The 57,671-nt window shown below is 44.8% G+C and carries 45 protein-coding genes and 1 riboswitch (2 of these 46 only partly in view); of the genes, 14 read left to right on the forward strand and 31 right to left on the reverse strand.

Annotated features, from left to right (window positions below):
- The 3 genes from C8D85_RS06120 to C8D85_RS06130 form a co-directional block, all read right to left on the reverse strand.
- Nucleotides 1-853, reverse strand: the 5' portion of a protein-coding gene (locus tag C8D85_RS06120) for a 2-hydroxyacid dehydrogenase (RefSeq protein ID WP_133560615.1). 95 nt of this gene lie to the left of the window's left edge; only the first 853 of its 948 coding nucleotides appear in the window; the start codon lies at nt 851-853; its stop codon lies off the left edge, out of view.
- Between the two features lie 41 nt (nt 854-894).
- The gene (locus C8D85_RS06125; protein WP_133560617.1) at nt 895-3,300 is read right to left on the reverse strand and encodes a putative bifunctional diguanylate cyclase/phosphodiesterase; all 2,406 of its coding nucleotides are present in this window, start codon (nt 3,298-3,300) and stop codon (nt 895-897) included.
- Nucleotides 3,301-3,518: 218 nt separating this feature from the next.
- Nucleotides 3,519-4,748, reverse strand: a complete 1,230-nt coding sequence (locus C8D85_RS06130; RefSeq protein WP_133560619.1) for an MFS transporter — start codon at nt 4,746-4,748, stop codon at nt 3,519-3,521.
- 97 nt (nt 4,749-4,845) lie between these two features.
- Here C8D85_RS06130 and C8D85_RS06135 point away from each other — a divergent pair, with 97 nt between their 5' ends.
- Entirely contained in the window at nt 4,846-5,733 is an 888-nt protein-coding gene (locus tag C8D85_RS06135; protein ID WP_133560832.1) for a LysR family transcriptional regulator, read from the forward strand.
- A gap of 138 nt (nt 5,734-5,871) precedes the next feature.
- Nucleotides 5,872-7,779, forward strand: a complete 1,908-nt coding sequence (locus tag C8D85_RS06140; protein ID WP_133560621.1) for a methyl-accepting chemotaxis protein — start codon at nt 5,872-5,874, stop codon at nt 7,777-7,779.
- Between the two features lie 52 nt (nt 7,780-7,831).
- Here C8D85_RS06140 and C8D85_RS06145 read toward each other — a convergent pair whose 3' ends face one another.
- Entirely contained in the window at nt 7,832-8,410 is a 579-nt protein-coding gene (locus C8D85_RS06145) for an NnrU family protein (RefSeq protein WP_133560623.1), read from the reverse strand.
- Between the two features lie 301 nt (nt 8,411-8,711).
- Here C8D85_RS06145 and C8D85_RS06150 point away from each other — a divergent pair, with 301 nt between their 5' ends.
- From C8D85_RS06150 to C8D85_RS06165, 4 genes are all read left to right on the forward strand, one after another.
- Nucleotides 8,712-10,271: a glucan biosynthesis protein G gene (locus C8D85_RS06150; RefSeq protein WP_133560625.1), complete on the forward strand. Its 1,560-nt coding sequence runs from the start codon at nt 8,712-8,714 to the stop codon at nt 10,269-10,271.
- Between the two features lie 11 nt (nt 10,272-10,282).
- Nucleotides 10,283-12,412 carry a glucans biosynthesis glucosyltransferase MdoH gene (gene mdoH, locus C8D85_RS06155; protein ID WP_133560627.1) on the forward strand — a complete coding sequence of 710 codons (2,130 nt, stop codon included), beginning with the start codon at nt 10,283-10,285 and terminating at the stop codon, nt 12,410-12,412.
- Between the two features lie 226 nt (nt 12,413-12,638).
- Complete coding sequence (locus C8D85_RS06160) at nt 12,639-13,247, forward strand: OmpW family outer membrane protein (protein ID WP_133560629.1); 609 nt, start codon at nt 12,639-12,641, stop codon at nt 13,245-13,247.
- Between the two features lie 228 nt (nt 13,248-13,475).
- Nucleotides 13,476-14,045, forward strand: a complete 570-nt coding sequence (locus tag C8D85_RS06165; RefSeq protein WP_133560631.1) for a porin family protein — start codon at nt 13,476-13,478, stop codon at nt 14,043-14,045.
- A 48-nt stretch (nt 14,046-14,093) separates the two neighbouring features.
- Here the strand turns inward: C8D85_RS06165 and C8D85_RS06170 are convergent, their stop codons facing one another.
- Genes C8D85_RS06170 through C8D85_RS06185 form a run of 4 tightly spaced genes read right to left on the reverse strand, consistent with a single transcriptional unit; the run spans nt 14,094 to nt 17,635 of the window.
- On the reverse strand, nt 14,094-15,305 hold the full coding sequence (locus C8D85_RS06170; RefSeq protein WP_133560632.1) for an MFS transporter: 1,212 nt from the start codon (nt 15,303-15,305) through the stop codon (nt 14,094-14,096).
- Between the two features lie 8 nt (nt 15,306-15,313).
- Nucleotides 15,314-15,754 carry a pseudoazurin gene (locus C8D85_RS06175; protein WP_228189564.1) on the reverse strand — a complete coding sequence of 147 codons (441 nt, stop codon included), beginning with the start codon at nt 15,752-15,754 and terminating at the stop codon, nt 15,314-15,316.
- Nucleotides 15,744-16,577, reverse strand: a complete 834-nt coding sequence (locus C8D85_RS06180; RefSeq protein WP_133560634.1) for an ABC transporter ATP-binding protein — start codon at nt 16,575-16,577, stop codon at nt 15,744-15,746. Before C8D85_RS06180 ends, C8D85_RS06175 begins: the two co-directional genes overlap by 11 nt.
- Before the next feature lie 2 nt (nt 16,578-16,579).
- Complete coding sequence (locus C8D85_RS06185; protein WP_133560636.1) at nt 16,580-17,635, reverse strand: FecCD family ABC transporter permease; 1,056 nt, start codon at nt 17,633-17,635, stop codon at nt 16,580-16,582.
- A gap of 215 nt (nt 17,636-17,850) precedes the next feature.
- Between C8D85_RS06185 and C8D85_RS06190 the strand changes: the two genes are divergently transcribed.
- Nucleotides 17,851-18,936: an ABC transporter substrate-binding protein gene (locus C8D85_RS06190; RefSeq protein WP_133560638.1), complete on the forward strand. Its 1,086-nt coding sequence runs from the start codon at nt 17,851-17,853 to the stop codon at nt 18,934-18,936.
- 156 nt (nt 18,937-19,092) lie between these two features.
- Nucleotides 19,093-21,267, forward strand: coding sequence for an esterase-like activity of phytase family protein (locus C8D85_RS06195; RefSeq protein WP_133560640.1), 2,175 nt, complete (start codon nt 19,093-19,095; stop codon nt 21,265-21,267).
- A gap of 38 nt (nt 21,268-21,305) precedes the next feature.
- On the opposite strand, the gene C8D85_RS06200 is transcribed toward C8D85_RS06195, so the two are convergent.
- The 3 genes from C8D85_RS06200 to C8D85_RS06210 form a co-directional block, all read right to left on the reverse strand.
- Nucleotides 21,306-21,539 carry a DUF2789 family protein gene (locus tag C8D85_RS06200; protein WP_133560642.1) on the reverse strand — a complete coding sequence of 78 codons (234 nt, stop codon included), beginning with the start codon at nt 21,537-21,539 and terminating at the stop codon, nt 21,306-21,308.
- A gap of 94 nt (nt 21,540-21,633) precedes the next feature.
- Nucleotides 21,634-22,290: an NAD(P)H-binding protein gene (locus C8D85_RS06205; protein ID WP_133560644.1), complete on the reverse strand. Its 657-nt coding sequence runs from the start codon at nt 22,288-22,290 to the stop codon at nt 21,634-21,636.
- 150 nt (nt 22,291-22,440) lie between these two features.
- Nucleotides 22,441-24,303: a methyl-accepting chemotaxis protein gene (locus C8D85_RS06210; RefSeq protein WP_133560646.1), complete on the reverse strand. Its 1,863-nt coding sequence runs from the start codon at nt 24,301-24,303 to the stop codon at nt 22,441-22,443.
- A 645-nt stretch (nt 24,304-24,948) separates the two neighbouring features.
- Between C8D85_RS06210 and C8D85_RS06215 the strand changes: the two genes are divergently transcribed.
- On the forward strand, nt 24,949-25,935 hold the full coding sequence (locus tag C8D85_RS06215) for a lipid A deacylase LpxR family protein (RefSeq protein ID WP_244936936.1): 987 nt from the start codon (nt 24,949-24,951) through the stop codon (nt 25,933-25,935).
- 7 nt (nt 25,936-25,942) lie between these two features.
- Here C8D85_RS06215 and C8D85_RS06220 read toward each other — a convergent pair whose 3' ends face one another.
- From C8D85_RS06220 to C8D85_RS06285, 14 genes are all read right to left on the reverse strand, one after another.
- Nucleotides 25,943-27,316 carry an HD-GYP domain-containing protein gene (locus C8D85_RS06220; RefSeq protein WP_244936919.1) on the reverse strand — a complete coding sequence of 458 codons (1,374 nt, stop codon included), beginning with the start codon at nt 27,314-27,316 and terminating at the stop codon, nt 25,943-25,945.
- Between the two features lie 130 nt (nt 27,317-27,446).
- Nucleotides 27,447-29,036 carry an ABC-F family ATPase gene (locus tag C8D85_RS06225; RefSeq protein WP_133560652.1) on the reverse strand — a complete coding sequence of 530 codons (1,590 nt, stop codon included), beginning with the start codon at nt 29,034-29,036 and terminating at the stop codon, nt 27,447-27,449.
- 115 nt (nt 29,037-29,151) lie between these two features.
- Nucleotides 29,152-31,191: a putative bifunctional diguanylate cyclase/phosphodiesterase gene (locus tag C8D85_RS06230; protein ID WP_133560654.1), complete on the reverse strand. Its 2,040-nt coding sequence runs from the start codon at nt 31,189-31,191 to the stop codon at nt 29,152-29,154.
- Nucleotides 31,192-31,205: 14 nt separating this feature from the next.
- Entirely contained in the window at nt 31,206-31,904 is a 699-nt protein-coding gene (locus C8D85_RS06235; protein WP_162847547.1) for a substrate-binding periplasmic protein, read from the reverse strand.
- Between the two features lie 50 nt (nt 31,905-31,954).
- Nucleotides 31,955-32,962 carry a GGDEF domain-containing protein gene (locus C8D85_RS06240; protein ID WP_133560658.1) on the reverse strand — a complete coding sequence of 336 codons (1,008 nt, stop codon included), beginning with the start codon at nt 32,960-32,962 and terminating at the stop codon, nt 31,955-31,957.
- 107 nt (nt 32,963-33,069) lie between these two features.
- The gene (locus C8D85_RS06245) at nt 33,070-35,022 is read right to left on the reverse strand and encodes a methyl-accepting chemotaxis protein (RefSeq protein WP_133560660.1); all 1,953 of its coding nucleotides are present in this window, start codon (nt 35,020-35,022) and stop codon (nt 33,070-33,072) included.
- 333 nt (nt 35,023-35,355) lie between these two features.
- Nucleotides 35,356-35,940 (reverse strand): hypothetical protein, encoded by a 585-nt coding sequence (locus C8D85_RS06250; protein WP_133560663.1) that lies wholly within the window; start codon nt 35,938-35,940, stop codon nt 35,356-35,358.
- Between the two features lie 117 nt (nt 35,941-36,057).
- Nucleotides 36,058-37,836: a diguanylate cyclase domain-containing protein gene (locus tag C8D85_RS06255; protein WP_133560665.1), complete on the reverse strand. Its 1,779-nt coding sequence runs from the start codon at nt 37,834-37,836 to the stop codon at nt 36,058-36,060.
- 132 nt (nt 37,837-37,968) lie between these two features.
- On the reverse strand, nt 37,969-39,225 hold the full coding sequence (locus tag C8D85_RS06260; protein ID WP_133560667.1) for a sirohydrochlorin chelatase: 1,257 nt from the start codon (nt 39,223-39,225) through the stop codon (nt 37,969-37,971).
- A gap of 66 nt (nt 39,226-39,291) precedes the next feature.
- A complete protein-coding gene (cobN, locus tag C8D85_RS06265) occupies nt 39,292-43,140 on the reverse strand; it encodes a cobaltochelatase subunit CobN (protein WP_133560669.1) in 3,849 nt (1,282 codons plus the stop codon).
- Between the two features lie 12 nt (nt 43,141-43,152).
- On the reverse strand, nt 43,153-44,229 hold the full coding sequence (gene cobW, locus C8D85_RS06270) for a cobalamin biosynthesis protein CobW (protein ID WP_133560671.1): 1,077 nt from the start codon (nt 44,227-44,229) through the stop codon (nt 43,153-43,155).
- Between the two features lie 9 nt (nt 44,230-44,238).
- Nucleotides 44,239-45,018, reverse strand: a complete 780-nt coding sequence (gene cobM, locus C8D85_RS06275) for a precorrin-4 C(11)-methyltransferase (protein WP_133560673.1) — start codon at nt 45,016-45,018, stop codon at nt 44,239-44,241.
- 21 nt (nt 45,019-45,039) lie between these two features.
- A complete protein-coding gene (gene cobJ, locus C8D85_RS06280) occupies nt 45,040-45,816 on the reverse strand; it encodes a precorrin-3B C(17)-methyltransferase (protein ID WP_133560675.1) in 777 nt (258 codons plus the stop codon).
- 99 nt (nt 45,817-45,915) lie between these two features.
- Nucleotides 45,916-46,224 (reverse strand): MliC family protein, encoded by a 309-nt coding sequence (locus C8D85_RS06285; RefSeq protein ID WP_133560677.1) that lies wholly within the window; start codon nt 46,222-46,224, stop codon nt 45,916-45,918.
- Between the two features lie 269 nt (nt 46,225-46,493).
- Nucleotides 46,494-46,641: riboswitch (FMN riboswitch) on the forward strand.
- A gap of 100 nt (nt 46,642-46,741) precedes the next feature.
- On the opposite strand from C8D85_RS06285, the gene C8D85_RS06290 reads away from it, so the two are divergent.
- Nucleotides 46,742-47,227, forward strand: a complete 486-nt coding sequence (locus C8D85_RS06290) for a 6,7-dimethyl-8-ribityllumazine synthase (protein ID WP_133560679.1) — start codon at nt 46,742-46,744, stop codon at nt 47,225-47,227.
- A gap of 51 nt (nt 47,228-47,278) precedes the next feature.
- Here the strand turns inward: C8D85_RS06290 and C8D85_RS06295 are convergent, their stop codons facing one another.
- Both C8D85_RS06295 and C8D85_RS06300 read right to left on the reverse strand, forming a co-directional pair.
- Nucleotides 47,279-47,887 carry a hypothetical protein gene (locus C8D85_RS06295; RefSeq protein ID WP_133560681.1) on the reverse strand — a complete coding sequence of 203 codons (609 nt, stop codon included), beginning with the start codon at nt 47,885-47,887 and terminating at the stop codon, nt 47,279-47,281.
- Between the two features lie 152 nt (nt 47,888-48,039).
- Nucleotides 48,040-50,214, reverse strand: coding sequence for a malate synthase G (locus tag C8D85_RS06300; RefSeq protein WP_133560683.1), 2,175 nt, complete (start codon nt 50,212-50,214; stop codon nt 48,040-48,042).
- A gap of 363 nt (nt 50,215-50,577) precedes the next feature.
- On the opposite strand from C8D85_RS06300, the gene C8D85_RS06305 reads away from it, so the two are divergent.
- Complete coding sequence (locus tag C8D85_RS06305; protein WP_133560685.1) at nt 50,578-52,173, forward strand: isocitrate lyase; 1,596 nt, start codon at nt 50,578-50,580, stop codon at nt 52,171-52,173.
- 229 nt (nt 52,174-52,402) lie between these two features.
- The gene (locus C8D85_RS06310) at nt 52,403-52,948 is read left to right on the forward strand and encodes a glutathione peroxidase (protein ID WP_133560687.1); all 546 of its coding nucleotides are present in this window, start codon (nt 52,403-52,405) and stop codon (nt 52,946-52,948) included.
- A 38-nt stretch (nt 52,949-52,986) separates the two neighbouring features.
- Here the strand turns inward: C8D85_RS06310 and C8D85_RS06315 are convergent, their stop codons facing one another.
- The 3 genes from C8D85_RS06315 to C8D85_RS06325 are packed head-to-tail and all read right to left on the reverse strand — an operon-like array spanning nt 52,987 to nt 54,969.
- Nucleotides 52,987-53,388, reverse strand: a complete 402-nt coding sequence (locus C8D85_RS06315) for an MmcQ/YjbR family DNA-binding protein (protein ID WP_133560689.1) — start codon at nt 53,386-53,388, stop codon at nt 52,987-52,989.
- Nucleotides 53,375-53,869 (reverse strand): GNAT family N-acetyltransferase, encoded by a 495-nt coding sequence (locus tag C8D85_RS06320; protein WP_133560691.1) that lies wholly within the window; start codon nt 53,867-53,869, stop codon nt 53,375-53,377. The genes C8D85_RS06315 and C8D85_RS06320 overlap by 14 nt, the downstream gene beginning before the upstream one ends.
- Complete coding sequence (locus C8D85_RS06325; RefSeq protein WP_133560693.1) at nt 53,866-54,969, reverse strand: AbrB family transcriptional regulator; 1,104 nt, start codon at nt 54,967-54,969, stop codon at nt 53,866-53,868. Before C8D85_RS06325 ends, C8D85_RS06320 begins: the two co-directional genes overlap by 4 nt.
- Before the next feature lie 208 nt (nt 54,970-55,177).
- Here C8D85_RS06325 and C8D85_RS06330 point away from each other — a divergent pair, with 208 nt between their 5' ends.
- Nucleotides 55,178-56,785 (forward strand): methyl-accepting chemotaxis protein, encoded by a 1,608-nt coding sequence (locus C8D85_RS06330; RefSeq protein ID WP_133560695.1) that lies wholly within the window; start codon nt 55,178-55,180, stop codon nt 56,783-56,785.
- Here the strand turns inward: C8D85_RS06330 and C8D85_RS06335 are convergent.
- Entirely contained in the window at nt 56,775-57,419 is a 645-nt protein-coding gene (locus tag C8D85_RS06335; protein WP_133560697.1) for a phosphatase PAP2 family protein, read from the reverse strand. The two genes, C8D85_RS06330 and C8D85_RS06335, sit on opposite strands and share 11 nt — an antisense overlap.
- A 156-nt stretch (nt 57,420-57,575) precedes the next feature.
- On the opposite strand from C8D85_RS06335, the gene C8D85_RS06340 reads away from it, so the two are divergent.
- A protein-coding gene (locus C8D85_RS06340) for an MFS transporter (RefSeq protein ID WP_133560699.1) crosses the window boundary here: on the forward strand, nt 57,576-57,671 show its start. It continues 1,068 nt past the right edge of the window; the window shows 96 of its 1,164 coding nt (coding positions 1-96); the start codon lies at nt 57,576-57,578; its stop codon lies off the right edge, out of view.

Raw genomic sequence — 57,671 nt, forward strand, 5'->3', positions numbered from 1 at the left:
CAGTTGTGGGTGCTGAGATGTGTGGCAAAACGGTAATATTTGGATGAGTCCAAAAGGTATGTGAACGCGGCAAAGGTTCATATTGAAAGACATCCAACACAGCATGATGAATACGCCCTACGTTTAACTCATGTAATAACGCATCTTCATCGACTATCTTGCCACGAGCGAAGTTAATTAGCTCAGCACCGGGCTTGAGTTTGGAAAGGTTTTCATGCCCTAGCAGCCCCTCTGTTTCCGGCGTCTGAGGCAAGAGACAAACCAGAATATCACTCTGAGAAAGTAAATCGTCAAGCCCATCTTGCCCATTTAAACACTCGACACCAGTAATATCTTTTGCACTTCGACTCCAACCTATGACAGAAAAGCCAAATTTTTTCAGTAACTTGGCCGATGCTTGACCTAACTCGCCTAAGCCTAGGACACCGATTTTTCTTTCAGGAGCTGGCACATAAGGCAAAGGATTCCAAACAGCTTTTGCTTGTTGCATGCGATAGTCTGGCATATTGCGATGTAAATAAAGTGACCAGGCTAAAACCGCTTCACTCATAGTTCGACTGAGCTCAGGGTCAATGAGACGTACAATACTGTAGTTAGGAGTCGCATTTCCTTGGAGTAACTTCTCCACCCCAGCCCAGACACTGTGGACCCAGACCAAGCCTGGTAACTGTTTTAAGTCATCTGGATTTGGGTTTGCAATAATAGCAATCTCAGCTGTTTGCTTTTGCTGTTTACTTAACTTTGAAAAAGGCGTTATTGATTCATTTGGTAAAGCAGATGATAGAGCTTTAACCCAGTCCTGTTCTTCCTGTGTATTAAGCGAGCTTACAAAAGGGATTATCACTGAGGTCATTCCTTTTTTCTTGTTGTTCATGATATGGCACATTCAATCAACTAAATAATTTCAATCGCACTATGTGATTCACAATAGGATTTAAAATCGTCTGCACACATTGGGCGACCGAATAAATAGCCTTGATAAGTGTAACATCCCATGAGTTTCAACTGCTTGAAATGCTCTTCGGTTTCAACCCCCTCTGCGAGGACATTGAGTGAGAGTGCGCTCGCCATGGCAATCACAGCAAGTACTATGGCGTAATCATCTTTGTCATGAATCAAGTCTCGAACAAAGGACTGGTCAATTTTCAGGCGGTCGATCGGCAAATCCTTTAGGTATTTTAAGGATGAGTATCCTGTCCCAAAATCATCGACCGACAAACTGATGCCTAAATCCTTCAATCGCTCCATTTTAGCCAGTGCACCATCAAGATCTGACATGAGCGTTGTTTCCGTTATCTCAATATCCACTAAGTCAGGGGAAAGGCCACTGGCATCCAAAGCGGCGACAACATATTCCACTAATTTGGCATGAGCAAACTGCATTGGGCTTACATTGATCGAGACTTTCCAAGTATCCTTCCATAAACCTTGTCGACGCCATAAAGCTACTTGCTGAGTGGATTTTTGTAAGACAATCCGGCCAATGTCATGAATCAGGCCAATTTCTTCTGCGACAGGGATAAACTCCATCGGTGAAATAAAGCCGCGTTCTTGATCTTGCCAGCGAAGCAGTACCTCAGCACCAATAATTTCGCCTTTATCATTATTTTGTGGCTGATAGTACACTTCAAATTCATCTTCTTTGAGGGCTCGATGTAATGATTTTTCCATTTGTAAACGAGCATCTGAAAGCGATTTCATATCATCTTGAAAAAAGGCAAAGGTATTTCTGCCTTGCTCTTTAGCTTTGTATAAAGCGGTATCTGCCTGACGAAGAATGGTTGCAGTTGACTCTTCTGAACCGTCAAAAAAAGAGATCCCCATACTGGCCGTCACATGTAAATCATGCCCTTCTACATGTTTAGGCTTCGAGCATTCTATCAATACTTTCTGAATAAAGTGATTGATAGAGACGTTGCTTTCTTCCATATCTCCACGTACACAACCCCATAGAAATACAAACTCATCACCCCCTACACGAGCAAACGTTGTATTAGGCGAAACCAACGGCATTATCCCATTGACTACTTCGATCAATAGTTGATCGCCAACATTGTGCCCTAGTGCATCATTTATTGTTTTGAAGCGATCTAGATCCAATATAATCAGTGCACCAAAGCCCCCTGGTTTCATATCATCCATGGACTTCTGGAGGTGGTCAGTCATCAAGGTTCTATTAGGTAAGCGGGTTAGCGAATCATAAAATGACAAGCGGTTAATGCGCTGCTGGGCTTCTTTGCGCTCAGATAGATCTCGCATCAACAATACAAGTTCAGTTTCGCCTTGTACTTCATATTTACTAATCCGGATTTCGACTGGCACCAGCTTTTGCTGATTGGATAAAGTGGTTTCAGCAGTCATGACTTGATCTACGGGCAGATCTTTTAATGAAGACTGCAATGACGTCCAAAAACTCCCCCCCTGAATCGAAGCAAGTGGTGCTGAAGTTAGTTCCTCTGCCGTTTTGTGTAACAATTTCTCTGCGGCACCATTGACCACTTGAATATGCAATGAATGATTCAAAACAACAATGCCATCTGCGGCATGAGTAATCATCGCTTTTGAATGTTGGTGACTTCGGTCCAAGGCATCTAGAGCTTTGGTTAAGCGAAGCCACAGTTCATTAAATGTATTTTTAAGGCGCCCTAACTCATCGTTTCGGTGCATAGCATTAAAACTGCTCGGCACAGAGACACCATTAGCTTCATCGACTCTTGCCAAAGACCAAGTCAATTGTTTAACCGGCCGAGTAACAATTGCATAAAACAAAAAAGATAAAAGCAGTGCTAACAGTATGTCTTTAACTAAGTTCTGGGCAAAAAGCTGTGTGTTTACACTAATGATCTGTTCTACCAAGTACCTAAGGTCGAGCTCCAACAGAATAGAGCCAAGAGGAAACTCAATTTCACTAAAGTTTAACTGTCGAGATACTGATAGCTGTTCCGCTAACAACCAACCAGCCACATTATTCGAAATGGACGGAGCAATAGATGGAGCTTTAGCTTGGGCAAAGACTTGTCCATTTTCATCAAAAACGGTCGCCTGCTGTATGGCTGGGTTATACAGCAGACTCTCTGCTTGCTGCTGAGCAAAAGTCGTATCTAAACGAAATAAGGCTTGGGATAAAGGTCGCTCAACGATAGAAAGGATATCGTTAAACTCTTTTTGAATACGATAAGGTTCTTGTTGCAGAGTCTGGTAGGCTTGCACAAAGCTGAGTGCGAAGCTCAAGACAACCGCTAACGCTAGGGTAGCGAGAGACTGCTTGATGTAAAGTGATCGATTTAATGCAGATATCATGCTTACCCTACAACCCAGTCTTCATGACAATAAAAGCAACTTAGCTAGAAATGTAAATCCTCATTCAAAATCGACTATACAGGGTTCATTGTCATATGCAAACCACTGTTATTATGATTTATCTCAGTAAGTTAGCGACTTATTAAAGCCTAAATTGCCATAACTGCTATAAATTTCCGTTATGGACAGATTGAGTTTCAGGGACCAAATATAAGCGACTACTTCGACATCAATGTACCAGCTATTGGTTTTACTCCTTCGTATGTCTCATTTTTTTGTTGGCGTCGAGACAATATGAAAGCGACAAATAGCACTCCAGCCAACACTAACCAGGACCCTAGTACAACAGCGCTCCAACCACCGTACTGCCAGAATGGATCTAGATAAAAACCACCCGCACTGGCTCCCAAATAGTAAAAGACTAAATACAAAGAGGACGCACTTGCTTTTGCTTGCTTGGCATTTTTGCTGACATAACTGCTTGCCGTGGAGTGACATAAAAAGAAGCCAAAGCAATTTACAAACAAGCCAATAATGATAGTTACCAAAGAAGGGTAAAGAGTCACTAAAGAACCCAACATAATGATTCCTGTGCCAATCATCATGATTTTAGGTTGGGACAAATAACCCGCTAGTTTACCTGAAAAAGCTGACCCTACCGTGCCACTCAAATAGGTCAAAAACAATAAGCTGACGTATTTGGCAGATAAACTATATGGGGCATCTTCGAGCACAAATGTTATGTAGCTAAATTGGTTGATAAAAATGAAGAAGTTCAAACCACCAATTACATAGCACATAACTAGAACAGGGTTACGCATGTGCAGAGTGACATTGGTCACTAATGTGCGAACTAAAAAAGGCTTAGCTTGAAAATGCTGAGATTTAGGCAGCAGTACCCAAAACAATAGGAAACAAATAAGGCTCACAACTGCCATCGTAGTAAATGCTGCAGAAGGCCCTTGCCACTCGCCAACAAAACCACCTATAAGTCGCCCGCCTATTCCACCAAGGGTATTACCACTGATGTACAAACCTACAGCAAGCGCCATGGCATGAGGTGTGTATTCATCTCCAAGATATGCTACGGCAATAGCAGGCAGACCCGCTAAGAAAAAGCCCTGTATAGCACGCAGCAGCAACAGAGTGCTGTAATCGCTCGCAAGGCTCAGAGCATATGTTGTCAAAGTCACACCGAGAAGCGTCAATACCATAATTTTCTTACGGCCAAGCGCATCAGATAAAGGACCATAAAAAAGCAACGAAAGACCGAGTGTTAAGGTGGTAATCGTAAAACTACTTGCAGCTTGAAGCTCGCTGATATCATAGGTTTGCGCAATCATTGGCAACAGTGGCTGGGTGACATAGACATTGGCAAACACCATAAAAGAGCCAATTATCAGTGCCAATGTACCTCGCCAAAATGCCCAACCATTCGATTCGATCAATGCCTTCACCCTATGTGCAATTACTTTAAAAGCACTATACGCTGACGCTATCCATCAATAAAATATATATAAATTATCATTTGGATCAAAAGTTTTGATTGAAATAAAACCGCTACGCTATTTTTTAAAGGTTGCAGATACGCTCAGCTTTACCAGAGCCTCTGAGCAATTATTCGTGGCCCAGCCAGCTATCAGTATGGCCATTAAAAAACTTGAGCGTGACTTCGACGTGACTCTTTTTCATAGGCGAGACAGAAAGATAAGCTTAACCGATGAGGGACGAGTGCTTTACGAGCATGCAAAGAAGCTGGTTCAGCAAGCCGACCAGACACAACTCGCAATGAAAGAACTGAGTGGCCTCAAAACAGGAGAGGTTCGGGTTGGTATCCCAAGCATGCTTGGCTCTTACTATTTTCCCCCTATCCTGATGGCCTTTCGACATCGTTACCCTAACTTGACCCTTCAAGTGATTGAGGGAGGCACATGGAAGCTTCAACAAATGTTAGAGAATGGCGAGATCGACCTTAGCGTCATTGTTGCTGAGGCACCAAATGAGTCACTGGAAACTCGGGCACTTCTCAAAGAACAAATGTTGGTCACTTTGAACCATGACCACCCCTTCGTAAAGCACCAAAGCATCTCACCTGAACTCTTTTTTCAAGAAGAGCTGGTGATGTTTAAAGAAGGCTATTTTCACCGACGTGTCATTGACCGATTGGCAAGCCAACAAGGCATCAAACCAAACATTGGCTTTGAAACCAATTTGATCCCTCTTATCAAATCGATTGTGAAACAAGGATTTGGGATCACAACGCTACTAGGTATGGTGATCGAAGAGAATGATGAGCTGGTAACAAGACCGTTTTCAGATGAAGTTTGGCTAGACATCAACATTGCTTGGCGGAAAGACGGCTATTTATCCAAAGCTAATCGAACGTTTCTACAGTTCTTAATAAGTGAGACCGAACAAAGCTCCTCAACTTAGTTTTAGCCTGAATCATGAGAGATCGGGAGACAGTGAAAATAGTTTATTAAACAGTATGTAAAGTTTTGTGTCTTTTCTTTATATTTAGCGGCTAAACTATTAATGCGACAGTTCACCCTTCAAATTAAGGAATAGTTAATGCGTCTTTCTCTTCAGAGTAAAATCACGCTGCAAAGCATCCTAGCCATACTTATTGTCTCCATTTCTGTTGGTTGGCTTGCTTACAATAAATTCTCTAGCGCTAATCAAACCAGCATGCTGTCAGAGTCTGAATCTCAAGCATCAGCCATCAATGTCTACTTGACAAACTGGTACTCAGACCGGGAGTCAACTATGGCAACGGTCAAAAAGCATCTTGAAAAGTCTTTAGTAAATCAAGAAGAGAACGAGGATGAGATTCTCTCAATTCTTCAGCAAGCACAATCCAGTTTAGGGTTTGGTATGACGTTTCTAGGGCTGGAAAATGGCCACATGTACCGACATGATCCAAGCCTAAACAGTGCTGATTATGATCCTAGAGTACGCTCTTGGTATAAAGATGCCAAAGCGGGAAAACAGTCTTACGTCACCTCGCCTTATATTTCAGCATCGACGAAAAAGTTATCCATGACATTTGTTGAGCCCATTTTTGTTAAAGGTCAATTCGTTGGTGCCATCGGTGGACTCGTCTTTTTGGATGACTTGCTTGACCGAATTCTTGAACTAAAAGTACTCGGTGACGGTGAGTTAATGCTGCTAAGCAGTTCAGGAGAAGTTATCGCTCATCAGAATAAAGAATTTATTCAAAAGAAAATTACAGAGTTAGATTACCAACTTAATCAGAGTGACCTTAACCAATCACAACAAAACTCTATATTTAAAGAAGTGAAAGTTGATGGTGTTGCTAAGTTTGCTTACTTACAAAACCTTACCAAGGCTGACTGGACGTTAGTGCTTGTTATGGACAAAAGTAAGTTGATGGCTTCGATTAATGATTTCGCCACTTCTGCTGTCCTATCAACAGTCGTTCTATTGGTTATACTATCTTTAGTGGTTTTCAAAGTAACTCAATGGCTATTGAAGGATTTAAGAACTGTCACCGCGCGCCTTCAGGACATCGCACATGGCGAAGGCGATTTAACCGCGCGCATCTCGGTCAACAGTCAAGACGAAGTGGCGGCCCTAGTAACGGCTTTTAACCAGTTTGTCGAACGCCTGCAAAAGACCATCAACAATATTAAGTCCATTGAAAATAAAATCACCCAACAAACTGACTCTATTAATAGAACATCTGAGCACAGTCACAGCCGACTTGTAGCACAACAAGACAGCATCACCATGGTGGCAACAGCTGTTCATGAAATGGCTCAAGCGACTCAAGAGATCGCAGACAATGCACTCGAAACCGCCCACAATGCTGACAATGCAGTGTCATCAAGTGAATCAGGGCAGGCGCAAATTGACACCAGCCAGAAAAGTATTCAAAAGCTCGCTCAGGAAGTTGGTGCGGTTTCAGAAGTTATTCAGCGTGTTAGCCAAGACGCTGAAAATATTAACTCCATTCTCAATACGATTTCTGATATTGCTGAGCAAACCAATCTATTGGCGCTGAATGCTGCAATTGAAGCGGCTCGCGCTGGCGAACAAGGCCGAGGCTTTGCCGTCGTTGCAGATGAAGTTCGCGTGTTGAGCCAGAGAACCTATAGCTCGATTGAAGAAATTCAAAAAATGATTGAGAACCTACAGAGCAGCAGCGGGCATGCCGTAACCCAGATCCATAAAAGCCATGAGCAAGCCGAGAAAAGTGTGACGGACATTCATGCAGCTCGAATGAGTTTTGATGAAATCAAACTTCTCATTACCAGCATCAGTGATAGAGCCACTCAAATTGCCAGCGCGACAGAAGAACAAACCAGCGTGACAAAAGGAATTAGCCAGAACACAACGGAAGTTGATGAAGGGGCTCGCGAGATGGTGACGTTCGCGCAACAAAATGCTGAAACGGCCAACCAGTTAGCTAACTTAACGAAAGAGTTAAACGAAAATATCCATTATTTTAAAAGCTAATATGCTGCTCAGGTCGAAGCAGGGTTGTTGAAAACAACCCTGCTTTCATCTTTTAGGCAAACGGTGCCACACCAATCAGCCATGCATGTAAGTGGAAAGCAACAATATAGTAAGCGATTAGGCTAAGCACCACGGCAAGCAGGTCAAACTTAAAATCAGGCGCTTGATAAACCACCTCCTCACTTCTCATTCGGCGTTTAGAGATCACGAAATTTGTGACCGCCCACGCTAGGAAGCTACCAAATAAGACCACATCAGCTGTAGTACCATTGCTAATCAAGTGCGCAAAAGCCCATAGCTTAACGCCCACGACCACTGGTACGCCAATTCGAGACTTCGTTTTACTGTATGGCATGGCCGCTACAATCATGTAGAAAAATGCAACCAACACCAGTAACGCAGCAACATGGCGGGTCCATACAGGAGGAAACCAAAGCCACTCGGCACTGTATCGTGCGTAACCGTACCCCATAATCGTAGTCATCAAGCCGATAAAAGCCACTGCCGCATGCATAAGCTTCCAATTTTTGCTGCCCAGTTGCTCAATCATAAATTGACGCCATTCTGGTGCGAACAAGCGTATTGAATGAATGCCAATAAACAGAACTAACCCTACGAGCAACAACGCCATCTTTCTCTCCAAATCTAGCTAAAAAAACCTCTAATACATCCATCAAACAGAGTGCAGAAGAGCAACAATGAGTGCATAATCCGCCATGTTTGATGTCATATTTTCTATATTATTCAAGCGATTATACAGTCTTTACATTATACGGATGCGACTATCTCACATTTCGTTTTCTTTGCAATTTCCCGACAGCAAAATCACATTATCCGGCCAATTTATCATTATGATTAATGACTATGGTCAGATGAGTGGCTCTTACCAAAATCCCTAGAAATTTATTTTAATAAGCGAATAACGAACTTATATGCTGAAATTTTCAACGTTAACATTACCTGTGATCGCGAGCTTAGCATTATCAAATGCATCTTGGGCAGAAGAAAGCTTGCCAAGCACTAATGAAAACAAGGAACAGACCTCCAACTTAGTGTCATCAGAGCAAGCTGGCTACAGCTTCTCTCGTCAAACCGTTATCGATTTAGCGAAAGCACTTGCTGCAGAGCCGATGAAAGCGCCCCAGAAAGCAGCCCCCGAATTAATTAACTTAGACGCCGATACCTATCGCCAAATTAACTTTCAGCAAAACCAAGCGGTCTGGGGAGAAGCTCCAACACAGTTCTCTATTCAATTATTCGCGCCGGGGTTTCTGTATCAAGATCTAGTCGAAATCGATGCGGTTGAAAGCGGACGAGCTTATCCCATCAAAGCCACTACCGACTCCTTTGTCACCCCAAATGAAAACATAGGTAAGCTGATTGCGGAACTGGGAAAATTCGCAGGATTACGTTTGCACTACCCCATCAACACCGATGATAAGAAGGATGAATTTATTGTCTTTCAAGGTGCCAGCTACTTTCGCGCTATTTCCAAAGGCCAAAAGTATGGCGTTTCAGCCAGAGGGCTCGCGGTTGATGTCGCACAGCCTAAAGGGGAAGAATTCCCTATGTTCCGCCACTTTTGGATAGAGCGACCTTCAAGCTCACAGCAAGCGATTGTTGTGCACGCTTTGCTTGACAGCAAAAGTGTTACCGGAGCTTATCGATTTGGTATCTTCCCCGGATCACCAACACGAATCGAAGTGGAATCCACGCTATTCCCGAGAAAGGATTTAGCCCATGTTGGTTTAGCACCTTTAACATCTATGTACATGTTTAATAATACGATGGACGATTCCCCATCAGCTGACCACCGTGCAGCAGTACACAACTCAGAAGGTCTACAGATTCAAACAGGACAAGGGGAAATGCTATGGCGCCCATTGACTAACCCAGACAAACTACAGATTAGTGCGTTTATGGATGAATCGCCACAAGGGTTTGGCTTGATTCAGCGCCAGCGACAATTTAGTGCCTATCAAGATTTAGAAGCCCTTTATCAGCGCCGCCCTTCTATCTGGGTGAAACCAATGAATGACTGGGGCAAAGGCCATATTGAGCTGGTTGAAATTCCTTCTCAGTCTGAAAGTAACGACAATATTGTTGCTTACTGGCAACCAGAAGCGCCCCTTAAAAAAGGTCAACCTTTTGAATATTCATACCGCCTGACACTCACTAATGACACGCCAGTATTATCGGGACAACCGCACATTGTTCGCAGTGCGGTAAACAAGTCTTCATCTGAGCCCCAATTGGTAATTGATTATGAAGATTTGAGCGTATCAACGCTTGAGAGCCTTCAAGTAGATGCCAACATCAGTCAAGGCAAAATTGTTGACACTAAATTGGTTGCAAACCCTTATCAGCAAGGTGTTCGAGCTTTTGTCACCTTTGACCCAGCAGAAGCCGACACGGCTGAGATTAGGTTGCAGCTAAAACAAGACAATAAACCACTCGCGGAAACATGGTTATATCGATGGACGGGAGAATGATGGATCATAAAATGAAACACTCAACAGGTTATGCTTTACCCAAAGACGCGGTACTCGAAATGCCAAGGCATGGGGTCAATGAGCAGAGAAAGGACTCAAAAAAGCAGCAACAGCGCTTTTTTATCACAACCATACTATCTAGATTATTTGTACTACTTTCTACCGTGGGACTCTCTGCTTACGGCGCGAAGGAGATGTATGAGGTACTGAGCACCAACCACATTACTTGGTTACAGTGGTTGTTTCTTGGGCTTTTCTGTATCAACTTCACTTGGATATCGTTCGCTTTTAGTCAAGCGACTCTCGGCTTGCTATTCAAGTTGTCACCCTTTCGCAAAAAACGCTTGGAAGCTGAACCCAACGGCGTTACCGCAATATTGTTGCCAGTTTACAATGAAGATCCTATGCGGATTCGAGCTAGCATTGAAGCCATGCAGGAAGACCTATTGGAGAATGCGCCAGGTAAGTTTGCCTTTTTCATTCTGAGTGATACCAATAGAGCCGAAAATAGTATTCGCGAAAAACAAGCCTTTCATCCGATTATCAATAATGATCAGACTGGTTGCCCTATTTACTATCGCCGCCGCTTTAATAATGCCGAGCGAAAAGCGGGTAATGTTTCAGACTGGGTAACCCGTTTTGGCGCTGAATATGAATGCATGATTGTACTTGATGCGGATAGTTTGATGAGTGCTGAGTGCTTAATCTCTATGGCTCGCCGTATGGCGGCAGAACCAACCCTAGGCTTAATCCAAACACTTCCAACGATTATACGTGCCGATACGCTCTACAGCCGAATTCAGCAATTCGCCAATCAATGTTTTGGACCAATTTATGCTGCAGGATTAACAACTTGGCACGGTAACGCTTCGAATTTCTGGGGCCATAACGCCATTATCCGAACTCGCGCCTTCGCTGAAGCTTGTGGTTTACCCATCCTTCCTGGTAAAGCACCATTTGGCGGCCATGTCATGAGTCACGACTTTATAGAAGCAGCACTCTTACGCCGAGCTGGATGGGGCGTTCGCTTTGACACCGATTTGCAGGCCTCGTATGAAGAGGCGCCGCCATCACTTATTGACGTCATGGTTCGCGACCGTCGTTGGTGTCAGGGAAACTTGCAGCACAAAGCATTTGTTCCAGCTAAAGGCCTACACTTCGTCTCTCGAATGCACTTGATGACGGGCATATTCTCCTACTTCAGTGCTGTTTTTTGGTTTGCACTAATTGCCGTCGGTTTTGCTCTTGCGGTGCAAGCCCACTTTGTCAGACCTGAGTATTTTAACAATCTATCGCTTTTCCCAACTTGGCCGGTATTTGACTTTGAAAAGGCACGCTCGTTATTCATTGTCTCCATGGCGTTAGTATTAGCCCCTAAGTTTTATGGCTGGGTTAATGCGATGCTACATTGGCGTGTTTGCCGTCAGTTTGGCGGGCCGATTATGCTGACCATAGATACACTGCTGGAAGTGCTCATTTCGGCCCTTTACGCACCTATTTTGATGTTCTCACAATTTTTAGTTGTAGTAGACGTATTAAAAGGTCGAGACAGTGGCTGGAAGCCGCAGTCCCGAGATGACGGTGCGAACCGCTGGCCTGAGGCAGCACGTGCGCACATTTACCATACATTGTTTGGTATGTTACTTGCGGCCAGCGCCTACTTTTTGAGCCCACAACTATTTTATTGGTCACTGCCCATTTCATTTGGATTGATTTTCTCAATCCCTCTTTCTTGGTTAAGTGGTGGCTCTAAACGAGGTAACTTGCTCGCTAGATTGGGTCTGTTGAAAGGTCCAGAGGAACGTAGGCCAAGCAAAATCGTAAGCTTGTTAGAGCAACATATTTCGAAACTCGAGCATCACGCAAGCAGCTCTAATACTCTAAAAGACTATGTCGATAACAGAGAGTTTTACTATTGGCACCTTGCTCAACTCCCAGAGCTTGAAAACAAACAGTTTGATAGACATAAAGTCTGCGCTGCATGGCAAATCGAGCACAGTGACTCTATTGATGCGCTTTATGAACACCTGAATGAACAAGAGTTACTGTCTATTCTCAAGCATCGATCTTTATTTTTGCGCTTACAGAAGTTTTTACCAGAAACCTCTGACAACGCCCATCATGGTTCTGCACTCGCATAAACGCAAGCCAGCCACTGAATGGTGGCTGGCAATCTCCATTCGAGCATAATTCAACACTTTTACGCGTAAACCTCTGCAGCGACACCATTTTCATGACATAGATTAATAGAATCCATGTATCCATCGCACGTATCTTTCAAAAACTAACCTAGATCAATTTCTTTTCTTGAGGTCGGCGTATGGTGAGCACATCTTATTTGATTTGCACCCACCAGGAGACATGGATATGAAATCTGTAACTAAATTCGCCCTACTTTCCGCTGCACTTGTAAGCGCCCCTCTAGCCATGGCACACGAAGCGGGTGACATGTTTATTCGTGGCGGTTTGGTGAATGTCGTACCAAACGAAAGCAGTACAGGTCTAGACCTAGGCGTAGAAAGCAATGTTCAAATTGGTTTAACTGCTACATATATGTATTCTGATAATGTCGGTATCGAGCTACTTGCAGCAACACCTTTTACACATGACGTTACACTAGCAGGCGCAGGTAAAATTGGTGAAGTATCTCACCTCCCACCTTCTTTAATGGCTCAGTACTATTTCGGTCAAGCAGACAGTGCGGTACGTCCGTATGTTGGTGCAGGTCTTAACTACACAGTGTTCTTTGATGAGAAAACTGAAGGCGCTATCGCTGGTACTAAACTAGATCTTGACAACTCATTTGGTCTAGCCGTTCAAGCAGGTGTTGATTACAGTCTATCTGAAAACTTGTTCTTAAACGCTTCGATTTGGTACATGGACATCAATACGGATGTAAAACTTAATGGTGTGAAATCTGCCGAGTTGGATATCGATCCAGTAGCATTTATGGCAAGCGTTGGTTACACATTTTAATCTAGCCAAATAGTCGATTTCCCCTTTGAAGCCTCAACTTTTGGTTGAGGCTTTGTTATTTTTATCTGTCAAGAAAGCCCAAATCCTACGCCCTATTTGACAACTTATTGCACCTAAGCAGAACAAATCGCACAGCAAAATTGAAGTTAGCGCCGCTTGTATTTACTCCCAAACCAATCCGATCAACACTGAACTCGTTCTTACAAATTGGTCACAAGGAGTAATACTATGAAAAAAGTTATGCCAATCATTGCTAGTACCATTGCCCTTTCATCATTCGCTGGAATTGCCCACGCAGAAGATTGGAGCACAAACGAAAGCGGTCTCTACATTGGTGGTAACTACGGCTACTTAAAAGTCGATAGCGATGACGACTTTGATGACAATAATGATGTATGGCAAGGCCTTATCGGTTACCGTTTTAATGAATTCTTCGCTCTAGAAGGTGGTTATACTGATTTCGGTTCATACGGCGGCAATCTCGCTAATGCTGAAACCGACGGTTACAGTGCAGCGGTAAAAGGTATTTTACCTTTAACAGATTCTATTGAGTTTTTCGCCAAAGCAGGTCAAATCTGGTACGACACAGAATATTCTGTAGCTGGCGTAACGGGTAGCTCAGATGACGAAGCATTGTTCGCAGGCGCAGGCTTAAACTTTAAACTGTCTGAGCAGTTACTGCTTAATGCCCAATATACTTGGTACGATGCAGAGCTAAGTGCTGACGACTTAGACGAAGACAGTGACTTTGACACTAACTTTAACCAAGCGAGTGTTGGTGTTGAGTACCGCTTCTAAGCAACCCATCAAGCAATAAAGAGGGCCCTTTATAGGGCTCTCTTTCGTTTACGCAATGCTTTTCACATGACTGTATAAACGGTAGCCTGCAATGAGTCCTACCATAGCGAACCCAATCCAAATCAACTCTCTCGGCAAAGAAGACCAAGACAGCAACATCCCTATCAGTACATTACCTATAAATGCGGCCAAACCACCGACACACGAATACATCCCGTAATAGCTACCCAGCTCAGATGTAGAGCAAAATTTTGGTACGTAGGAACCTAGTAATGGGAGAACTAGCATTGAGCCAACACTGAATACAGCAGCGTACAGAATAAAGTTCGCACCTGGGAGGATTGTTGTATTTGGTAAAAACAGTAAATAAGAGCTCCCCATTAGGACAAGTCCCAAGCCCATCGCTTTAGCACTTCCTATGGTCCGGCTAACCAAACGACTAATAGGTAATTGAAAACATATTCCTAAAATAGATGAGGTCATAAACACCCAAGTAATCACACTTGAGTCCAATTCTCGCGTTTCAACCTCGTTTGGCAGGGCTAAATACAATTGATGGAAAAATAAGTGGAACGCACAGGCACAAGCGATGAACTTTATAAATGCTGTGTTTTGAAGCATGTCTAACCAGTGCTGCCAAAACGCACCTTCGCTGCGGTTGCGCTTTTCTTGATCGGCCAATTCAGGTAAAAAGCGCCACTGGATTAAGAACAGGCTGAAAAATAAAAGTGCGGCTCCAAAACCCACCCACATAAAGTCTATGGCCACTAACATAATCCCCAATAGAGGCCCGAGAAACATACCTGATTCACTAGTCCAATTTTGCATGGCAAAAATACGATCGCGACGTATTTGATCAGGTGCTTCATGTGCCAAATACGCATTACTAGAGGGGGTAAATAACGCACCAGCAAAGCCAGTTAAAAACGCTCCAAGTAACAGTAATGGGAAGTTCGCAGCGAAGCCTAGCAACCCAAAACCCGCGACCCGAACAAGGCAACCAAGCAAAATAAGCTTTTTATAACCTAAGTAATCGCCTAGGGTTCCCCCCACCAGAAATAAACCTTGCTGACTGAGTACTCGTAAGCCAATCACAATCCCCACGTGCCATGGGCTCAGGCCGAGATTCCGTTGCAGATGATCTGCCAGATATGGCAGTAACATGTAAAAGCCGAGATTGAAGGTGAAGCCATTGATAACAAGGACACGACTGGCCGCAGATAATGCGCGCCAGTCTGCTAAAAAGTGATTAGCGTTCATGCTGTGGGTTATTTAACCTGCTCTAGGATAGCGTCAACACGCTCAGGGTTGAGAGCGATCTTATTGCGAAATGAAGGGTAAAATTGATCAAGAGACTCTTTATTTACCGACTCTCCTACTTGAATCACACCGACCATCCCCATCATCAAGTGTGGTGGGCAATAGTATAAATTCACACCTTCTTCAGTGAGCTCTACGGTATAAGTCTCATTTAGCTTTGATGACCATGCCTTTTGCTGATCTGGCGTCAAAGCAGAAGCCACATGATGACCTGGTTGAGTGGGAAGGAAAGTAACCGTATCACCAACTTGTGCTTGGATGAAATCCGGCTCAAACACCATTGGCCCTTTTTCACCATAGCTTAACATCTGCACTTGCCAGTCTTTAGCAAAGGCAGATGAACAAGCTATTGAGGTCATAGCCGCAAAAAGTAGCGATCTAGTTAGCATAAGATGATTCCGGTTTTGATTCATTTAAAGACTCCTTCATACTGACATAGGCGTGTGCACCACGTCTTTGTGTACGTATGAAAGGCACGCCTAGACTATCTAATTGCACATCCGCTTTAACCCCGTACACATCCTCCACCATAGCAGGTGTTATAACATCTTTCGGCGCACCCTGCGCAACCACTTTTCCACCTTTTAGCACCAATAAATTGTCCGCATATTGTGCTGCCAGGTTCAGGTCGTGAAGAATCATTAGGGATACCCAGCCCTTTTGCTTTGTCTGTTGATCTAAGTGATCTAACAGAACTTGCTGAAAATGTAGGTCCAAAGCACTCACCGGCTCATCCAGCATTAAAATCTTGGGTTTACGCATTAAGGCCTGGGCGAATAGGATCATCTGACATTGACCCCCGCTCAAAGTTCGCACATCACGGTTTGCCAAATGCAACAGACCAATTTGATCTAATGCTTGCAACGCCTCTTCTAACAGCTGATCACCAAGTTTAAGCGACAAAGCATTTAACTGGCCAAGCAGAACGACTTCTAAAACCGTTAAACCGACATCTAAGCGAATGTCTTGTGGCATATAACCAAATTGGGTACGCCAAGTAGATAGCGTTGCTTTAGTCAAAGGAGCCCCCTCAAAAGACACTTGCCCCTTTTGAGGCTGAATATCGCCAAATAGCGTCTTTAACAAGGTGCTTTTACCGGTGCCATTAGGGCCAATAATGACATGGGTTTTGCTGGCTTCTAATTCGAAGCTCATGTTGTCTGCTAACACTAGGTCATCAAACGATAAATCCAGGTTCTCAACTTTTAACATCGTTATCGCCTCTTACCGATGATCAGCCAAAAGAAAAATGGCACGCCTATGATTGCAGTGACAATGCCTATCGGAAATAGAGCACCAGGAACAATAACCTTGGAAAGTACAGAAGCACTTGAGAGCAAAAACGCCCCCACCACAAATGACAATGGTAGGAAGTAGCGTTGATCTTCACCCACTAGCATTCTTGCAATGTTGGGAGCAACAATCCCTATAAAGCCAATAATCCCCACAAAACTGGTCGCTGTCGCCGTCATAATAGCAACCAAGATAAGGGTTTTTAATCGCAGCCTAGTGACATTAACCCCCAAGCTTTTTGCTCGCTCTTCTCCTAAGCGAAGTGCAGTCAGTTTCCAAGAGTCTTTTAGCAAAACAGCCATGCAAGCAAAGGTCACTACTGCAGTAATGGTTACATTGGTCCAGTTAGCTTTAGTTAAACTGCCGAATAACCAGAACAAGATCTGTTGGCTTAATTCAGGGGAAGAGACAAACTGAACCAAAGACAGTAATGACTGGAATAAAAACAGCAATGCGATACCGGCTAAGATAAGCTGCCCCGAGGTAATATGGCGCATCATCGCCAAGCCAAATAATAGGCTTGCTGACAACATACAACATACGAAGGCGCCGATTGGTACCGCAATTTGAGAACTCAGGCCTAGCGAGCCGATGTACAGCATCAATGCGGCCCCGAACCCCGCCGCCGCAGCCATGCCAAGCGTATAAGGGCTCGCCATAGGGTTATTTAATAAGGTCTGCATTTCAGCGCCCCCAACACCTAGGGAGCCGCCGACAATAATGGCCATTAAAGCAATCGGTAAACGAAGATTTGTGACAATCACTTCTGTAGTACGTGCTACCTCAACCGGGGCACCCAGTTTGTTTAACAAGGCATCGGTCACATCGCCAAGGTCAAGCAAAGACGGTCCAGTTGCGATATCAAAAATAAATGAACAGAGCAGTAATATAAGCAGTGCAGATAGCACGAACCAACGACGCTTTTCAGAACGCCTCTGCGAGTCCAGTGCTTCGGCAATCATAATGGAATGTTGCATGAGTCTTTAGTCTATTAAGAGATCCGTTTGCCGTAGGTAATCATATACCTCTTGGGAGAACACAAACCATCTCATGCTATGTTGCTGCACATATAATCAAATGATAATGATTTGCAGAAACATTTTAAATAACTGTAGAATGCGCCACAAGGAATAAATGGTATTTCTAGTCAATGGAATTGCTGATTTAGGGTTTTGAAACAAAGGAAAACACTATGCTGCCGAAAATCACGGCTTTTTCTACTTTACTGCTTACGTCTTCAATCTGTTTGGCACAAGATGTCACCGTGACAGACATTCTAGACCGCCAAGTCACATTTGATGCGCCAGCTAAACGTGTTGTAGTCGGCTTTTACCCAGAAGACTACATGGCGATTGGTACTGAAGCAGCTTATGACCATGTGGTTGGTATGTCTAAATACATTTGGCAAGCACGCCCAGCGAACTGGGAAATGTACCTAGAACACCGCCCTTCTCTAGATGAGATCCCAGGAATCGGCCGAGTAGATACAAAAACGTTTTCTGTGGAAAAAGTCATCAGCTTAAACCCTGATTTAATCATGCTAGCGGATTGGCAATACAAGGGCCTAGGAAGCGACATCGAACGACTAGAAAATGCTGGTATTCCGGTCATCGTAGTGGACTACAATGCACAAACCCTTGAACGCCATGTAAAAAGCACTGAAATTATTGGCGTCATTACAGGTCAAGAAGAGCGTGCTAAAAAAATTGCGGATGAATACACGCAAAACCTTAGCATGATTCAAACGCGTATTGAGCAAGCGAATCTTCCTAAACCGACGGTTTACACCGAGTACGGTGCAGCGGGCGTTAATGAGATTGGCTACACATTTGGTAAAAATATGTGGGGCGCTATTTCCACTATGGCTGGCGGCGACAACATTTCAGCACCTTACGTTGAATGGTGGGGAAAACTAAACCCTGAGCAAATCCTTGCTGCCAACCCCGACGTAATCGTTATGACAGGATATGAAACTGGCTCTGGTGATGATGCAATGGTTATGGGTCAAGGCGTTGATGCGGATCTAACCAAGTCTCGACTAGCAGGTTTCAAAGATCGTACTGGTTGGTCTAGCTTATCAGCGGTAGAAAATGATCGTATGTATGGGGCCTACCACGGTGCAGTGCGATCTATCTTAGACGGTCCGATGATCCAGTTTTATGCTCAAGTGCTTTACCCTGATCTGTTTACAGATCTTAACCCTGAGCAAGCTTACTTAGACTTCTATAAAAAATACCTACCAGTTATGCCTACAGGCACCTTCGTGACAGGCCTTTAAATACTTTGCCTTGGCTGAGCGCTCCCTTGCTCAGTCAAGGCAAAAATCCTTTCCAAACAATATTGTACGTCATAAAAATGACATTAAACTCACACGTAACTGAAAAAGAACCTCGTTAAGTTATTTGAAATTTTTATAACTTTCCTTGGAGTCTTTATGTTACGTCACGGTTTTAAACGTACTCTGTTAGCGTCATGCTTACTGTCAGCAGCTTTCTCGGTACAAGCAGATTCTTTCCAGCGTATAGCAAGTTTTCCAGTAGCCAAAAATCTTGGACCTCATACTTTGGAAACTGAAACGTCTGCTGAAATCATCACTGCAACCGCTGACGGTAATACGTTAATCTACTCCGACAGCCCTCTTGGCGGCATTGGATTTGTCGATATCAAAAATGCGAAACACCCTAAAGCCAAAGGCTTCCTAGACTTAAATGGCGAACCGACTTCGGTTGCTACCGTTGGTAAATGGGTCGTAGCGGGGGTTAACACTTCTGAAAGCTACACAAAACCAAGCGGCTACCTTGCGATTGCAGACGTTGCATCGCAAAAAGTGATACAGCACTGTGAGTTAGGCGGTCAACCGGACTCTGTAGCGGTTTCAAAAGATGGTCGCTATATTGCGGTCGCAATTGAGAATGAGCGTGATGAGGACCTTAATGACGGTGCCATCCCTCAGCTCCCAGCTGGCTACGTGGTCATTATCGAATTCGACCAAGCCTCCGGTACATGTCAGAAAACACATAACATTCCTCTAACGGGTCTTGCCGACATTGCGCCAACAGATCCTGAACCTGAATTTGTCGCGTTTAATGACCACAATGAAGTGGTCATTACCCTGCAAGAAAATAACCATATTGTTATTGTTGATGCGAAAACAGCGAAAGTGACCAATCACTTCAGTGCTGGTGAAGTTGATCTGTCAAATATTGATATTAACAAGGATGGAGCACTGACATTCGCAAGCTCTCTAAAGGCGGTAAAACGTGAGCCCGATGCCGTTAAATGGTTAGACAACGATCGTTTCGTGATTGCAAACGAAGGGGACTATCAAGGTGGCGCCCGAGGTTTTACGATTTTTAATAAACAAGGTGAAGTGCTGTTTGAAAGCGGAGCAAGCTTTGAACATGAAGTTGTTCGTGTTGGCCATTACCCAGGAAAACGTTCTGGTAAGAAAGGCTCAGAGCCAGAAGGCTTAGAAGTCGGTCGATTCAACGGCCAAACTTATATCTTTGTGATGTCTGAACGGGGTTCTGTTGTGGGTGTTTACAAAGACACTGGAGCAGTTCCAGAGTTAGTACAAATGTTGCCATCCGGCATTGCACCAGAATCGGCAATCGCCATCCCATCTCGTAACCTGATCGCCACGGCGAACGAGAAAGATCTGATCGAAGATAAAGGTCCACGTTCACACGTGATGCTATATCAGCTGGACGACAAAGCACCAAGTTACCCGCAGATCCAATCTAACCTTGATAAATCTGGCGCACCGATTGGTTGGGGAGCCTTATCAGGTCTTGCAGCGGATCCCAAACAAGCAGGTAAGCTGTACGCTGTCAGCGATAGTTTCTACAGTAGTCAGCCTGCGATTTTTACCATTGATGCCACACAAGCTCCGGCACAAATCACCAATAAGCTTGTGGTCACACGTGATGGCAAACCAGCTGAAAAGCTTGACCTTGAAGGCATTGTTGCCGATCCCAAAGGAGGCTTCTGGTTAGCCTCTGAAGGTAATGAGAAAAAAGAAGTTCCTCATGCTATCTATCATGTAGCAGAGTCTGGAGAAATTGATCAAACCATTCCATTCCCAGCGGAGCTGCTTGAGAACCAAGAACGCTTTGGTGCCGAAGGTATTACTCTTGTTGACGATCTGCTATGGATTGCGGTCCAAAGACCTTGGAAAGATGACCCTAAAACAGCAAGCAAACTTCTCAAGTATGATCTAAACAGTCAGCAATGGTCTGCCGCGCATTATCCACTAGAGGAAGCGAAGCAAGGCTGGATGGGACTGTCAGAAATCACCGCGCATAATGGTCACTTTTACATTCTTGAGCGTGACAACCAACTGGCTGAAAGCGCGAAAGTGAAACGTCTATATAAAGTAGAAATTTCGAGTATCAAAACAGCGAAACTGGGGCAAGAACTGCCTACTGTGAGCAAAGAGCTAATATACGATTTCTTGCCAGAGCTTAAAGCACAAAATGGTGTCGTAGTGGATAAGATCGAAGGCTTTACGATAGATGCCAACAATATCGGTTACGCAGTAACAGACAACGATGGTGTTGACGACAGTACAGGTGAAACGTTCTTTTTCAAGGTAGATAAATTTAAGTAAGGCTAGTTAAAAAATGGCGCTCAAACGAGCGCCATTTTTTAGGCTCTAAGTAATGAGTCAAGCTGCTCAACGGCGTCATTCCAAGGCGAAGAAGGCTCTTTCCATTGCTTAATTTTATCTGCTTGTACCGCATCCCATTCAGGCGCTTCCCAAAGCTCTAAATTACTAGGAATCGGGGCTATGCTCACGACAAGCATTTCAATGCTTCGTTCCGAACCCTCTAGCCCTAATTGTTCGACCAGATGGACCAAGGAAAATAAATGAGTCTCCATATCGACCTCCAAAAAGGAGTTGATTATTTGATCAGTTATTTAAAGCCTAGCTTAATTAAAACCATAGCGCTACGAGATGAAAGAGGAACATTTGCTAAGCTTTCGCAAAGTTTGAAAGCGCTACGTCAACAGCCTCATCGCCATCCGTCAATTCAATAATTTCACGTCGTATAAGCGGTAAATCAATTAAACTCGCTAAAACCTTGGCCACATTACCACGCTTCACCGTACCGTAAGGGATGGCTTTTCCAAGGCTGACAGCCCCATCTCCTTCTTCATCGAGTAATGTACCGGGTCGAACGATAACCCAATCAAGACTTGTAGCAGCAACTTCAGCATCTGCTTGCTTTTTCACTTCCATGTAAAACTCAAAACCTTCCCCCAAATCTTTTTTTCTCCCAGCTTCAGGGAAAGCAGAAACTAAATACAAACGACGAATATTGTTTCGTTTCATTGCCTCAATGACTTTTACGGGACCGTCACCATCTATTGCTTGAGTGCGATCTAAACCACTGCCTGCAGCGCCTGCCGAAAAAACAACGACATCATGACCCGCCATTAAATCAGACAGCTCTTCCACACTGATATCAATAATGTCTCCGTTGACACTGGCTACTTGGTTTTGCTGGTACCAATTATCATTAGCGCTACTGCGACTCAGCCCGGTCACATTATGACCCGCGGACACCAGCATTGGGCCCAAGCGTTTACCGATTTTTCCCGTTGCACCGATTACAAATACATTAGACATATCGCCTCCAAATCACTAAAAACATTAGCTTTATTAAAGCAGCCCCTGATCTGGAACGTGCGCAAGAAAAGACAAAACAATATGGAGTCTTAAGGCTCAGAAAACACAAAAGCCACCCGAAGATGGCTTTTAGACAAACCGAATGATTCATTAGAGTTTAAACCGTGAAACAACACCCTCTAATTGATGTGCCAACTCCGAAATGTCGTGACTTGAGCGTGAATTCAGTCTAACAGCCTCAGAAGTATCCATGGAAATCTCATTAATAATGACCACATTACGATTGATTTCATTCGCTGCAACCGATTGCTGGCCAATAGCCGTCGCCACAGATTGTGCCATTTCAGAAATTTCATTCACTTCATAAGTAATTCGCTCTAATACATCACCGATGACAGAAGCTTCATCACGGCTACGTTGACCTTCCTCACCACAAGATTGCATGATGGTGACAATACTTTGAGTACGTTGCTGCAACGAGTTAATGATGTCAGAAATTTCGACTGTAGCATCATGAGTACGGCTCGCCAAAGCACGAACTTCATCAGCAACGACAGCAAAACCGCGCCCTTGCTCTCCAGCCCTAGCAGCTTCTATTGCTGCATTTAATGCAAGTAGGTTGGTTTGCTCCGCTATATCTTGAATGACATTTAGCACAGTGCCAATACTTTCACTTTCTTTAGCAAGTTCTTGTGCAGAAAGAACGGAAGACTGTAATTGTCCTGATAAATTATTAACAAGACTTACAGCTGAAGTGACTCTGGCCTGACCATCAGAAACACTTTGCTGAGCATTTTGCGATTTGTCGGCTGCCACTTCCATGTTACGTGAAATATCTTCAATAGTGCCGACCATCTGCGCTACTGAAGCTGCAACCATATCTGTTTCATCACGTTGACGCTCCGCATCTTTTGCCGTGCGTTCAGCGGTTTGAGAGAGTTGCTGGGTTTGTTGCTTCATGTTCAACACTGTCTCATTTACAGAGCCAACGACTTTTTGAAAGCCCTCTAGCATCTGATTAATGCTTCGAGCAACATCACCAATTTCATCTTTACCCTGATAGGTCACTCTAAGACTTAAGTCTCTCGACCGATCAATTTCAAGCATGGCCTCACGAATAACGGCCAAAGGACGGTTAATCGAAGCCCCCACCCGCCAAGCGACCAAACTTGCGATCACTGCGATGACGACAAATAAACTAGTAATCAACCACTCGACTCTGGTTAATAAGGACTCCGTTTGCTGTGACATACTTGAAACCATCGCCTCAAGCTTGGTTTCAGTTTGATGAATCGTACGACGCATTTCGCCTAAGATACCTTCTTCACTAGAAAGCCCTATTCGCTGTTGCTGTGCCACGTAGTCTGAAAACTTACTGCGATATACCTCAGCAAGATTCGTCAAAGACTGCTTTTCACGATTGCTGATCTGAGCACTCTGAAGCTGACTTGTCAGTGTCGATATTGTTGTATCAAAGCGTTCAATATATTTGGCATCCAGTCGCAACATAAAGTCTTTTTCATGCCGTCTTAGTTGCAACATAGTCACCATGATAGCAGGCTGATCTAATGTCTTAAGCGCAGTTTCTATATCATGCACCGCCGAACGAAGTTGCCCTTCAAGCCCTTGGTCGTGACTCAAGCCCATTGCCTTCTTCGCATCGACCAGCTCTACAAATTTATTCCGGTAATCGCCAAATAATGTCGTTAAATTGCTGAACGCTTTAACATCAACACCACTCTCAATAAACATAGCATCAAGAGCGGATTGTTGTTCGATGATTCGTTGCGCTACGTCTTCAAAGCGCGATACATACTTTTCATCGCCACGCGCCAAAAAGTCTTTTTCATGACGCCTTAAGAGCAGCATTTCAGACTCTTGACGTTGAGCCATTTCTTTTCCTTGAATCAACTCTTTCAAACGAATTTCTGCAAATAGGAAGGCAACAATTAAGATAACGAGAGATACCACGACAACGCTGGTATTTAGGATAAGCTTCTGCTTGATCTGCACAGGATTACCTACTGATTGAAAAGTGTCTATCCATGAGTGATATGTGAGACAGCTTCCTTAACTAATTCAGTGTAGCAGACGTAAATAAGAGCACACTGGTTGAATCGGTAGACTTTATTAAGTTTATGTGACTGTTTTGTTACAGAAAAAAGCAATTCATTAGAGTAATTTATAAGTTTATTTATTCATGCTGAACGTACCGTTAAGCATGACAGTCCGTATAAACATAAAATAATGGCATGTAGAAACGTGGCATCAATCTGCCACTGATACGCTAGAGGTTTGACAAAAAACAGCGTAGCTGCAACAGGCAAAATCAGCAGAGCGCCTCGTTTAACACTTAATGTCACAACGAAATTTTGTTCACACGATTCGCAATGAGTTGGCTTGAAAAAACTCGATAAAGCTCTCTTACTTGGCAAGTTTTGAGCACAATGTGGACATTTCACTACCTATTCTCCATCAATAGAATCATCATAAATTATGGAAATAAACCCTTATTTAGTGCAAGGTATTGTAAAGATCGCATAAACCAAAGGATAATCACAAAAACACAGGATAAACATTCTTGTTAGTTTAAACCTATCAAGAATGGGCTTCGATACAATGATGCCAACTATCCATACATGGAACGTGAACGTTACTATGCTAAAGCTCAGACAGCTAATATATTTTTTGCTGATTGTAACAAGTTATCAAATACACGCGGGCAATAGTGTCGCGAGTGTCACTCTAGATAATGATTACTTTGTTAACAGTGATGATGGTTATACTAGTGGGCTGTATCTGGCTGTTTATGAAAAAGGAAGCTTAGATAACGAATCCGTGTTACCGCAGCCAAGTTTCCTCGTGACGCCCCTCTTATGGAGTATGCCTAGCAAAGGAGTTGATGAGGCCATTAATGCTTATAACATCGGCCAATCCATGTTCACACCATCAGATATTACTCGAACTGTACCTGATGCGAACGATATTCCTTACTCAGCTATTATAGCCCTCACAAACAGCTACATTTTAAGTAGCCGAAATCATGCAGATGTAGTCAGCACAACAGTCGGAGTGGTTGGTCCAGCGGCATTAGGCAAACAATCACAAAACGCAATACACAGCATACTCGGATCCGAAGCACCAAAAGGATGGGATGCGCAATTACGCAATGAGGCAGTATTCCAATTTGGCCGCGGGAGAGTGTGGCGCAGTTGGTCTTCCGAACTTGATGATTATGACCTGCTCACAACAGCCAAAGCGAATCTTGGAACTCTGCAAAGCTCTGTTAGCTCAAATGTGATTGTTCGCTACGGGCGAGACTTACGTCACTCGTTTGCTAGTGTATTACTGATGGATACTAGAACCAGTAACCCTATCGCTGTTGACGGTGAGTGGTATCTGTACTTAGGGGTTCAAGCGCAATACGTGTTTAACCAAATATATACCGATGGCAACACCTATCGCGACAGCGCCAGCGTAGATTATGACCATACTTTTATTGGCCTGAACTATGGCTTGACGTACTCTTGGGGAAGAAGCGCTCTCACATTCGCTGTAAACCATTCGGATTTGTTCCAAAGCGAATCAGAGCAATATCGTAATGATACTCGTTATGGGACGTTAACCTATTCTTGGTCAATGTGACCTAAAGCTACTCCGCAACTAACCAGTGTTTAGGGATGCGATCAATACAGGCTTTTAATGCTTCTAAACAACGCTCATCAATGGCAGTGTGTAAGTTTTCTTCCATAATGTCTAATACCTTGGAAACTGGCATGGCTGCTCTATAGGGTCGTTCTGCGGAGATGGCATCAAAAATATCTGCTGTTGTGATGATGCGAGTAATGAGAGGAATTTGATCTCCTTTAAGCCCTCTCGGATAACCAGTACCATCAAGCTTTTCATGATGAGATGCCGAAGCTTTAGCAACGTCTTTAAAGCAGGAAATAGGCGCTAATATTGATTCCGTATAGAAAGCATGCTCTTGAACTCTTTCCCACTCTGATGCTTCTAAACGTCCAGGCTTGTCGAGAATTTGATTGCTGACCCCTAGCTTACCGATGTCATGAAGCAAAGCGGCTCGCTCAACCCACTTTACTTCTTCAGCACTCATACCAAGTTCACTGGCAATATTCGCGGCGTAAAAGCCGACACGTTGACTGTGTCCCGCTGTATAAGGGCTTTTCGCATCCACAATCTTACCGAAAGCCGCCACAATGCAGTCAAAGTAATCGTCATCCAGTAGCATATGCGTGTTCTTAGGCGCAATCTTTAGCACTCGCTCGCGAATATCATCAGCCAAGAGCCCTTCCACAAACGCTTGATCTGAAAATAATGCCGTCAGCTGATCGACTAACATTGGATCGAACCAAGTGCCTGATCGATGACGGGCTTCGGATAACGCGCGCTCAATACTGTGTTCGTTCTGGAAAACATCCACAACTTGAACCAACAGGGCTATTCTCGAATAAAGGGGGATTACATCACCGGAGAGTTTGAGTGGCCTCCCTTCGCCATTCCAGTGTTCATCAAGACTGGCAATACCCAAAGAGACGTCCTGATTGAAACGCAATTCGGTCGCTATTTCCGCACCTCTTGTACAACGTGTTTCAATCAATTCTTGGGCATACTGAGAGCCATTTTTTATGATATCTAAAGTGGTACTGATGCGTGTTAATACCCCTTGCTCTTTCCCTGCATGACGCATAACAAAGCTAAGAGCACTGGCGACACTTGTGCCAATGGTTTTGTAATCTCTTTTAAAATCTTGGTCATGTGTCAGATAAAGCTCGCAAATACGTGCGGCATTACTACTACAACCAGCATCCTTTAATAAAATAGTAAAAAATAAGTCGTAAAGCTGATTGTCGGACAGACCAAGTTGCTGCCCCAAATGCAAACCAATCCAGCTACAGCGGATACAATGTTCTGGAGGCTGCCCTTCCGTCATATCCAAAGCGGTCGTAAGCGATAGCACCAGTTCAGAAAGCGGGATATGCGAAGAAGATGAAGCGATTGAGAGCAAGGAGATTACCTTTTTCGTACGCCATTCCCTAGGCATTTTGTTGATCAAATATCAAACATTACAAGAATCAAGCAGTGAGATCTCATTAAAAATGGCTATGGGAATCATAGCCATTTTTGCCTATCTAACTTTATAACTCTCTTGACGCAAGGAACTCGTCGTAATTGCCTTGGAAGTGCTCGATCTTGTGATCTTTAATATGCAAAATCTCTGTCGCAAGAGACGATACAAACTCGCGGTCGTGACTCACGAAAATCAATGTACCTGGATACATTTCCAACGCCATGTTGAGAGATTCAATCGACTCCATGTCCAAGTGGTTGGTTGGCTCATCCATTAGCAAAACGTTTGTTTCTTCAAGGATCAGTTTACCGAAGATTAGACGGTTCTTTTCACCACCAGAACACACCTTGGCTTTCTTCTTAAAGTCATCCGCTGAGAACAACATACGACCTAGGGTCGCACGTACCACTTGATCATCATCCGATGGTTTACGCCATTGCGTCATCCAGTCAAACAGTGTCATGTCATTATCAAACAAATCGTTGCTGTCCTGAGGACAGTAGCCAAGGGTAGCGTTTTCCGCCCACTTCACCGTACCTTCTTGGGCTTCAATTTCATTCATTAAACAACGCAGCATGGTGGTTTTACCCACACCATTTTCACCTAGAACTGCTAAGCGCGCACCCGCCTCAAGGATCAAGTTACCACCTTTGAACAACTTCTCACCTTCAAAGCCGTGGCCTAAATTCTCAAGGATCAACGCTTGGCGGTGAAGCTTCTTCTGTTGATTGAAGCGGATAAATGGATTCTGACGGCTAGAAGGCTTGATGTCTTCTAGTTTGATTTTTTCAAGCTGACGCGCACGGGATGTGGCTTGTTTTGCTTTCGATGCGTTAGCCGAGAAACGAGCTACGAACTGTTTTAGGTCAGCAATTTGTGCTGACTTTTTCGCGTTAGCGGCCATCATAGATTCGCGAGCTTGCGCCGACGCCAACATAAAGTCATCGTAGTTACCTGGGTAAACACGTAGTTCACCATAGTCGATGTCTGCCATGTGGGTACACACGGAGTTTAAGAAGTGACGGTCGTGGGAAATGATTACCATGGTCGACTTGTACTGGTTAAGCATTTCTTCCAGCCAACGGATCGAGTCGATGTCCAAGTTGTTAGTCGGCTCATCAAGAAGCAGAATATCAGGCTCAGAGAAAAGCGCTTGCGCCAATAGCACACGCAGCTTCCAGCCCGGTGCGACTTCACTCATCGGACCAAAGTGTAACGATTCATCAATACCAGCGCCCAGCAAAATCTCACCCGCTTTACTTTCCGCGCTGTAGCCGTCCATTTCAGCGAATTCGCCTTCTAACTCAGCAACCTTAATGCCGTCTTCTTCACTCATTTCTGGCAAGCTGTAGATACGGTCACGTTCTTTCTTCACTTCCCAAAGCTCTTTGTAGCCCATGATAACCGTATCGACTACAGAGTATTCTTCAAACGCAAATTGATCCTGGTTTAGCTTACCCACGCGTAGATTAGGGCTTACAGAAACGTTACCCGATGTTGGAATCAAGCTGCCGTCTAAGATTTTCATAAGAGTGGATTTACCACAGCCGTTCGCGCCAATTAGGCCATAACGGTTGCCATCACTGAATTTAACGGAGATGTTTTCAAAAAGAGGTTTGCTACCAAACTGCATGGTAACGTTAGAAGCTACGATCATGGGGTATCCAGAAATTGATAAAGCCCCAATTAAGGGGCTTAGTGATTGATGAGCGTACTATAAAGCCTATGTGTGAAAAGTCTATGGCATTGATGAAATTTTCATCATGAATGCTTTAAGTTGGTAACAAGACTCGCTCTTGCTTTAACAAGGTATAAAACTCTTCATGATGTAACGGCTTAGAGAAGAAATACCCTTGATATAAACGGCAGCCTCGCTCAGTCAGCAAGGTTCGCTGGGCTTGCGTCTCCACACCTTCGGCAATTACTTCAAGGCCAAGCTTTTTAGCCATTAGCATAATCACATCAATAATTGGTGTCTCATCACTCTCGTGATCAATAGGTGCCACAAAAGAGCGGTCAATTTTTAACACATTTAGTGGTAGCTGACTTAGATATCGTAATGAAGAGTAGCCTGTACCAAAGTCATCGATTGAAAAAGCGATACCTTTTGCCTGTAAAGCTTTCATGGTCTTTATCGCCTGCTCAAAGTTTTCAATCAAGAGATTTTCAGTAATTTCCAGCTCAATATTAACGTTTGCAACAGTATGTCGTTCTAACGCGCCTTCTACTTGGCTTACAAAACCACTTTGCATGAAATGTGAGGGGCTAATATTGATGGACACATGACGGAAGGTCTCAGGTAATCCCATGCTATCCCAGTGTTTGATTAAACGCATGGTCTCATCTAGCACCCATTCTTCAATTGCGGCAATCTGGCCTGACTCTTCTGCCACGGAAATAAACTCTAGCGGTGAAATCAATCCTCGTGTGGGATGTCTCCAACGCAGTAAGACCTCAGCACCTGACATCACTCCCTCTTTCGTGACTTGAGGCTGAAACCATAATTCCAGCTCACCTCGGTGAATCGCTTGATGTAGACCTTCCTCAAGCTGCCAGCGACTTTGAGCCAAGCGCTGCATACTTACATCAAAGAAGCGGAAGCCATTTCGCCCTTCTGCTTTTGTACGATACAGTGCGGTATCGGCACGCCTTAGAATCTGGCTGCTGGTATCCTTCGACTGCGGAAAGATGGTCAATCCTATACTGGTTGTACAATGAATTAAGTGACGCCCTATTTGAACTGGAGCCGATACGAGTTGATTAACCTGTCTCGCAATGTTCTGAACACAAGTGGCTGCCGTTTGTTCATTCTTATAATGAGCGGGTAAAAGAATAACGAACTCATCTCCACCAAATCGCGCGGTAACAGCACCATCAGGCAAACAGCCTTTCAAACGTTGAGCAAAAGTAATCAGTAACTGATCGCCAACATGATGACCGAGAGAGTCATTAATTGTTTTGAAGCGATCAATATCTAGATACATAACCGCCCCCACTAGCGGATGCTGTGAGGTTAACTCTAACTGTTCTTCCAACCGCTCGATGAACATTCTGCGGTTAGCTAAATCCGTCAGAGTATCGTAGTAAGCTAAAGTTTTTATTTGGCGATTCGCTAGATCTTTTTTATGCCAGATCTGCTCAACGCTTTGAACCAATTCCCCCAACTCATCAGCTTTGGTATAGGGTGATATGGCGGCTTGCTGTTTATTATCTTGATCAAGATGAGCCACCCACTTAGCAATCTCTTGGATTGGTCTTGATAAAGCAAAGTAAAAAACAATGAATAAAATACAGCTCAATAAAAGTGTTGAAATGAGTCCAGTTAACGCTAACGTAATGGCCCTACTCGTTAACCCACTTGCGACGTAATGCTTGTCCATTTTTAGCACAAGTTTTGCGTCACGCTCTCGGCTAGATGGAATGACAATAGTTCGTGCCATTTCCAAAGGTAACCCCAACAAATGAAAACTAATATTCGTCAGCCAGTTTGATTGTACTGGGGCCAACTGCAACGTACTGCCTATTTGATCACCGAAATCATCGAATACCTGAACCGAAGCAAACAATGGATCCGCTAGTATCAACTCAGAGATATTTTGAACTTGCACAACATCAAGGTTGTAGATAGAGCGTTGTAGGTTGGGAGTATAAAGAGAAACAGAGCGTTCAATACTGTCGTGTAAGTTTTCACGAACATGAATCAAATCACTGTAAAACTGCAGCAAAGCGGATATGCCGCCAATAAGAAATGATGTAAATAGGATAATCTTCGCTTGTCGAAATGCTATCCTTTGCCCCAGTTTCAACGTCAATATCCCTTCATTGCTTAGTTATCCGTCAGGTATTTCCGACGTATTTCATCCAATGTGCCGTTTGCACTTATCTTTTCAAGACCCGCATTAACTGTCTGAATAATGTGCTCGGCATTTGGGTACTCACGGCTTACACAAAGATGCAAAGGTAATGTGTCCTCTCCTGCTATCAGAGTTACCTTTAATTGCCGCTCTGCACCAAGGTTTTTTATGGCATATCGCGCAGGATACTCAGCCATGTAAAGTAAGTCTACATTTCGGTAACGAACAGCGTTCAGAGCACTCTCTAAGTCTGGAGATGCCTGATGAGGAATACGTTGTTGCACGAGTCTTTTTTGCATCCCCCAACCATCGATTGCCACCAATGAATAAGCTGCTAAATCATCGAATTCATAGATGCTAGTGGTATCCAAGGTTGTTTTGCTCACCACTGCACGAGATTCTATTGAGAGAGGCTCACTGAATAACATGTAATCCGCTCTAGTTGGCCGTTTAGTACAGGAAACAGTACCTGGAATCAGGCCTAATTCCATCGACTTTAGGATTCGCTTCCATGGCACTGATTTAAACGATACATCCACCCCTTGATCTGCAAAGGCGGCCTGAACTATTTCCACATCTAAGCCACTGATAGAGTTCGTTGTATCATCCACCAAGATATAAGGAGGGTAATCCACTACAGAAAACTCAATGGACTCAGCTTGTGAGAACATTGAGTATAGCCCTAAACAAAGCAACGGAAACCATGTCAATGTTCGCTTGATCATTCTTCAGACACCACACAGTTGCGACCTTGGCGTTTTGCCAAATACATTCTCTGATCCGCTAACACTACTAGATGGCTAGGCTCTGACACTTCATTAATAGCGGCTACTCCAAGACTTACTGTCACGGGAATCGACTGCTCCCCCACTACAAATGCCTCTTTGGCAATCAATATTCTTAATAGTTCAGCCTGCTGAACTAAGCTAGCTTTATCACCACGATACAAGAGGCAAAACTCTTCTCCCCCCTGCCGATAAGCATCAGCGTCCGGAAATGACTGTGTTATCCGCTGAGTTAATTGGTGTAATAAATCATCTCCCACATCATGCCCATAGGTGTCGTTAACCTTCTTGAAATGGTCAATATCGATCATCATTAAACCAAATGGTGATTCGTCATTCATGTACTCTGCGAAATCCTGCTTAAACGCTAAGCGGTTTTTCAGTCCCGTTAGAGCATCTGTTAAGGCAAGACTGACCAAGTTTTCTTCTACACGATAGCGGTTTCTCTCATATATATGAGAGACCCCCATGATGCTTATATAACAAAAGAAGAAGTTGATCAGAACAGGGCCTATGCTGTGATAAGACTCGGAAAAACCTTTCGTGGCCAATATCGATAACACGATCAGCAAGGTTGTTATAGATATAACAAAACCTTGTCTTAAGCCCAGTGCTAGATAATTTAAAATAGGAAGGAAGAGAGGCCAAACGTACAGAGCGTTAGCAAGAGGACGAAACCAGACAGCGTAAACAACAATACTGCTTAGCAGTAATACATAACCATACTGTTGCCAAGTGATACCGGACCACTTTTTTACATTCAAATATAAATAAGCAGAGTAAATAACCAGTGCAATCTCAATCAGAGCCAATGTCAGCGCACCTTGGCTCAGCAAAATGTTCCAGCATGCAAGGATGCCTGCCAGCACCCCCATGATCAAACATAAGCCTCGCCAGACTTTGTCACGTAAGCGCTTGCTAATCGAAATACTTACGTCATGCACGGCTCTACTCCACTAAAATTCTTCTTAAGTGGAATAATAACCGCGCAGATAAAGCTTGCAAAGTCACCAGCGGGTAATTGGCTGTGATAATAATAAAACCGTCGCACTTAGCTAGATTTAAAGCGACTCACCATCGCTTGTAGTTCAGTTGCGAGCTCGTTTAATGAAGCAGCGGTTTGCGATACTTGCGCTGCCAGATCTCGTGACTCTCCAGCGCCATCGTGGATCACAAGCACATTATTATTAATTTCTTCAGCAACAAGATGCTGCTCTTCTGCTGCAGCACTAATCTGAATCATCATGTCTTTAATGGCCAATACCGACGCTAAAATCTGTTCAAATACTTGGTACGTTTGCGAAGCAAGTTCAACAGAGCTATTCGCCACAGTCACACTGTGTTGCATTTTACCAGCCACAACATTGGTTTGTTGCTGTAAACGGGTCAATAACTTATCAATTTCATCCGTTGACTCGGCGGTACGACCCGCCAAAGTACGCACTTCGTCGGCCACCACCGCAAAGCCACGTCCCTGCTCACCAGCGCGGGCTGCTTCTATAGCAGCATTCAGGGCCAATAGGTTCGTCTGCTCCGCAATGGCTTTTATCGTGTCTAAAATGCCAACGATATTGTTTGATTCCTGCGACAGTGTACTCATGGATTCATTAGAACTATTAATCTCTGTCTCTAATTGACTCAAGGAATCCATGGTTTGCTGAATCAAACGATTTCCCTCTTGAACTTGAGACTCGCTGTGTTCGGCTGAAGCGGCTGCAGAAGTACAATTAGACGCCACTTCATTGGCTGTCGCCACCATCTCATTAAAGGCTGTTGATAAGTGGTCTACCGAGTTTGCTTGTTTCATAACAATCCCACTCAAGTCCGCCGACAATGAATCGGAGCGATGCGCCACACTACCGATCTCCTCACTCGATTGCTTGGTTCGCCCAACAATGCCGTCAATTGATGCCACAAATTGATTAAAGGCATGAGCCATTTGTCCTGATTCTCCCTTGCTGGAAGTATCCAGGCGCTGTGTAAGATCCCCTTCCCCCTGACTGATATCGGTTAATCGCTCAGCCATGACTTTTATTGGACGAACCACGACTTTGGACAACAACGATCCAATCACCACAAACAGCGCGACCATGACCACAGAAATCATGATGATATTCGTAATTAGCTGATTTGCTTGCGAATATACAACACTACTTGGAATGAGGCCGATAAACTTCCAGCCGAGAGCTTCTGACTGATAGACACGAGCAAACCACTCTTCCCCATCTATAACAAGCGTTTGAATAGCACCAGAGTTTGTCAGCGTATCATAAGGTCGAGAAGCATCGGACAGTGCTTTGAAATTGTTATCAGGGTCTGCAGGATCTGCAAGAATGGTTTGTGTGTCTTCCACCATCACCACATAGCCTTGTCCACCAAATTTCACCGTCGCCAACAATTCAGTTAATTTTTTGAGTGTTACATCAACACCAACGACGCCATAAGCACCGTTTTCGCCTTCAAAGCGTTGCAGATAGTCTACTAAGGGAGCACCAGTGAATGTGTCTCGGTATGCAGGGATTCGAACAGGCTGGGTCGCATTAATTGACTGTTTGTACCAGCCTTTCTCAGTCGGGTCGTAATTTTCACCACTGTTACCATGAGGCCATTGCAAATAGCCTTTGTCTGCCGTGCCAATCCAAATATAGGCCAAATCAGGGTGGGTTTCGCCAAAGTCTTCAAACAAAGCAAAGGCTGCTTGTTCCTGTGCTGAATTCGACTCAGGTGTCATTTTCTTAACGGGTTGATTTGCGTAACTTTCGATACTGCCAGGCTCAATGGCTTTAACCACATCTGAGCGAGCAAAAAATGCAGCATTTTCCGCTAAGTTATTCAAATACATTGAAAAAAGGGCATCCACATAGCCCATCTCAGATTCACTCTGGTGAGTGAATTTAGCCACGGCATCAGAGCGAACACTGCTGATGATCACCAGAGAAACAATTAAAACAGGGAGTATTACCCCTGCTGCAACTAGCGCGATAATCTTGGCACGGACTGTCATTGGAACCTCATCATACGGTTTTGGGCAGAACCCATCGTTGTTATAAAAATCGTTAGGTTCTACTCTCTCTAGTAGCCCCCTTGATCAATGCACAGTCCGTCCTTGCTATGCGCTTGTAACACTCACAACTATTACCTTAGGGATTAAACATTACGAATTTCTATGAATGAAACTCGCAGTCTGAGTCTTTGATATGTGAGTCATTCACTTATAGTGAAAAATTAAATGAATAGCAACAATGAGTTAAGCTAGGGCATCTATTAGCGACACATATAGAATGAAAGTAGTCGCTAATAGAAGAATGGAGCAGGATTAAGAAGTATCTAAGCGGTATTACTCACGAAAAGTATAAGTAAGGATATCCGCGATCTTACGGTCAATTTCGATACCAGCCGCAGCAAAGTCTGATTTTTCAACTTGGTACAGTAGAGGCTTCATTTCGCGAATCTTCTTAATCGCTTTTGGGTCTTCCGTCAAAAGCACAGCCACATATGAGAAGGCATCATAGTAAGCAAAGCCATTATCTTTTAAGGCGTTTAGGTAAGAATCTAAAGTCTCTTCACCAAATACTTGCTTAATAGCAGTGACCGCACCATACACGGCTGCACCTTCGCTTAGAGCAGTGGCTTGATTTTCTTTGTCATTACTAGGAGATAAGCCTTTCACTAACACCTGAATAACATCCGCCAGCAACATGACTTCGTTGGTGAAACTGCGTGCTGGTACTTTAACTTTATAGGCAAAAGGTTGTTCTGAAACAGGCGCAATCATTTCAGGCGTCGCAATGTCCGAGCTTACTTCAAATCCCAAAAACTGCGCCTTCTCGTAGGCAGGCCCAAACAAAAACTCAACGGCAGGCAACCAAGCGTCACGGATTTTGTTTAGTTTTAGAACTTGCTCTTGTTGTATTTCAGACACGTGTATCTCCCAAACTGATCAACATATCTCTGAGGAGTTCAGAGGTTTGCGGCAGACCATAGCATATTTCAAATGGTGTCTCTAATGGCAGTTTTACTATCAAGCAGAAAACCTTATTTAGCTCATTGAGTCATCTGCTGACGTATGAAAAACGAATTGGTTTTTGCCTTTGGATTTAGCAAGATACATGGCCTGATCCGCTTGCTGAATAAGCGCTTCACCAGCTTCACCATGCTGTCCCATTACCGTTACTCCCACACTTGGTGAACACTGGTGGGTAAAATCTTCAATTTCATATGGCTCATTTAAAACGGGCATGGCCTCATTTAAGAGAGCATTGAGCCATTCGGTAGAGGTTGTCTCAGCCCATGAAGGCCCGTGCAAAACTAAAATAAATTCATCTCCACCAAAACGAGACGCAATATCTGGTTGCTCTATCAAACTCAGCAAACGGTTCGACACTGACTTAAGCAGCACATCTCCCGCTTCATGCCCCTTGCTGTCATTCAGTGGCTTGAAATTATCAAGATCGATAAATACCACCGCAAGCTGTCGGCCATCGTTAATAGCCTCTTTACATGCTTGGTCTAAATAGCTATACAAATAGCGGCGATTAGCAAGCCCCGTTAAGGCATCAAAATATGCCAGTCGATGTATTTCTGCTTCAGCGGCTTTCGCTTTCGAGATATCCCGCGCAATCTTTGAAGCACCAATTACCTCACCATCACCATTATAGATTGGCGAAATGGTCACCGACAGATCGACTAAATGGCCATCTTTGTGAAGACGCTGAGTTTCGAAGTGATCCACTTTTTCGCCACGCGCAATTTTAGCCAATATTTCCGGCTCTTCGTGCTGGCGTTCATCAGGGATAATCGTCGCCAAGGGTTTGCCAATCATTTCATCTGATGAGTAACCAAAAATCCTTTCGGCACCAGTATTCCAACTAGCAATCACACCATGAATACTTTTACTGATGATGGCATCATCGGACGAGTCAACAATCGATCGGAAATGAGCCAAGTTTAATGAAGCCAGACGTCCCTGGGTTTTAGCAAGCCACCCCAACACACTTTCTTTATTGCTATCATTGACCGAAATCGTTGTTAAAAAGTCACCATTACCCAATCGTTTGATTGTACTTTGTAACTCAGGAATAGAACAACCGATGAGTAACTTCAATTGCTGACCTATCTTATAGATACACCAAGTCAGCATCACACACACAAAAAGTAATAGAACAGTCGCTAACGACAGGTTTCGCTTAGCTCGGTCCACATCAGCCTGAGTTCTGGCAATAATCATTTGCTCTGCTTCAAGAATCGGCTGCATGATGTCCATTTTAGTATTAATAAAGTAGTCATCAGCTAACATGGCCAAAGCTAGATTTCGTTTATCGAAATCAACTGGGTCATCTTCCTCGACTAACGTCATAGCCCGTTTCTCGATTTTCACCAGAGAGTCAGAGTTATGCTTTGCCATGATGACTTTACGCCACTCGTCATCTGTTAATCCGGTCTTACGCAACAATGTAAGTAACGGCACGGCTTCACCGTATTCTTCATGTTCACGAGTGTTATTAATGTTCACATCCCAATAGACCAGTGAATAGCTTTTAGGACGAGGCAACGCCCCGTCTCGAATGCCGACCAGCTCGTAAAACAGGGATTTGTAAACAGGATCGAGAGTCGTCACGTAATTTCTAGAAAGCTTGGCAAGATCATTAGACGACTGACGTAACTCTTCTACGAGACGAACAGATTGCTCTCGTTTCAGTAGCGCCTCTTCATATCGAAGCTGCTCAAAAATCACTACCACTAAACTCGCTGCTAACAAAAGGACAAATAGCAACATTGCCTTCAGGTAGGCTTTTAATCTTGAAGGCTTATGAGCCATTATGATCTCCGCAGCGAATAGTGTATTGATAAAACATACAAGAACCTTAGCTTTGGCGTCATGACAAAAAATGTAACAAAGTGATGGTTTATTGATACAAAAAAAGCCCTGCAGTGGCAGGGCTTTGAATCGTTAGCGCTGATGTGCTTGTGCTGTTTTATTGCAATCGCCATCTAGACGATCTTTTTCCTGTTCTAAAATCTCTTCGGTAAATTGCCCCATAAAGCAACAACAAATGCCTTCACCAATCATAGTACGCGGTCCCATTGGGTGGCCGATATGTTGGTAAACCCCATGGTGATGGTGCCCATGATCATGAGAATGACCATGGGCATGCCCGTGATGATGGCCATGGCTATGATCGTGACTGTGTGAGTGTCCGTGACTATGATCGTGGGAATGGCTATGCGAATGACCATGAGAGTGGCCAATCGCTTCAATCGTGCCGAAGGTCATTTCATGTTTATGGTCTGACTCCGATAAACCTTGAGTATCGTCCTCTGGGTCAACATATTCTGCATGGTGGTGATGCACATCCACTTCACCCGCGGCAAGACGGCGTTTAAAAGAGCTCATCAAGGTTTCATCAGCACTGTTAAACAGTGAGCCATCCATGATTTCATTCACACGGTTTTCAAACGCATCAATGACACGCTCGTGATCACTCAGATAATGAGCTTGAATAAACTCAATGCCAGGATTTTCCTGCGCTACTTTGTCCACATAACCTTGGATACGCTTAATCAGACGACCAGTAAATAAGAAGTATGGTGCGACGACAATACGCTTAAAGCCAAGCTTTACTAGCTTCTCAAGCCCAACACCCACAGATGGGTAAGTCACCCCTGAATAGACCGTATCGGCCCAACCAAAGCCCATGTTTTCATTCACAATACGCGTTAGCTTAGCCGCTTCAGCGTTAGCAGAGGTATCCGATGTACCGCGGCCAACCACAACTAACATGGTATCGTACAATTCAGCAGGCGGGTTGTTTGGATCTAGACCAAGAGACTCGTAGATTCGAGCTTGGAATGCTTCGATCATGTCCTCCTGCAGCCCCAGTTCGCGGCCGTAATGCATATCCAGCCCATCATTTTTTTCTTGATACGTAGTCAGTACCGATGGGATATCGTTCTTAGCATGTGTTGCTGCGAACAGCATACCTGGAATAGCATAAATATCATTAACACCCTGCTTGATCAGGCTATTTAACCCCATGTGGATGTTTGGTGCAGAGAACTCCAAAAAGCCGTATTCAACCGGAAGATCAGGAAAACGGGCTTTTAGCCCTTCGGCAACTAAGCCAAACTCACGTTCTGCATCTTTATCGCGGCTTCCATGACCACAAATCATAATGCCTTTCTTTGTCTCTTGGGTTGAAATACTCATATCTCTCTCTGGATTAACTTTACGCAATAGGCGCATATTCTATAGGGTTTAATTGTATAGACAAGGTTAACGACCTTGTGTTTCCTGACGCTGGTCTATCTCAAGCAATAGCGATTGGATTTTTTCTGCATAGTCCTCTGGCTCGGACCACATCCCACGCTGGATTGCTTCGAGAAGCCGTTCGCCCATTTCTAATTGTGCATCCGGATTATTACGCTCCATAAAATCTCGGTTAACAGGATCAAGCAGTAAAGCCTCTGTCACCTGTTGATACTGATAATCTGCAATTAAATCCGTCGTGGCATCGTAGGCAAACAAATAATCCACTGTCGCGGTCATTTCAAATGCCCCTTTATAGCCATGCTCTTGCATAGCCGAAATCCACTTCCGATTTAATACGCGGCCGCGTATTACACGGTTCAACTCTTCTTTTAACGTGCGTACCTTAGGTTGACTCGGGTTGGAATGGTCATTGTGATAGACACTAGGTGCTTGACCACTTAACTGGGTCACAGCATTGGTCATTCCCCCTTGGAATTGGTAATAGTCGTCCGAATCCAGCAGGTCATGCTCACGGTTGTCTTGGTTTTGCACGACCGCTTCCAATTGACCAAGACGGTTAGCAAACGCTTGCTTTGCTTCAACGCCATCACGTAAATCGCCATCGTACGCGTAGCCGCCCCAATTTAAGTAGGCCTCGGCCAAGTCTGCTTGAGTATCCCAACAGCGCTCATCGATTAAGCCTTGTAAACCTGCGCCATAAGCACCTGGTTTGCTACCAAAAACTCGGTAAGAGGCTTGGCGTTCAGCCTCTTCTACACTAAAGCCTTGGCTGACTAACACTTGCTTACGCGACTCAACATTGGCACGGATGGTATTACCGTTGCCGGGCTCTTCGAAGTTAGCGATCGCTTGCACCGCCGCATCGTATAAACGCATTACATTGGCAAAGGCATCGCGGAAAAAACCTGAAACACGCAGGGTGACATCCACTCGTGGACGACCCAGTTGCATACAGGACAAGACTTCAAAGTCGGTCACACGATTAGAACCCGGTGCCCAAATGGGACGTACGCCCATTAAAGCAAAGGCTTGGGCAATGTCATCTCCACCGGTACGCATGGTGGCCGTGCCCCATACGGATAAGCCTAAGTTTGTAGGGTAATCACCATGCTCTTGTAAATGGCGTAGCACCAGTGCCTCAGCCGACTTTTGACCAATGGCCCAAGCTGCAGGAGATGGGATCGCACGATTGTCCACGGAAAAGAAGTTACGCCCCGTTGGCAAGGTATCCAATCTGCCACGGGTGGGTGCACCACTTGGCCCCGGTGGAATAAACTGTCCAGATAAACCTTTTAACAAGGCATTAATTTCATCGTGAGCACTTTGCTCCAAAGCCTTCGCTAATGTCTGCCTAGCATGGGCTAATAGCGCCGCAGTATTAGGCAATTGCTGGCTATCGATAGGTTGTTGCTCAATCAACGAAGTAAGCACTAACTCTTTCGCTAATAGTTCCAAACGCTCTTTGGCATCCGCATGGGTGCGCCACATTTGATCAGAAATTTGTGCCAACAACTCTGGCTTTTCACTTTGCCAAACATCGCGGGTAGCTTCCATCGGATCAAAGTCAGGCTCTTGAAGTCCTAGGTCTTTTACCAACGCATGCAAGATGCCCATGCTAGTCACGCTTGAACCACGTGGCAGACGAAGTAACGCCACCAGCGTATCCGCCAATTTATCAGCCTCGGGTAATTCTCCAAGGCGATGTAAACCGTGGCGAATCTGGGATTCTTTGATTTCACAGAGGTAAGCATCTAGCTCTTCCAATACCGACTCATCATCGTCTGCTTGCACACCGGTGAGTTCTTCAAGCAGGTGACTGCTTTTGACCTTTTCTAAAATTGAGTCACGCAGCCATGCTTCTCGACGGATATCCATGCCTAAGGCTTGGTAATACTCATCAACAAGAGTTTCCAGCTCCGCCATCTCACCATAGCTTTCGGCACGGGTCATGGGCGGCATGAGATGATCAATGATGACGGCTTGAGTGCGGCGCTTGGCTTGTGCGCCCTCCCCGGGATCGTTCACGATAAACGGATAAAAATGCGGTGTTGGCCCCATGGCGATGTCTGGCCAGCAATGCTCTGACAAGGCCGTACCTTTACCCGGCAACCACTCTAAGTTGCCATGCTTGCCCACATGAACAATAGCATCCACTTGATAGACATGTCGCAACCAAAAGTAATAAGCCAAATAGCTGTGTGGCGGAATCAAATCTGGATCATGGTAGTTGGCCGCCAAATCCAAGTTAAAACCGCGGGCAGGTTGAATACCAACAAAGGTTTTACCTAACCGAATCCCCGCCAACATCATGCGCCATTCACCGTCTACGGCGCGGCATTTATGGTCCTCTTCCGGAGGCCCCCAACGATCCCACACGGCATTTTGCGCTTCGATGGGCAGTTGATAAAAATGTGTTAAATAATCATTAAGACTTAAGCTTTGCCAACATCCGCGCTGGTGCAAGGTATTAGGGTTATTAGTCACTGCGCCCAATAGTGCTTCGATCAGCGCGTTGCCATCTTCGGGGATGTCTTCAATGGGATAACCCGCTTGCTCTAAGGCGCGCAATACATTCACACTGGAAGCAGGCGTATCTAAGCCCACACCATTACCAATACGCCCATCTTTGGTAGGGTAATTAGCGAGGATAAAGGCTATGCGCTTTTCTTCATTCGGCAAGGCATGCAAGCGTGCATAGCGCTTGGCAAGCTGAGCGACAAAGGTCGCCCGTTCTGGATGCAATTCATAACGCAGTAAATCGATCTGTGCTTGCTCATGAAAATGAGACAAGGCTTTGAAGCTCACCGCGCGAGTAATCACACGGCCATCCATTTCCGGTAAAACGATTTGCATCGCGACATCGCGACTACGAAGCCCCTGAGTTTGCCCTTGCCAATCTTCTTCAGTACTGCCAGATAAAATCAGCTGCAAAACGGGTAACGGATGCTCAAAAGCCGATTGAAAGTCGGTAGGCTCGGAGGCCAGATCAGGACTGCCAGCACGGTTTGCGGAAAAGCCAGTACAGTTCAAAATCACCTTAGCTTGGCTGCGCTCAATCAGCGCATTCACCAACTCGAGGCTAATCGAGTCTTTCAACGATGACAGGGCAATTTCTAAAGGCACTACGCCCTGCTCAAGCAAGATGTTCGACAGATCAGAAAACACTTGTGTGTTACCGCTTTGAAAGTGGGAACGGTAATACAACACTAACCCCACGGGGCAGCCTTGGGTCAACGCATCACGATAATGATTCTGCCAAGAATGCAGATCGGTGGCGTTACCGTCTAGCACCATCAGTGCATTGGGAATAGCAATGGGCTCAACCCAATCGTCAACACCTGAGAAATAATGATGATCGAGAAAACGTAACAAATGCTCAGCATTGGCCTGCCCGCCTTCACGCAGATAGCGCCATACACGCTGTACGCTAATTTGATCAGCAGAAGACGCCTGCATAATCTCAGGATCAGCACTGTCATCACCAGGCACAATAATCAGATGACGGTTACGCTTAGCTTTGACCCAAGCTTGTAAACGCTCAAAACCGTAAGGCCAATAATGCTGGCCTCCTAGTAGAGACAGTACGACAACTTGCGCTCGGCCTTTCTGCGTTGGCTTATCTAAAACAGCGTCTTCGTAAAGATCGTAAGCGGCAGGTTTGACCAACTGCATCCAGTTGGCCAAACGTACAGAGGGGGAGTGGCCCGTTTGCCAAGCATCTAGCGCTTGACCGAGAGCACTCAACAGCGAGTCGGCAGCCGCTAAGACAATAATGTCAGCAGGGCTTTGACCTAAATCGATGATACCTTCATCGTCTACAAAGCCACCCGGTTTGGCTGCCAATAGATGCACAGTGTTTCTCGCTTAAGCGGTCAGGGCCGCGTTGAGTTTGTCTTCAATCTGGTCTTTGCTGATGCCTTTGCCGATAAACACAAGCTGTGTTTGGCGCAGCTCATCCGGTTGCCATAAGCGATCAAAGTAACGGTCAAGACGCGTACCAACAACCTGAAACACTTGACGCATAGGCTTACCATTCACGGCAGCAAAGCCTTTGATACGGTAGATATTATTGTTTTCCACAAGCTCTTCTAGAGTGTCTTGCAGAGAGTCAGCATCCACTTCACCTAACTTCACCACAAACGAATCAAAATGATCGTGGGCATGATCATGATCGTGTCCGTGTGCATGATGATGATCGTGGTGATTGTGCACATCTTCGATGCGAGCTTCAGTAGCAGCTTCCAGACCCAATAATACGTCTAGAGCCGCTTCACCATTTTCGATGTAAGTAATCTTAACGCTGGATTCAACCTCACTTTCGATCACTTGTTTCACACGTTCACGTTGTGAAGCATCTAGAAGGTCATTCTTACTGACAACCACCAAATCCGCTGCGCTTAACTGATCATCCAACAATTCTTGTAAAGATGGGTCATGATCCAACGACTCATCCGCCAGACGCTGCGCTTGTACTTTTTCCTCATCGTGAGCAAAGCGGCCCGCAGCCACGGCTGGTCCGTCCACCACAGTGATCACTGCATCCACCGTACAATGCTCTTTGATGCCAGGCCAGTTAAAGGCTTGTACTAATGGCTTTGGTAAGGCTAAGCCGCTGGTTTCAATCAGAATATGGTCGATGTCATCACGACGAGCAACCAACTGCTCCATTACTGGTAGGAATTCTTCTTCTACCGTACAGCAGATACAGCCGTTTGCCAGTTCATAAAAGCCATCTTCGCCACGTTGTGCTGAGCTCTCATCTTCACAATCTAGCGGGCAGGAACGAAGCAGGTCCGTATCAATGTCTAATTCACCAAACTCATTCACAATCACAGCAATGCGCTTACCTGCTGCTTGCTTAAGAACATTTGATAACAGTGTGGTCTTGCCGCTGCCTAAAAAGCCAGTGACGACCGTTGTTGGAATCTTATTTAGTTGCATAGTCAATCCTTACACTTCACCATCGTTTTTACGGTGAATTTTGCGGTAAATATGAGCTTGTGACTTGTCGTATAAGTACGAGTCGGCAAAGTCTTCTGTATCTAATACATGTCCAACCAAGATTAAACTGGTTCGGGTAAATTTCTTCGCACGCACTTTCTCTACGATGTCTTTTAATGTCCCTGTCACGTAGTCCTGATCAGGCCAACTGGTGCGATAACATACTGCGACAGGACAATCCTCACCATAATGCGGGAGGAGTTCTTCGATAATCTTATGTATGCGAGTGATGCCAAGGTGAATCGCTAATGTGGCACCGCTTTTCGCAAGCGTCGGCAAACGCTCACGCTCAGGAAAAGGGGTTTTACCTTCATAGCGGGTCATGATCACAGTTTGAGAAACACCGGATAACGTCAGTTCTTTTTGCAACATAGCAGCAGAAGCCGCCACCGCGCTGACACCAGGGATCACTTCATAATCGATGTTTAAGGCATCGAGACGTCGCATTTGTTCCCCAATTGCACCGTAAAGAGCAGGATCACCACTTTGCAAACGTGCCACGTGTTTTCCTTCAGCGGCAGCTTGGCGAATGATTTCAGTGGTTTCATCAAGATTCAAAGACGCTGTGTCGTAAATCGCTTCAGCACTGTCACGCACATTATCAATCACTTCGGTCGGGATCAGTGAGCCCGCATACAAGATAACTGAACAGCGCTCAATGGTCTTCAATGCTTTAACCGTCATCAAGTCTGGATCACCAGGCCCAGCTCCAATAAAGAATACTGTCATGAATAAACCCTTAATTAGTCGTTAAAGCTTCTTTGAATAACCACGAGGCGTGTAAATCCAGTGTTTTTCACCGTTGACAATATGGCGCGACTCACTGTTACCTACGCTGACCATGGTGAACATATCCACATCTTTGGCATCTAACTCACCTAAAGTAGTAAAAGTAATCTCTTCTTCTGGACGAGTTAATTGACGACCAATCATAACTGGGGTCGAAGCAGGACGGTATTGCAGCAATACATCGCGTGCGTGATTCAACTGCCAATCACGCTTACGTGAAACAGGGTTATAAAAGGAAATGACAAAATCACCGGCCCCAGCGGCATGAATACGCTTATCAATGGTTTCCCATGGGGTCAGTAAATCACTTAAAGACACGGTACAAAAGTCGTGACCGAGCATGGCTCCAACTCGACTCGCTCCCGCTTGCATTGCAGAAATACCAGGGATGACCTCGATCTCGACATCCAGCCATTCAGGATGGTTTTCTTTACCTTGAAGTTGCTGATCCAAGAGCTCAAATACCAGGGTAGCCATGGCGTAGATGCCGATATCCCCACTGGATATGAGTGCAGTGGTTTTCCCTTGTGCAGCCAGATCAAGCGCTAAACGTGCGCGGCCAATTTCTTCACCAAGAGGCAGATCATGGAAGGTTTTGCCTTCACTTAGCTCACCTAACAATTCTAAGTAATAACCGTAGGCAACCCAATCGCTACAGGCGGCTAACGCTTTGGTGGCATTCGGTGCAACTAAACCTAGGTCGCCAGGCCCCATGCCCATGACAAATAATTTACTCATAACATCGCTCTCGATTCATTTGCGAGGGATTATACACATTTGCCCCCAGCAGACGTATGAAAACCATCGTTATGAAAATGAAGGATACTCAGGCCTGTATCATTTTTGAGCAACAAGTTTACAAGGAATACTTCTGTCTCCACTGTAAATCAAAGTCGCTTGCTGCCCTTTATCCCAAAAGCTCAATAAGTCACCAGAATACAATGCCCCTGATGCTGCTCGTGCTCGCTCAAGGATATAAGCATAGTGATTGATAATAAGATGAGCCTTATCCGACTCAAACCCGACTGATACTTGAAGCCCCTGACAATAATAGTTAGAAACGTCTTTGGTAACGTCGCTAAAAGCAAAAGCATGAGAATTAAACTGAAGAACAAAAATGACAAAAGCACTGACTATGCATTTCATGTTGAATCCTTTCAAATAAATCAGCTCAAAGATATATCAAAAAGATATTACTTTATGCACTTCTTTCAATAAAGTAATGACTTTACTCATTTAACTTCCAAAACAAGTATTAGAACAACAGCTACAAGCACCTCCCAAGCACCCAAAGCTCTTTTGCCTGTTGAAGTAATAATAGTAAAAACTTGTTCGTTTTTGTGCATGTTTTTACTAAGTTTGCCTTTGACAGGATCACCCACAAGCCTCTAAAGTAGATCACGTCGCTAAGGCGACTTCGTTCTCGGGGCGGGGTGAAATTCCCCACCGGCGGTAATGAGCGCAATCTCAAAGCCCGCGAGCGCCTTCTTTATTTGAGAAGGGTCAGCAGATCTGGTGTGAATCCAGAGCCGACGGTTACAGTCCGGATGATAGAGGACGGCGTAGACAAGATTTACCAATTTAGACTTTGATCGTTTTCAAAGCGGTTAGGCCTTGCCTCCCGTTCGCCCTGATTCAGCATTTTTTTGTGGAATACATATTTATGAATCAGAGCTCAACGAATTCTCTTACATTTAATCCAGCTACAAAACGAGTGGCTTTTTTACATGCTTCTTGGCACAGCGACATTGTTCTCCAATGTTGGGAAGGCTTCAAAGAGGTCATGTTAAGTCATGGCTACTCAGAAGATAATTTAGAATTGATTGCCGTTCCTGGCGCTTATGAAATCCCTCTTCAGGCTAAGCTACTAGCGAAAACAGGTAACTACCACGCTATTGCAGCAAGTGGCCTTGTTGTAGACGGTGGTATCTACCGTCATGATTTCGTTGCGCAAGCAGTCTGTAACGGCTTAATGCAGGTTCAACTTGAAACGGAAGTACCGGTTCTGACTGCAGTTCTCACGCCGCATAACTTCCATGAGCATGATGAGCACTCAAGCTACTTCAAGCGCCACTTCGTAAAGAAAGGGCAAGAGCTAGCAGAAGCAGCAAACCGCACGATGCTGCTGACAGAATTAGCCAAAAGCTAATGCTCTAAATACATAACAAAGGCAGCTTCGAGCTGCCTTTCGTTTTATGTACTACCAAACCAAATTAAATCCAGCTACGACACCATTACCCAAACGCTCTTCATCGAAGCTATCGGATAAAATACCTTCATGATAGTAATGGCCAAACACCCCTAAATTATCCATCAATCGCCAATCTAAACCCGCTCTCACAGCGAACTCCGTTAGCACATCGTTGTTCCAATCAAAGGAAAGAAAGGTTGGCCGAATATCACCGCCGACAGTCCAAGTCAGCTTTTGCGTCAAAGGCACGAAAAGAGCAGCCTTACCACTCAGTCCTGTACGCTTATAATCACCATGCTCGGTACGACTTAATCCGAGAGTAATGTCCGCACCACGAGGATCTTCTCCATTCCCCTCGACACTAAACCCGCGAAATCCTAACAACTGGATTCGAGTCCCTACTCCGTGGCCCAAATCCACCTGCTCATAGTACAATCCACCAAAACCTGGTCGGTTATTTTCTGGCTTAATCCCAAGTCCTACACCAAACTGAGAGTATTCACTGCCCACACTTCCTTCAAGCAACAAAGTACCGACATTGTTTTCAACGGTTTTCGTGGCTGCTGAAGCCATGGAGGTTGCCAGTGTCAGTCCCAACACACCTAATAACTGTTTCATATCGTCTCTCTTAAACATCATCCATTTATCAAATCACTCTTCCTAAGCAATTTAGTGCTATAGAGTAGGGAGAATCGTCACATGAAACAAATAAAAAAGCTCGATTTACCTCCTGATACAAGGCAAACCGAGCTATCGCTAGCTAACCTGTATTAGGCGCCTAGTGACTTAAACTCTAAACGTCGAGCATGCAACAGTGGCTCTGTGTAACCATTTGGCTGCTCTTTTCCTTTGAACACCAAATCACAAGCTGCTTTAAACGCCACTCCGTCAAAATTAGGCGCCATCGCTATGTAAGCTGAGTCTTGCGCATTTTGCTCGTCTACCACTGCCGCCATACGCTTCATTGACGCCATCACCTGCTCTGCACTGCAAATACCATGTTCTAGCCAGTTGGCAATATGCTGCGAGGAAATCCGCAGCGTGGCTCGGTCTTCCATAAGACCAACATTATTGATGTCTGGCACCTTAGAACAACCCACTCCTTGATCGATCCAACGAACAACGTAGCCTAAGATCCCTTGAGCATTGTTATCCAGTTCAAATTGAATCTGCTCATCCGTTAATGTGGTTGGATCATCCAGCAAAGGGATGGCTAAAATATCATCTAGGCTAGCACGCTCACGCATCGCAAGTTCTGTCTGACGTTCACGCACATTCACCGTGTGGTAGTGGCTAGCATGTAAGGTTGCACCATTTGGTGAAGGAACCCATGCGGTACTAGCACCCGACATAGGGTGGCCGATTTTTTGTTCAAGCATCGCTGCCATTTCATCCGGCATCGCCCACATCCCTTTACCGATCTGCGCTTTACCTGGCAAACCACATTCAATGCCCACATCGACATTCCAATCTTCATAGGCCTTGATCCATGCTTGCTGCTTCATAGCGGTCTTCGGTACAAAAGGCCCTGCTAGCATAGAGGTATGGATCTCATCTCCGGTGCGATCAAGGAAACCAGTATTAATAAATACCACTCGCTCTTTCGCTTGGCGTATACATTCTTTTAGGTTTACCGTCGTACGACGCTCTTCATCCATGATACCGACCTTCAAGGTGTTGCGATCCAATCCCAAGGCTTGCTCTATACGACCAAACAATTCAACTGTGAACGCAACTTCCTCAGGCCCATGCATTTTTGGCTTCACAATATTCACGCTTCCAGCACGGCTATTTTTGCGCTTCGTATTGCCTTGCAAGTCATGCATCGCAGCTAACACTGTGATCATGCCATCCATGATACCTTCAGGCACTTCGTTTCCATTTACATCTAAGATGGCTGGATTCGTCATCAAATGACCGACATTACGAATAAACAAAAGACTGCGGCCATGAAGGCTAAATGACTCTCCAGACTTATCTAGGTATTTGCGATCTGGATTCATGGAACGAGTCACCGTTTTCCCGCCTTTATCAAACGATTCCTCAAGGGTACCTTGCATCAAACCAAGCCAGTTGCTGTACACTTCTACTTTATCTTCGGCATCCACTGCCGCAATCGAGTCTTCACAATCCATAATGGTTGATACTGCTGCTTCAACTAAAATATCTTGTACGCCAGCTTGATCGTGCTGACCAATAAAGCCATTTGGATCGATCTGGATTTCGAGATGTAGCTCATTATTTTTTAACAGCACTGCAGTAGGGGCATCCGGCTTACCTTGATAACCAACGCATTTTTCCGTCTCTTTTAACTGTACTACGTCGCCATTTTTCATGGTCACGGCTAACTCACCGTCAACAATCTGGTATTGCAATGCTTGAGCATGGGAGCCACTCACTAATGGCGCAGCTTGATCTAACAGTTGTCGGCCAAATGCAATCACTCGAGTTCCGCGAACTGGATTGTACCCACCAGAGCGCTCTGCACCCTCTTCCTCAGGAATTGCATCAGTACCGTAAAGCGCATCGTACAAGCTCCCCCAACGTGCGTTGGCGGCATTTAGAGCAAAACGCGCATTTTTCACAGGCACCACCAACTGAGGACCAGCTTGTAAGGCGATCTCAGCATCTACATTCTTCGTCGATACTTTGAAATCTTCACCTTCAGGTAATAAATACCCTATTTCTGATAAAAAGTGTTTATATGCTGCAGCATCATGCTGTTGCCCATGACGTGCGCGATGAAAATCATCAATCTGTTGTTGAATTTCATCGCGCTTTGCCAATAACGCTTTATTTTTAGGCGCCAAGTCCGTGACAATTTCCTCAAAGCGTTGCCAAAAGACCTTTGGATCAATACCCGTTCCTGGTGCAATGCGTTCATTCACTAGTGTAAATAGGCTTGATGCGATCTGTAGACCGCCTTGTTGAACTCGTTCTGTCATAGCGCTTTCCTTTCTTATACCAGCATACTCGTGCCAGTTTATTTATTGTTAAGACTGTACTAGATCACGTCAAATACAGAAAACCACATTCACAAAGTAAATACATATATAAAAATCATGAATAAACTTCTCTTTAGAAATTTGATTACCCTTTGGTAATTTTCTTACAGAATATGCTTTTCAAGTGATATGAGACTCACTATGAACCCATTAACACCAAAAAACACATTCATAAAAAATATGATCATAATAACAAACATAGATTAGATAAATCATAAAAAACGTCGCAGACTGAAATGGTGATCAAGAAATGCACGACCGTAGTAAGCGGTGAAGCGACCAAACCATAAAGAGGAATCTGCAATGTCACATTACAAAAACGATATCGACGCAACTGCTACCCTAATCGCTCAACATGGCACGCCTTGGGCAGCCATTAACCCTGAATACGCGGCTCGCATGCGTGCTCAGAATCGCTTCAAAACAGGTCTAGATATTGCTCGCTATACAGCAAAAATCATGCGTGCCGACATGGAGCGCTACGATCGTGATCCTAGCCAATACACTCAATCTCTTGGTTGCTGGCATGGTTTCATTGGTCAGCAAAAAATGATTTCCATTAAAAAGCACTTTAACTCTACTGACCGCCGCTACTTATACCTATCAGGCTGGATGGTTGCTGCTCTGCGCTCGGAGTTTGGCCCACTGCCAGACCAATCAATGCACGAAAAAACGTCAGTAGCTTCACTGATCGAAGAGCTATACACCTTCTTACGTCAAGCCGATGCCCGAGAAATGGGCGGCTTGTTCCGCGATATGGATACCGCTCGCGAAGCCGGTGATGAAGTCAAAGCAGCAGCAATTCAAAAACAAATTGATGAATACCAAACACACATTGTGCCAATCATCGCCGACATTGACGCAGGCTTTGGTAACGAAGAAGCCACTTACCTACTGGCGAAAAAAATGATCGAAGCCGGTGCTTGCTGTATTCAGATTGAAAACCAAGTATCCGACGAAAAACAATGTGGTCACCAAGACGGTAAAGTAACCGTGCCACATGAAGACTTCCTAGCGAAGATCCGTGCTGTTCGATACGCCTTTCTAGAACTTGGTGTAGATGACGGTGTTATCGTTGCCCGCACAGACTCTTTGGGCGCAGGCTTAACCAAACAAATTGCAGTGTCCTCAAATGCCGGCGATCTAGGAGCTCAGTACAACGCCTTCTTAGACGTTGAAGAAGTGGATATGAATAGCGCCAACGAGAGCGACGTCCTAATGATTCGTGATGGCAAACTGGTTCGACCAAAGCGTCTGGCAAGTAACTTATTCCAATTCCGTAAAGGTTCTGGTGAGGACCGTGTGGTACTAGACTGTATCACCTCTTTGCAAAACGGCGCCGATCTACTTTGGATCGAAACTGAAAAGCCACACGTTGGCCAAATCAAAGGTATGGTAGATCGCATTCGTGAAGCGGTGCCAAATGCCAAACTTGTGTACAACAACTCGCCTTCTTTCAACTGGACATTAAACTTCCGTCAGCAGGTATTTGATGCATGGCAAGAGGAAGGTCGCAATGTTTCAGCTTACGATCGCACTCAACTGATGAGCGTTGAATACGATAACAGCGAACTCGCAAAAGAAGCCGATAACCGTATTCGCAACTTCCAGGCAGACGCCGCTCGTGAAGCAGGTATCTTCCATCACTTGATTACATTGCCGACTTACCATACCGCAGCGTTGTCTACAGACAACCTAGCGAAAGAGTACTTCGGTGAAGAAGGTATGCTTGGCTACGTTAAGAATGTACAGCGTGAAGAAATTCGCCAGAAGATCGCCTGTGTTCGTCACCAAAACATGGCCGGCTCCGATATGGGCGACGATCACAAAGAATACTTCTCTGGAGATGCAGCCCTAAAAGCGTCTGGTAAAGATAACACCATGAACCAATTCGCTTAACCCGCTTTCTGCGGATGATCAATACTCCACAAGAGTGATCAATTCCCCCCGCGTTGGGCCGCTGTTGCGGCCCATTTTTTAGTCTTTGTCATTTGACCTATTCTCATTCCCAGTTACACTGAAACTTCGCTGTCACGTATTGGTCATTATCTATACGACAGAATGATCAAGGGAACTTATTAAAAAAATAAACCACCAAGTTTATTCATGATGACAAAGGGGTATTGCAATGACTGATATTTACGACATCAACGTAACGGATATCGACGGAAACGAAACCACGCTTGCGCCATACTGCGATAAGGTTCTTCTTATTGTTAACGTAGCGTCTAAATGTGGACTGACACCACAGTACGAAGGACTTCAGTCACTGTATGAACACACGAAGGACCTTGGTTTTGAGGTGCTTGGCTTCCCAGCAAATGATTTCGCAGAACAAGAGCCTGGGACAGAGCATGACATCAAAAGATTTTGTCAAACAAACTACAATGTCTCATTCCCAATGTTTAGTAAAATAAAGGTGACTGGCGATAGTAAACATTCACTATACGACTACCTAACTGAACAAGCGCCTATCGCTGTCAACCGACAAGAAATGGAAGAAAAACTAAAAGGCTATGACATAACCCCCACGGCAGAACCTGAAGTGGTTTGGAACTTTGAAAAGTTCGTTGTGAGCCGTTCCGGACAAGTATTAGGTCGATTTGCTCCAAATACACCATTGGATGATACCAACCTTGTGAACACAATTCGTGTCGCACTTGCCAATGGCTAGTGATCGGTTAGTAAACCTAGAGCAAGGCTGGCCTTGCTCTAGGTTATGTCTTTGACGCCACCCAATAAAGAAGCATTAGAATAACGTAACATTAACCAGTCACGTTGCTGCTTTGGCAATTTAGAAAACACAAGCTCATATGAGTGATCAACCATACGACACACTTCACCTAGTGGTAATGAACCATCTAAATAAACACTGTTCCAATGCTTTTTATTCATATGATAACCAGGTTTAACCGCATCAAAGATGCTGCGTAGCTCGATGGCATGATCTGGTTCACATTTTAGATTCACCCGCACACAGCCTTCCACCTCAGTAAACAGCGCAAACATTTTCCCGCACACTTTGTAGACCAGAGCTTCAGGGCCAAACGGATACTCAGAAACCGCTTCAGGCTTTGATTCCACGTACTGAATTAGTGCCTCATAACATGACATTCGCTTCCTCCTCCAGTATCTGCATTACCACGGCATCTTCACCATAACTCGATGAGACGATTTGTGGTATAGAACAGAAACCAAAACGTTGCCAGTAGCCCACACTCGCTTGCACCGATACTAAAAAGAAAGAGTGAAGGCCTGCTTTAGCAGAGTTCAGAAAAAGCTGTTCGACCAGCTTAGGTCCAATTCCACTACCTTGAACGTTACTCGACACAGCAAGGTCGTGAAGAAACACATACTCATCCCCCACTCCGTCCTCGAGTTCAACACCCAAACTTGGTAGCGCCGTTCCAGCCCAAGTATGCGCTAGCAGATAAGCCTGAATCACACCCTCATTTTCATACACAAAACAAAGCTCAGGAGAACGACGCCACTTGCCTTGCAGAACAGACAAAGGTTCTGGCGTGATCTCATCGTACGCTTCGTTTTGAATCTTCATAATAGTAGGCCAATCACTTGGCTGTATCGCACGAATCAATCTGACTTCTCCATAAAAGATCTAGACAACCATTGCGCTAGAAGTGGACCTGCAATCATAACCAACAGAAAGCGTGATACCTGCATAGTCATTACAAAGCTGGTGTCGACAGGAATACTCGCCGCAATAATCGCCACGGAATCCGCGCCACCAGGGCTCGTCCCTAAAAAGGCAGAAAGAAAATCAATATCGATCCATAACGTTAAAATCCAAGCAACCAATGCATTCATAAGCAGCAAGAAGCCGATGGACAATAAAATATATGGAAATACGCGTAGCGCATGCCTTAATACGTCAGGACTGAAACGAAAGCCAATTCCCCAGCCCATTATTGCAAAAGCCACCACAAGCAACGACTCAGGTAAATCAAGTGTTAACCAACCTAACGATTGCAAGCAGAAGCCAGTAAACATTGGGATTAATAGAAAACCTCCAGGCACACTGAACCGACTCGCAAGTGCCAGGCATACTAGCGCCGTTATGAGAGTCATCCAAAACGATGACCAACTGATAACGGACCACTGATGAGGGATATTTTGTAAGACCTCTGAATCCACCAAAAGCCCTGCCGTCAGCATCGCAGCGAGCGCACAAAATGCAACCCGAGTGTATTGCATTACCGCCACCAAGCGCATGTCGGCTTTGTAATGTTCACTCATTATCGTCATCACCCCTGCAGCCCCAGGAGAAGTTCCCCAGATAGCCGTCGTTCCAGGCAATAATTTCGATTTCGTTAGCACAACACCAACAAGGCCTGAAGCAACCATCGTCATAAGTGTGCCAAAGATGAATGCTGGCCACTGGGCAGAGATATCAGCAAATGTCGAAATGGGTAAATGTGATGCCATCATTAATCCCACCATCACTTGGGCTAACCTAAATGGAATCGCGGGCAACGACATAGGATGATTTGAAACAACCAAGGCAATGGCTGCAATCATGGGGCCTAGCAGGAATGCTGCCGGAGCATGAACATACTCCATAGCTGCTACCAACACACCAGAACAAAGGAATAACGCCACCCAATACCACCATTTATTCTTGTTGGTCGAGGGCTTTGACTGGCTAGCTTGTGGAGAAAGAGCGTTTGAACGAGACATTGGATTTTGGCATTAGACAAAATTTGATGGTATCACTCCACCCCCATAAGATTGCATAACAAAAGAGGCTTTGCGACACCTTCTGACACATTAGAGAAAGTCAATAAACATAGAGCTAGATCAATACTCCCCCCAAGCAATCCATCTTAAACTCCAAATACGTGTACTTTTTATGCACTCCCATGACTATACAAGAGGCCAATAGTCTATGCGCCAATACATATCAGTACGTTGGAAGATTCTACTGCCAATGGCAGCCATCCTTTTTTTGATTATCACGGCGTTAAACCTCTACTCTTCCTACCAGCAAAAAGAGCGGCTTTTGGACCTAACTGAACATCAGTTACTGGATATCGCCAACGGTTACATGGACAGCATGAATGCCCTGATGTTTACCGGTGCCATGGCTAGCCGAGAAATTCTACGAGATAAAATCTCCCAACGCGAAGGCATCGCAAGTGTCCGCATGCTACGTGGGGAGGCCGTCAGCAATATCTACGGACCGGGTTTTGATCATGAAAAAGCGCAGGATGACTTGGACCGGAGAGCGCTCTCTGGTGAAACCATTATTGATGTCACTAAAGTAGACGGTGAACGGCACATCACCTTGATCCTGCCATTCGAGGCATCCCAAAATCGTCATGGAACAAACTGTCTAACCTGTCACCCCGTTGCCGAAGGCACCGTCCTTGGCGCGGCTCGCATTACTTATTCAATGGCACAGCGAGATCAAGACATTGAGAGCGCCATCATCAAAAATTCAACCATCAACTTTGTTGCGATCTTAGCGGGCTTACTCATCATTTACCTCATTATGCTTAAGGTACTAATACAGCCACTCAACCGCTTGAAGGACACCATGGCTGTCATCGGTGAGAATGCAGACCTCCGCCCCCGTATTCAGCTCGGTTCAAACGATGAATTTCGCATGGTGGGAGAAGCCACCAACAATATGCTAGACCGGTTTCAGCCAACGATTCATAACTTGACTCAGACCATGGATAACTTAAGTCAATCAGCAGATCAGCTTGCTGAGGTCACCCGAGAGACTAGCGAGGGAGTTGATAAACAGAAAAATGAAAGCGTGTTATTGGCGCAGTCTATTCAAGAGCTATCCAATGCGGCTGAGGAAGTTGCGCGCAATGCTGCCAATGCAGAAGTCAGCGCAAGTGGAACGAAAGAGTTAGCCGATGACGGGAAAAATATGGTCCTTCACGTCGCCCAAACCAATGCAGAATTAGCTCAGAAGGTTGATGCTGCCACAGGCGTTGTCAAAAAGTTAGCTGAAGACGCTCAAGGAATCGGGCGCGTTTCCCAAGAAATCAGTGATATTGCTGAGCAGACTAATTTATTAGCGCTGAACGCCGCGATAGAAGCAGCTCGAGCAGGTGAGCAAGGTAGAGGCTTTGCTGTGGTTGCAGATGAGGTGCGAAGCTTAGCTAGCCGCACACAGTTATCTACGGAAGAAATTCGTACCATCATTGAAAACCTATCACAAATTTCAAGCGAAGCGGTTCAAGCAATGGAAATCAGCAAAGCCCAAGCCGACGACAGTGTAGAGGATGCAAACAAAGCAGCTCATGCCTTAGAAGACATCGCTTCAAGTGTCGATCAAATACGTGAAATGAACACAATGATTGCTGCCGCAGCTTCTGAGCAAAGCGCTGTGGTCAATGAAATAAATAATAACATTCACGCCATCAGCGCCATCTCTGAGCAAACCGGCGCAGGCTCCCATAAAATACTGCGCCAAAGCGAAGACATTGCCAGTATCTCTCAATCATTAGACAAGACTATTAATCAGTTTAAATCCTAGTTTTGGTTTGGCTCACGCTTTCAAAGCGTGAGCCAAATTGATTAACAAGGAGCACCCATAGAATACCAATCCCCCAACCAGCAATAACATCCGTGGGCCAGTGAACCCCAAGCATAATTCTGCTAACACCTACCAATACTGCGCTGAAAATTGCCATTATGATAAATAGATGCCTTGCATGAGCGTGAGCCCAATTGCGTGATAATACGACCGCCATCCCCAAAAAACACACCATTGACATACTGGCGTGCCCAGAAGGAAAACTGGGAGAGTAGACTTCAATCAAGTGTGGGACAAGATCTGGCCTTGCTCGCTCAAATACATACTTCAATCCCAGACTGATGGCAACGCCACCAACGGTCATCATTAGTATTTTCATCGCATCCAACCGTCGCTGAGAGCACCACAAGATAGCTGATAGACTTATCATCATGTACAGTAATACCCAGTTACTCCCCAGCGCCGTGATGTCCCTTACAATAACGGACAACCAGTGTGGACCAATGAGATTTAAAGAGTCGTCTCGAAATAGCAACAAAACTGTTTGATCGAACCCATTCGGTTGTCCCAAAGAAAACCAAGTACTCGCAAGCACGATGACACTCAACATTAAGTAAGCAATACGAATTATCAATTTGCCTTCCTTCTTTTGGCAAAAGTTTTGTAATAATAAGTAAATATACCTGCCTTCATTGTTAAAGGGGGTGTTTACGCGTAGTTTCCACCTTCTTTTGACGCTCTAGATCGTTATTCAACCTTATTTGCTTAAGAATTATTTTAAGGATTTGCCATGCAAGCTTATCAATGGGGCGTTTTTGCTCTCGCTTTGGGTGCCTTCGGCATCGGCACCACCGAATTTTTCCCTATGGGCCTGCTACCAACGATT

It is taken from the genome of Marinomonas communis, from assembly GCF_004363305.1.
GTDB classification, from domain to species: domain Bacteria; phylum Pseudomonadota; class Gammaproteobacteria; order Pseudomonadales; family Marinomonadaceae; genus Marinomonas; species Marinomonas communis.

Coding starts and splice junctions, on each gene's coding strand:
- C8D85_RS06180 (WP_133560634.1), bottom strand. CDS start 16,577: ATGTTAAAAGTTGAGAACCTGGATTTATCGTTTGATGACCTAGTGTTA.
- C8D85_RS06255 (WP_133560665.1), bottom strand. CDS start 37,836: ATGGCTCATAAGCCTTCAAGATTAAAAGCCTACCTGAAGGCAATGTTG.
- mdoH (WP_133560627.1), top strand. CDS start 10,283: ATGAAACACTCAACAGGTTATGCTTTACCCAAAGACGCGGTACTCGAA.
- C8D85_RS06140 (WP_133560621.1), top strand. CDS start 5,872: ATGCGTCTTTCTCTTCAGAGTAAAATCACGCTGCAAAGCATCCTAGCC.
- C8D85_RS06295 (WP_133560681.1), bottom strand. CDS start 47,887: ATGAAACAGTTATTAGGTGTGTTGGGACTGACACTGGCAACCTCCATG.
- C8D85_RS06260 (WP_133560667.1), bottom strand. CDS start 39,225: ATGAGTATTTCAACCCAAGAGACAAAGAAAGGCATTATGATTTGTGGT.
- C8D85_RS06225 (WP_133560652.1), bottom strand. CDS start 29,036: ATGATCGTAGCTTCTAACGTTACCATGCAGTTTGGTAGCAAACCTCTT.
- C8D85_RS06190 (WP_133560638.1), top strand. CDS start 17,851: ATGCTGCCGAAAATCACGGCTTTTTCTACTTTACTGCTTACGTCTTCA.
- C8D85_RS06300 (WP_133560683.1), bottom strand. CDS start 50,214: ATGACAGAACGAGTTCAACAAGGCGGTCTACAGATCGCATCAAGCCTA.
- cobM (WP_133560673.1), bottom strand. CDS start 45,018: ATGACAGTATTCTTTATTGGAGCTGGGCCTGGTGATCCAGACTTGATG.
- C8D85_RS06175 (WP_228189564.1), bottom strand. CDS start 15,754: ATGCTAACTAGATCGCTACTTTTTGCGGCTATGACCTCAATAGCTTGT.
- C8D85_RS06330 (WP_133560695.1), top strand. CDS start 55,178: ATGCGCCAATACATATCAGTACGTTGGAAGATTCTACTGCCAATGGCA.
- C8D85_RS06215 (WP_244936936.1), top strand. CDS start 24,949: ATGCTAAAGCTCAGACAGCTAATATATTTTTTGCTGATTGTAACAAGT.
- C8D85_RS06235 (WP_162847547.1), bottom strand. CDS start 31,904: ATGTTCTCACAAGCTGAGTCCATTGAGTTTTCTGTAGTGGATTACCCT.
- C8D85_RS06245 (WP_133560660.1), bottom strand. CDS start 35,022: ATGACAGTCCGTGCCAAGATTATCGCGCTAGTTGCAGCAGGGGTAATA.
- C8D85_RS06145 (WP_133560623.1), bottom strand. CDS start 8,410: ATGGCGTTGTTGCTCGTAGGGTTAGTTCTGTTTATTGGCATTCATTCA.
- C8D85_RS06195 (WP_133560640.1), top strand. CDS start 19,093: ATGTTACGTCACGGTTTTAAACGTACTCTGTTAGCGTCATGCTTACTG.
- C8D85_RS06170 (WP_133560632.1), bottom strand. CDS start 15,305: ATGAACGCTAATCACTTTTTAGCAGACTGGCGCGCATTATCTGCGGCC.
- C8D85_RS06205 (WP_133560644.1), bottom strand. CDS start 22,290: ATGTCTAATGTATTTGTAATCGGTGCAACGGGAAAAATCGGTAAACGC.
- C8D85_RS06150 (WP_133560625.1), top strand. CDS start 8,712: ATGCTGAAATTTTCAACGTTAACATTACCTGTGATCGCGAGCTTAGCA.
- C8D85_RS06310 (WP_133560687.1), top strand. CDS start 52,403: ATGACTGATATTTACGACATCAACGTAACGGATATCGACGGAAACGAA.
- cobW (WP_133560671.1), bottom strand. CDS start 44,229: ATGCAACTAAATAAGATTCCAACAACGGTCGTCACTGGCTTTTTAGGC.
- C8D85_RS06315 (WP_133560689.1), bottom strand. CDS start 53,388: ATGTCATGTTATGAGGCACTAATTCAGTACGTGGAATCAAAGCCTGAA.
- C8D85_RS06325 (WP_133560693.1), bottom strand. CDS start 54,969: ATGTCTCGTTCAAACGCTCTTTCTCCACAAGCTAGCCAGTCAAAGCCC.
- C8D85_RS06185 (WP_133560636.1), bottom strand. CDS start 17,635: ATGCAACATTCCATTATGATTGCCGAAGCACTGGACTCGCAGAGGCGT.
- C8D85_RS06290 (WP_133560679.1), top strand. CDS start 46,742: ATGAATCAGAGCTCAACGAATTCTCTTACATTTAATCCAGCTACAAAA.
- C8D85_RS06160 (WP_133560629.1), top strand. CDS start 12,639: ATGAAATCTGTAACTAAATTCGCCCTACTTTCCGCTGCACTTGTAAGC.
- C8D85_RS06305 (WP_133560685.1), top strand. CDS start 50,578: ATGTCACATTACAAAAACGATATCGACGCAACTGCTACCCTAATCGCT.
- C8D85_RS06285 (WP_133560677.1), bottom strand. CDS start 46,224: ATGAAATGCATAGTCAGTGCTTTTGTCATTTTTGTTCTTCAGTTTAAT.
- C8D85_RS06165 (WP_133560631.1), top strand. CDS start 13,476: ATGAAAAAAGTTATGCCAATCATTGCTAGTACCATTGCCCTTTCATCA.
- cobJ (WP_133560675.1), bottom strand. CDS start 45,816: ATGAGTAAATTATTTGTCATGGGCATGGGGCCTGGCGACCTAGGTTTA.
- C8D85_RS06200 (WP_133560642.1), bottom strand. CDS start 21,539: ATGGAGACTCATTTATTTTCCTTGGTCCATCTGGTCGAACAATTAGGG.
- C8D85_RS06125 (WP_133560617.1), bottom strand. CDS start 3,300: ATGATATCTGCATTAAATCGATCACTTTACATCAAGCAGTCTCTCGCT.